The following is a 56,306-nucleotide window of genomic DNA, read 5'->3' as shown; positions in this document are numbered from 1 at the left end:
AATCTCATGTTGCGTGGTGGTCGCTTTTACCACTGATGCGTTTATGCCAGTATGGTCTGTTGAATTTTTTTACAGTCTGGGTTGAGCGTGTCGGGAGCGAGTGTGAGCAGCAAAGTTGAACAACTGCGTGCGCAGTTAAATGAACGTATTCTGGTGCTGGACGGCGGTATGGGCACCATGATCCAGAGTTATCGACTGAACGAGGCAGATTTTCGCGGTGAACGTTTTGCCGACTGGCCTTGCGATCTTAAAGGTAACAACGACCTGCTGGTTCTCAGCAAACCGGAAGTGATCTCCGCCATCCACAACGCTTACTTTGAAGCGGGCGCAGATATCATCGAAACCAACACCTTCAACTCCACGACGATTGCGATGGCGGATTACCAGATGGAATCCCTGTCGGCGGAAATCAACTTTGCGGCGGCGAAACTGGCGCGTGCTTGTGCTGACGAGTGGACCGCGCGCACGCCGGAGAAACCGCGCTACGTTGCTGGTGTTCTCGGCCCAACCAACCGCACGGCGTCTATATCGCCGGACGTAAACGATCCGGCATTTCGTAATATCACTTTTGACCAGCTGGTGGCGGCTTATCGCGAATCCACCAAAGCATTAGTCGAAGGTGGTGCGGATCTGATTCTGATTGAAACCGTCTTCGACACCCTCAACGCCAAAGCGGCGATTTTTGCGGTGAAAACGGAGTTCGAAGCGCTGGGCGTTGAACTGCCGATTATGATCTCCGGCACCATCACCGACGCCTCCGGGCGCACACTCTCCGGGCAGACCACCGAAGCATTTTACAACTCATTGCGCCACGCCGAAGCGCTGACCTTTGGCCTGAACTGTGCGCTGGGACCCGATGAACTGCGCCAGTACGTGCAGGAGCTGTCTCGGATTGCAGAATGCTACGTCACCGCCCACCCGAACGCCGGGCTGCCCAACGCTTTTGGTGAATACGATCTCGATGCCGACACGATGGCAAAACAGATACGTGAATGGGCGGAAGCGGGATTCCTCAATATCGTCGGCGGTTGCTGCGGCACCACGCCACGACATATTGCGGCAATGAGTCGCGCAGTAGAAGGATTAGCGCCGCGCAAACTGCCGGAGATCCCCGTCGCCTGTCGTTTGTCCGGCCTGGAGCCGCTGAACATTGGCGAAGACAGCCTGTTTGTTAACGTCGGGGAGCGGACTAACGTCACCGGTTCTGCCAAATTCAAGCGCCTGATTAAAGAAGATAAATACAGCGAGGCGCTGGATGTGGCGCGCCAGCAGGTGGAAAACGGTGCGCAGATTATCGATATCAACATGGATGAAGGGATGCTCGACGCCGAAGCGGCGATGGTGCGTTTCCTCAGCCTGATTGCCGGTGAACCGGATATCGCCCGCGTGCCGATTATGATCGACTCCTCAAAATGGGACGTCATTGAAAAAGGTCTGAAGTGTATTCAGGGCAAAGGCATTGTTAACTCTATCTCGATGAAAGAGGGCGTCGACGCCTTTATCCATCATGCGAAACTGTTGCGTCGTTACGGTGCAGCGGTGGTGGTAATGGCCTTTGACGAACAGGGCCAGGCCGATACCCGTGCACGGAAAATCGAAATTTGCCGTCGGGCGTACAAAATACTCACCGAGGAAGTCGGCTTCCCGGCGGAAGACATCATCTTTGATCCGAACATCTTCGCGGTCGCAACTGGCATTGAAGAGCACAACAACTACGCGCAGGACTTTATCGGCGCGTGTGAAGACATCAAACGCGAACTGCCGCACGCGCTGATTTCCGGCGGCGTCTCTAACGTTTCCTTCTCGTTCCGTGGTAACGATCCGGTGCGCGAAGCTATTCACGCGGTGTTCCTCTACTACGCCATTCGTAACGGTATGGATATGGGGATCGTCAACGCCGGGCAACTGGCAATTTACGACGACCTGCCCGCTGAACTGCGCGACGCGGTGGAAGATGTGATCCTTAACCGTCGCGACGATGGCACCGAGCGTTTACTGGAACTTGCCGAGAAATATCGCGGCAGCAAAACCGACGATACCGCTAACGCCCAGCAGGCGGAGTGGCGCTCGTGGGAAGTGAATAAACGTCTGGAATACTCGCTGGTCAAAGGCATTACCGAGTTTATCGAGCAGGACACCGAAGAAGCCCGCCAGCAGGCCGAGCGCCCCATTCAGGTGATTGAAGGCCCGCTGATGGACGGCATGAACGTGGTTGGCGACCTGTTTGGCGAAGGGAAAATGTTCCTGCCGCAGGTGGTGAAATCGGCGCGCGTCATGAAACAGGCGGTGGCGTATCTCGAACCGTTTATCGAAGCCAGCAAAGAGCAGGGCAAAACCAACGGCAAGATGGTGATCGCCACCGTGAAGGGCGATGTGCACGATATCGGTAAAAATATCGTTGGCGTGGTGCTGCAATGCAACAACTATGAAATCGTCGATCTCGGCGTGATGGTGCCTGCGGAAAAAATCCTCCGTACCGCCAGAGAAGTGAATGCCGATTTGATTGGCCTTTCGGGATTGATCACGCCATCGCTGGACGAAATGGTCAACGTGGCGAAAGAGATGGAGCGTCAGGGCTTCACCATTCCGCTACTGATTGGCGGTGCGACCACCTCAAAAGCGCACACGGCGGTGAAAATCGAGCAAAACTACAGCGGCCCGACGGTGTATGTGCAGAACGCCTCGCGCACCGTTGGCGTCGTGGCGGCGCTGCTTTCCGACACTCAGCGTGATGACTTTGTCGCTCGTACCCGCAAAGAGTACGAAACCGTGCGTATTCAGCACGGACGCAAGAAACCGCGCACCCCGCCAGTTACGCTGGAAGCGGCGCGCGATAACGATTTCGCTTTTGACTGGCAGGCTTACACGCCGCCCGTGGCACACCGTCTCGGCGTGCAGGAAGTCGAAGCCAGCATTGAAACGCTGCGTAATTACATCGACTGGACACCGTTCTTTATGACCTGGTCGCTGGCCGGGAAGTATCCGCGCATTCTGGAAGATGAAGTGGTGGGCGAAGAGGCGAAGCGGCTGTTTAAAGACGCCAACGACATGTTGGATAAATTAAGCGCCGAGAAAACGCTGAATCCGCGTGGCGTGGTGGGCCTGTTCCCGGCAAACCGTGTGGGCGATGACATTGAAATCTACCGTGACGAAACGCGTACACATGTGATCAACGTCAGCCACCATCTGCGTCAACAGACCGAAAAAACGGGCTTCGCTAACTACTGTCTCGCTGATTTCGTTGCGCCGAAGCTTTCTGGTAAAGCAGATTACATTGGCGCATTTGCCGTGACTGGCGGGCTGGAAGAGGACGCACTGGCTGATGCCTTTGAAGCGCAGCACGATGATTACAACAAAATCATGGTGAAAGCGCTTGCCGACCGTTTAGCCGAAGCCTTTGCGGAGTATCTCCATGAGCGTGTGCGTAAAGTCTACTGGGGCTATGCGCCGAACGAGAACCTCAGCAACGAAGAGCTGATCCGCGAAAACTACCAGGGCATCCGTCCGGCACCGGGCTATCCGGCCTGCCCGGAACATACGGAAAAAGCCACCATCTGGGAGCTGCTGGAAGTGGAAAAACACACTGGCATGAAACTCACGGAATCTTTCGCGATGTGGCCCGGTGCATCGGTTTCGGGTTGGTACTTCAGCCATCCGGACAGCAAGTACTATGCCGTGGCGCAGATTCAGCGCGATCAGGTCGAAGACTATGCCCGTCGTAAAGGTATGAGCGTTACCGAAGTTGAGCGCTGGCTGGCACCGAATCTGGGGTATGACGCGGACTGATTCACAAATCTGTCACTTTTCCTTACAACAAACAGGGCACTCAATGGGTGCCCTGTCTCTTTATTAATATGAAACACTTATACTGGAATCAGGCTGGAATAATCTTAGCCGGAAAAACGAATGTCAAAAGGCACAGTAAAGATGCCAGTCAGCGTGTTTCCGGTCCTTTGGTCATTCAATTGCTTCAGGAACATATAACGATAAGGAGAACCTGAACTCGTGTTAACGCTGCTTCACCTGCTTTCTGCCGTCGCCCTGTTGGTCTGGGGGACGCATATTGTTCGAACAGGCGTAATGCGCGTCTTCGGCGCACGACTGCGTACTGTTCTTAGCCGGAGCGTCGAAAAGAAGCCGCTCGCCTTTTGCGCGGGGATCGGCGTTACCGCACTGGTACAGAGCAGTAATGCCACCACCATGCTGGTGACTTCGTTTGTCGCCCAGGATCTGGTTGCTCTCGCGCCCGCGCTGGTGATTGTGCTGGGGGCTGATGTCGGGACGGCGCTAATGGCGCGGGTCCTCACCTTCGATTTATCCTGGTTGTCACCGCTGCTCATTTTTATCGGCGTGATTTTTTTCCTCGGACGCAAACAGTCACGCGCCGGGCAACTGGGCCGCGTCGGTATTGGTCTTGGGCTGATTTTGCTGGCGCTGGAGTTGATTGTGCAGGCCGTAACGCCGATCACCCAGGCAAACGGCGTTCAGGTGATCTTTGCTTCGTTGACTGGCGATATTCTGCTGGATGCGCTGATTGGCGCGATGTTCGCCGTTATCAGCTACTCCAGCCTTGCTGCTGTATTGCTGACCGCTACTTTGACCGCCGCAGGCATTATCTCCTTCCCGGTGGCGCTCTGTCTGGTGATTGGTGCCAACCTCGGTTCCGGCCTGCTGGCGATGCTCAACAACAGTGCCGCCAATGCCGCCGCTCGCCGTGTTGCGATGGGTAGCTTGTTGTTTAAGCTGGTGGGGAGCTTGATTATCCTGCCATTTGTCCATGTTCTGGCTGAATCAATGGATAAACTGCCTTTGCCAAAAGCGGAACTGGTTATCTATTTTCACGTCTTCTACAACCTCGTTCGTTGCCTGGTCATGCTGCCGTTTGTCGATCCAATGGCGCGATTTTGCAAAACGATTATTCGCGATGAACCTGAGTTGGATGCCCATCTGAAACCAAAACATCTGGACGTTAGTGCGCTGGATACTCCGACTCTTGCTCTGGCGAATGCCGCCCGTGAAACACTGCGCATCGGTGACGCGATGGAACAGATGATGGAAGGGCTGAATAAAGTGATGCACGGTGAACCGCGTGAAGAGAAGGAGTTGCGCAAGCTGGCGGATGATATCAACGTCCTCTACACCGCGATTAAACTTTATTTGGCGCGGATGCCAAAAGAAGAGCTGGCGGAAGAAGAGTCGCGCCGCTGGGCGGAGATTATCGAAATGGCTCTCAACCTGGAGCAGGCTTCCGATATCGTCGAGCGCATGGGCAGCGAAATTGCTGACAAATCACTGGCAGCACGGCGAGCATTTTCGCTTGATGGGTTGAAGGAACTGGATGCGCTCTATGAGCAATTGCTCAGTAATTTAAAGCTGGCAATGTCGGTGTTCTTCTCTGGCGATGTCACCAGCGCTCGTCGTTTGCGCCGTAGTAAGCATCGCTTTCGCATTCTTAATCGCCGTTATTCCCATGCTCACGTCGATCGCCTGCATCAGCAAAACGTGCAAAGCATTGAAACCAGTTCGCTGCATTTAGGCTTACTGGGCGATATGCAGCGTCTGAACTCGCTGTTTTGTTCGGTGGCTTACAGTGTGCTGGAACAGCCGGATGAAGATGAGGGACGGGACGAGTATTAATACAGTGCACGGGATGCCGGGTGGCGCTGCCCCCGGCAATTCACTTAAAAACGGTGACCCGCTTCCAGCGGCACCGCTTCCTCACCAGCTTTAAATACATAAGTGGTATTCGGGCCGCCCAGCGTAGCGTGACCTTTACTCACCGTGATCCAGTTACCTTCCGGCAGGCCAATAATGGTCAGTTCTGGCGCGACGACCAGCAGTTCGCGAATACGCTGCTCGCGCGTTTCCCCTTTATGGCCTTCCGGCAGCGCGTTGGTGAAGTGCGGGTTGATTTGCAGCGGGAACAGATTCAGCGCATCGAAACCTTGCGGATCGACAATCGGCATATCGTTGGTGGTGCGGATAGTTGGGCAAGCAAGGTTAGCGCCTGCACTCCAGCCGATATACAGCGCGCCACGTTTTACTACGTCGGCAATGGGTGCCAAAAGCCCGCGCTCGCGGCACTGTTTCAGCAACTGGAAAGTGTTGCCGCCGCCGACAATCACGATCTCAGCATTTTCAATCGCGGCAACAGGATCGGCCACGCTATGAATACCGGTGACAGAAACGCCAAGTGGGGCAAGGACCGCAGCCGTTTTGGCCGTATAATCATCCCAGGTTTGCGTTACGCCAGCGAAAGGAATAAACACCGCTGAACGGCGACCTTGCAACTGTTCAGCAATCAACGGCAGCGCATGTTCCAGCCAGGCTTTACCCGGCAGCGTCGAGTTACTCAATAAAAGCAGTTCCATTACTTCTCCGGTTAGTAAGAAATCACGGGAGGCATGCTACCACTGTGATTTTAACCGCTTACTGACATGGCTCACGATGTCGCGCATTGAACCAGGCGTTCTGAGGATAGTTAGCAAACAAGGCGCTGAGCCTGATGACAAACACAGCATTGCCTGATGCGCTACGCTTATCAGGCCTACAAGTTAATTGCAATGTCTTGAATTTTCGCGATTTTGTAGGCCGAATAAGGTGTTTGCGCCGCATCCGGCATAAACAACGTGCACTTTGCCACCAATCTGAGCGCCCCTTAAGGCGCTGATGTTTCTTATCCTTCTCGTGCAAATTGTGCCGCTTCAGTAATCAGCCGCGCATCAGGTCGCACACCGGTATACATCGCGAACTGCTCGACGGCCTGTAAAGCAATCACCTCTGCGCCGCTGATCGTCTGCTTATCTAGCCGTTGCGCCAGGCAAATGAGCGGCGTTTCCGGCGGTAATGCCACGACGTCAAAAACGACGCTTGCCGTAGAGATCATCGCTTCGCTGAAGGCCAGCTCATGGCTCTCTTTACCACCGCTCATGCCGACAGGGGTAACGTTAACCAGAATGTCGCAGTCGATTCCTTCTGGCTGCGGTTGCCACTGGAAGCCATACTGCTTCGCCAGCGCCGGGCCGCTCTCGTGGTTGCGGGCGGCGATGATGACATCGGTAAACCCCGCGTCGCGAAAGGCGGCAATGACCGCTTTGCCCATGCCGCCACTGCCGCGAATCATCACGCGTGCGGCGCTATTGAGCTGGTGGTGAATAATCAGGTTTTTCACCGCAATGTAGTCGGTGTTAAACCCGGTCAGCCTGCCGTTGTCATTCACGATGGTATTCACTGAATCAATGACTTTCGCTGACGGATCGATCGCATCGAGAAAGGGTATACAGCTTTCTTTAAACGGCATCGACACGGCACAGCCGCGAATACCTAATGCGCGAACACCTTTCACCGCCGCCTCAATATCCTGGGTGGTGAACGCTTTGTAGATGAAATTTAGCCCCAGCTTTTCATACAGATAATTGTGAAAACGCGTGCCGAAGTTGCCGCGGCGACCGGCCAGCGACATGCACAGTTGAGTATCGCGATTAATCATGGCTAATTGCCTCTGCATGAGTGAGCAGATATTGCTCCGCCTCACCGGACCAGATCCCCTGATGACGCGCCAGAATCGCCGCCAGTGCTTGATCCTGAATCTGCGTGAGTGACGTCAGCGGCAGGTCTTTCCCGGTATACACCAGTTTTTTGCCGCCGCCGACGGCAGGCAATTCAAGCGTGGTTTCGCCCGCAGCATTCAGCCCAAGAATATGTGTTACCACTTTTGCGGCCTGCACTTTTTTCTCTTCGATCAGTTTGACCGCCGCACGCATGTCATCGGTATTGCCGCCCGATGTGCCAACGTAATGAGTAAAGGCATAATGCACATCGTAGAAATTAATTGGTGCGCTGAAGTGTTTATCCTGCGGTCCGGCGAAGAAATTCAGACAACCATCTGTCGCCAGCAAGGAGGAGGCGAGAGTCACCAGTCCTTCATTTGGCACAAAGACGAAAATATCATCGAAGCCGTGACCGCCACTCAGTGCCATTAACGTATCAAATGCTGCATCGGCGGCATTGAGATAATGAATCAGTGTTTGCGGTTCTGATGGATAGTGCTGTCGCGCATAACTTAATTTGTTATTGTCGGTATCGGTAATAACGAGTAGCGACGGGTTAACTGGCCCATGCAGCGCATAATCAATCGCTAACAGTCCCATTGGTCCGGTGCCGCCGAGGATCAGTGTGCGCCCTTGCGGGCGAATCCCCATCGTGTGGTTATAACTACCTTCCTGAAGATGATAGTTGGCGTTGAACGCGCCAATCACGCAGGAAAGCGGTTCAACCAGCGAGCCTTCAAAGTAGGTTTCGCCGTCGTATGCCAGCAGGCAATCCTGTTCCATAACCTCATTTGGGATAACCACATGTGTGGCTTCACCACCCACCCACGGGAAAGAGTAACCGGGGCAGTCCGGGCTTTCCGGCAATTGCAGGTTGGCCTGAATCACATAGCGCTGGCCCGGCTGAAATTTGTGCTGCCACTTTTTACCCACGGCCAGAATATCGCCGCAAAATTCATGGCCGATGATGATGGGATTGGTCGCCACATCGTCGGGTACTTTTTTATGGTTTTCACCCAGATTGGCCTCTTTCCAGGAAGAGAGGCACAGGCTGTCGGTGACCACCGTCGCGAGGATTTCATCCTCCTGCATTTCAGGAAGATCAAAGGTTTCCAGGCGTAAATCACGTTTACCATAAAGACGCAGAGCTGTTGTTTTCATAAACCACCTCGTGTTGAACGATGGCCCCGACGGTTGCGCCGGGGCGAAGAATCAGGACAGGAAGCCCAGCGCATTGCCGATAATCCCTAAACCAAACAGGGCGAAAATCAGCCATACCGGGTTAATTTTTTTGTTGAGCAGACGCACCATCAGCAGCGTCAGACCGAGCGCCAGCAAACCAGGGCAAAGTTGGTCGAGAATGTTCTGCACGGTCATGGTGACGGTGGAGCCATCGGCGGCAGGCGTTTGCGAGACGACCAGCGGCACGTTGATCGACGTCCATTTGGTGACCAGCACGCCCATCACAAACAGTCCGAGAATAGATGCGCCCTCAGTCAGTTTTTGCAGCAAATTACCGCCCATATCGCTGACGATATTCACGCCTTTACGAAAGCCCAGTTGCAGCCCATACCATTTCATTGCCAGACGTACTGCATTGAAAATAAAGAAGAACAGCAGTGGGCCGAGAATGTTGCCAGAAAGAGCCAGAGATGCGCCGAGCGCGGCGGTAATCGGGCGTAGGGTTCCCCAGACCAGTGGATCGCCAACCCCTGCCAATGGTCCCATCAGGCCAACTTTGATGCCGTTAATGGTGCCGTCATCAATTTCTGCACCGTTGGCCCGCGCTTCTTCCATGGCGGCGGTCACGCCGATGACCGGACCACATACGGCTGGCGTGGTATTGAAGAACACCAGGTGTCGCCTGAGCGCCGCAACCTGATCCTCTTTTAATGGGTAGAGTCGCTTGATGGCGGGGATCATGTCGTAACAAAAGCCCAGCCCATGAATGCGTTCAAAGTTGAAGGACGCCTGTTGCAGGTTGGAGCGCAGAAACATGCTCACCAGATCGCTGCGTGTAATTTTTCTCTGTTCCATGATGGCTCCGTTAATCATCAAGTTGGTCAAGGGCGGTGATAGTGGTGGTCTGGGGATGTGGTTCAGCTTTACGCCACTGTGGATTTAGCTGGATGTAGAGCAGGGCCATGATCACGCCGACGCCACCGAACGCCAGCAGACTGAGATCGAGGTAGCCACCTGCGAGGAAACCGAGGAAAAAGAAAGGCATCAAATATTTCACGCCCATCATGCGAAGCACCATGGCGTAACCGACCACCACGATAAAACCGCCAGCAATCTGCAATCCACGGGTCACAAATTCGGGAATGGCGCTCAGCATATTGCTCACCATATCGGCGCTGACGAACAGCGAGACAATCAGTGCTGGAATCGCAACGCGCAGTGCCTGCACGCCAAGCGCGGAGACATGCAGAATATCGAGAGTGCGAAACCGCGCTTCTTCCGCTGCTTTATCCGCCGCGTGCTGGAACACAACGGTGATGGTGCGGGCAAACACCGTCAGCACCTGGCCTGCCGCAGCCACAGGCAACGCGATGGCGATACCGGTGGCGATGCTTTGCTGACCAACGATAACCAGAATGGCGGAGATTATGCTGGCGAGTGCAGAATCCGGAGATTGTGCCGCGCCGACGTTCATCCAGCCGAGAGCTATCAATTCCAGCGTACCACCGAGCATAATTCCGGTTTTTAAATCACCGAGAATTAAACCAATCACCGTACAGGCAATTAACGGGCGATGAGTCTGAAATTCATCCAGCACGCTGCCCATTCCGGCAATACAGGAAAAAAGAAATATGGCAATGATTTGTAGGGTACTTATTTCCATGATTTGTCACCTTTTAAGTGTCGTCATCCCTGCCTGTTAAAGCATATGTACACAGGCGCTATTATTTAATTTGCGACTAACTGTTCTTTTATTTTGTCGATAATATTGATTGAAGGATCTGACGCTACAACGCGTAAATCCAGCGTGACGCCAAGATTATTTAACTCATGAAATGCGTTAATATCATCGTCATCTAATGAAACTGCTTTGGTTAACTGTTTTTTACCGGGTCGCCAGGCCATGCCGCCAATATTCAGGGTGCCGATTTTTACTCCCTGGCGAACCATCGCTAAGGCATCCTGAGGTCGGGTAAAAAGATAAAATACGGTTTCGTCCTGATATTGTGGGTTGTGATACACCGCGACAGCTTTTTCAATATTGACCACGTTAACTTTCATTCCCGGCGGGGCGGCCTGACGCAATAATGTCCGGCGAACTTCATCGTTATACACTTCGTCATTGCAGATAATAATGCGCTGGGCGTTAGCCACTTTCGACCAGACGGTAGTGACCTGGCCGTGGATTAGGCGGTCATCAATGCGGGCGAGCGTAATGTTCATCAGAAATCCTCCTCTGCCGTTGCCAGTTGTTTCCAGACAACGCAGGTTTGCTTTGCGATTTGCGTCAGGTGTTCACACAGTTCATCAACGTTCATGCTGTCCTGGTTATCGACCAGTTCGAGCGCCAGCGGCAGGGAAAGGCCGCTGATTACCCGCAGGCGCGGATTACGCATCGCAAGCGTTGCCGCCGCGTTCCACGGGCTGCCGCACTGTAAGTCCACGGCGATTAACCACTCGTCATGATTGTGAATACTCACTAACTTTTCCAGCTTTGCCACGATGTCTCCGGCGTTCTCGCCGGGCACAAATTCAACTGCCTCAACATTGGCGTCGCCGTACACCATCTGAACCGATTCCAGCATGGCGCAAGCTAATTTGCCGTGGGCGCAAAAAATGGCATTGACCATAAAGCCTCCTTAGCCGCGCGTTTTGCCGCCGGCAATGTTAGTGGTTACTCCGGTGATATAGCTGGCGCGTTCAGACAGCAGATAACAAACAAAATCAGCCACTTCCGCTAATCTTCCGGCGCGCCCAATAGGAATGGCGTTTTTGGTATAGCCTTCACGCAGCTGTTCGACGGTGATATTGCGCGTCCACGCCAGCGCCTCTTCATATTCCGGCGTGCGCAGCCCGGTTTTTTCCAGAATCCCCGGCGCGATACCGACCACACGGATACCGTGTTTACCCAGCTCTTTCGACCAGGAGCGCGTGAAGCTATTGAGCGCGGCTTTGGTCGCGGCGTAGCAGCTTTGGCCTTCTGAGCCTTCCAGCCCACTTTCCGAGGAGACATTCACAATCACCCCATCATGTTGTTTGACCATCTGTCTCGCCACTGCCTGCGACATCAGAAAAACGCCTTTCTGGTTGATATTGACCATTTTTTCGAATGCGGCTTCGTTGAGTTCATACTGTCCGGCAGGCGCTTTCTCATCGACCAGCAGACGCGGGAAGTTGACCCCGGCGTTATTGACCAGACCGTCGATGCGACCAAAACGCTGAATAATTTCCGCTACCGTATGATTTACCTCTTTGGCGCTGGAAATATCGGTCGGCCAGAACTGATAACCTTTATGACTTTCATATTGACCATCGCCACCGTGAATATCGACCATCTGTACATTCGCGCCTTGTGCTAATAATTCATCCACAATCGCCAGACCAATACCGGATGCGCCACCGGTGACAATAATGATTTTATCCTGCAAATTTAACCACGTTTGCATAACAGACTCCTGATTTTAGGTAATAGAGGCCCGCCGTAATTTTTTATTACGGTAAACATCGGGAAGATTTTTATTTCAGTAATAGTTCAGCTGTGCTGCTATTCGTTACCAGACAATTAATATATTTTCCACGCAGTGCACCAATAATTCCGCTGTATTTTTCTTCACTCATGGCAATGCCAATGGAATAACGTGCCTGCTTTAGTTTATTCATTTCGATAGAGAGTGTTTTCTCGCTCATATTCGTTTCGACCATTGCGCCGTGAATATCAAAAAAGCGTGAGCAAATATCACCGGCAACCTGACGGGCATTCAGGTCGTCACTCTCTTCGCCGCCATAAAATGCATGCCAGTTGGCGCCATCGCGAATAGCCGGTGAGCCAATCCCCACGAGGGCGACATCCAGATTATCCCAGTAGGCTGAGATGGTTTTAAAGTGCTGAGACTGCATGATCCCATTACGAATTAAGGGGTTATCTAGCAGAGCTGGAAAATCCGCGAGCTGCGATTCCCCTTTCAGCTTTGCCGCTGCGCTGTAGGTTAATGTGTTTACGTGATAGCGGCTTTCGAGTTTACCGGACGGGCCGCCAATAATCGGCACGCAAATTAACTGCCGCGATTGCCCCGCCTGCGGCAAGTTTTCAACCAGTGCGCTCACCGCGCGGCCCCAGGAAAAACCGACAATATCACCAGGTTCCAGCAAACGATCTAACAATTGCGCGCCGTGTAACCCCATTACCGCCAACTGAGCGTCTTCCCCTTCATCGCGCCCTGATACCACCACAGCTTCTTTCAGACCAAACTTTTGCTTCAGTTGCTGCTCCAGCCAGAGATTTTCGTTGTAGTCATAGTTGATGGCGATGGTGACAATTCCCTGTTCGCGCCCCCGTTTAAGTAAGCGGCTGATGGTGGTCCGATAAATACCCAGTTCGCGGGCGATTTGCGCCTGCGTCATGTCCTGTTCGTAATAGAGTTGGGCAATCTTCACAATCAAACGGATATCGTCACTGTTTTCCATCGCCGCCTCCTGATTTTGCACATTTGTGCAAATATGCTTTTTAACCGCTTGATCTGATATAACTCCATCATGGTGACCTTTAAAAGCGATTTTTCACTCTTTGTTTGGACTGAAATGGCGCTTTATCTTGCACATTTGTTTCTCTGCGTAGCAGTCATCAGCACAAGTGTGCAGAGATTCGTAATAGGTTGATTATCCTGGTTTTCGCCAGGCAAATTTGCATCGGGCTTCTGGTGACACTTTTGTGATAAAAGGCGCGGCAGATCACATTTAATTTCGACGTTGCCGCATAACCCTGTTTTTCCCCGCTAAGAGGTACGGTATATTCCGCGTTTTACAGGAGAATTTATGCTGCCCGACTCATCAGTCCGTTTAAATAAATACATCAGCGAAAGCGGAATTTGCTCACGCCGCGAAGCGGATCGCTACATCGAGCAAGGCAATGTGTTCCTTAATGGCAAGCGTGCCACCATTGGCGATCAGGTGAAACCCGGCGACGTTGTAAAAGTAAACGGTCAGTTGATTGAGCCACGGGAAGCCGAAGATTTGGTTCTTATCGCCCTGAACAAGCCCGTCGGTATTGTCAGCACCACCGAAGATGGCGAGCGCGATAACATTGTCGATTTCGTTAACCACAGCAAACGCGTGTTCCCGATTGGTCGCCTGGATAAAGATTCCCAGGGGCTGATTTTCCTCACCAACCACGGCGATCTGGTGAATAAGATCCTCCGCGCGGGTAACGATCATGAGAAAGAATATCTGGTGACGGTCGATAAACCGATTACCGAGGAGTTTATTCGCGGCATGAGTGCGGGGGTGCCAATCCTCGGGACAGTGACTAAAAAGTGCAAAGTCAAAAAAGAAGCGCCGTTTGTCTTCCGCATTACCCTGGTGCAGGGGCTGAACCGTCAGATCCGTCGCATGTGCGAGCACTTTGGCTACGAAGTGAAAAAGCTGGAACGTACGCGCATTATGAACGTCAGCTTAAGCGGCATTCCGCTGGGAGAATGGCGCGATTTAACCGACGACGAGCTTATCGATCTCTTTAAGCTCATTGAAAATTCCTCTTCCGAGGCGAAGCCCAAAGCGAAGGCCAAACCGAAAACGGCAGGCATCAAACGCCCGGTAGTGAAGGTAGAAAAAACGGCGGAGAAAGGTGGCCGCCCGGCATCAAACGGCAAGCGTTTCGCCTCGCCGGGGCGGAAGAAAAAAGGTCGTTAATCAGCGTTTGCCGCGCGTCGACGTATTTGCCGACCAACTGAATGACGCTTCAGGATCCGGTTTATAAGCCTGCTTTTTCTTCAACTGGCGGGCTTTTTTCGCTTCAGCCTCACGCTCAACCATTAATTTATCGATGTACTCTTTCTTAATGCTGTTGGTTTCGGCGTTGGTCAGCACGCGACCATGTGCAATACGCGCGCGATCCAGCAGCGTCTTCAGTTCGCGCTGTTCACGCTCAGTCATCTCTTTTTGAGTAATACGGGGGAGTGCCATGATGGTGCCCTCTGTTAATCGGATAGTTCAGTGTACGGGAATTTATTTGCAAGCAGAACTGATAATATTCCTTTGTTCTCTTCTTAAATATTTATCTTTCTTGATAATTGACGATAAATACAGATACAAATTTAGCGAAAAAATCTCCCCCTACAAACAACAATGATTTATTAAATCTTTATTTTTCATGTAATTAAAATTTTTTATCACTTCTGGCACGCTTCTCGCAATAACACTTTTGCGTTGATACTGAATTACAAAGGGGGTTAAACCCCGTCGGCACACCAGGAACGGCCAGGCTGTTTTCCGGGCGTGTTCCGTCAGCCTTTGACGCCAATTACGGGTTCGATTCCCACATTCATTCCTGAAATGAATACTGGTTGTAACTTATTAAATAAAAAATGAGGGATTGCGCAGTCTGCGGTCCCCGATAACGTCGCCGATAAAGATGCCGGGTAACAGGCAAAAGGGAATTCCCCTGTCGCTTCGTGTCTGCTTCCGCGACGGCTATTAAGCAAGGAATAGATAATGATTAAAAAAATAAGCGTAAGAAAAGATCAACTGGCATTACTCTCCAGAAACGGCGATTACTACAAAGTGCTGCATGCAGGCGAGCATATTTTACCCTGGTTAAATACGCCGGAAGTGTTGCTGATTACGCTGGATGGTAGCGAAGTTCCCGACGTGCTGGCGGATTATTTGCGCCGCTTTCAGCCTGATTGGGTGGAAAGATATTGCGTGGTGGCAGATTTGTCGGAGACTGAAGCCGGGGCGTTGTATATGGACGGTATTTTGCTGGAAATTCTGCCGCCATCAACGCGCCGTTTGTACTGGCGCGTAGAGGATGATTTGACGCTGGTACGGATGAATACGCAGCAAGTCCAGGTACAAACGGACGTGATGAATGCGGTATTGCAGCCACGGCGTAAAGGGGCTGTTAAAGGGCGCGATGCGATACTGACGGTGCAGGTTCCGGCCTGGCACGTAGGCGTGCTGAAAATCGATGGTGAAACGCAGGCGCTGTTACCGCCGGGGCTGACTGCGTACTGGAAAATAAATCATCTGGTTGAAGCTGAAGTTGTCGACACCCGTTTGCAGGTACTGGAAGTCAGCGGGCAAGAAATCTTAACGAAAGATAAGGTCAATCTGCGGATTAATCTCGCCGCTAACTGGCGCTATAGCGATGTGTTGCTGGCATTTAGTCAGTTAACGAAGCCGATTGATCATTTGTATCGGGAATTACAATTTGCCCTGCGTGAAGCGGTAGGTACGCGCACACTGGATGAACTGCTGGAAGATAAACAGGTCATTGATGACGTTGTTAGCGAGCAGGTGAAACTACGCATGAAGCCGTTCGGTATGGAGATCGCTTCGTTAGGAGTAAAAGATATCGTCCTGCCTGGCGATATGAAAAATATTCTTGCGCAACTGGTAGAGGTGGAGAAATCCGCGCAGGCCAATGTGATTCGTCGGCGTGAAGAAACCGCCGCCACGCGTTCGTTGCTGAATACCGCCAAAGTCATGGAAAACAACCCGGTGGCGTTGCGTTTAAAAGAGCTGGAAACACTGGAGAGAGTGGCTGAACGGATCGATAACATCTCTGTATTTGGCGGTCTGGACCAGGTGCTGCACGGGTTAGTTAATATCAAAGGATGAGTCAAATGCCATTAAATGGAGTCAGTGCTGCGATGCGCGAACGGGTATCACAGCAGTTAAAGGAAATTGAACGTCGCTATGGCGTGAAAGTGCTGTACGCCTGTGAATCGGGGAGTCGCGGCTGGGGATTTGCCTCGCTCGACAGCGATTACGATGTGCGGTTTTTGTATGTCCATCCGCTGGAATGGTATCTGCGGGTAGAGTCACCACGCGATGTTATCGAACTGCCCATCGACGACGAGTTAGATGTTTCCGGTTGGGAATGGCGCAAAGCGCTGGGATTGCTGAAAGGTGCGAATCCCACGCTAATTGAATGGCTGGATTCACCGGTGGTCTATCAGCAAGATGAAGAGACGATAACGGCGCTTAAGGCAATGGTCCCAACGTGGTTTTCTCCGTTGCGTGCGCGCTGGCATTACTATTCGATGGCGCAGAAAAACTTCCGCGGATATTTACAGGGCGATGAAGTTCGACTGAAAAAATACTTTTACGTGCTGCGTCCGTTGCTGGCCGTGCGTTGGGTTGAAGCGGGAAAAGGCGTACCGCCAATGCGTTTTTCCGAATTGCTGGCGGGAAGTGAGTTGGATGCGGCCTTACGCGCAGAAATAGATGAATTACTGGAACGTAAACAGCGTGCGGGTGAAGCGGAATATGGCCCACGCCGTCCATTGCTACATGCGTTTATCCATGCGGAACTGGCGCGTGGGGAAATTCCGCCTGTGTTACCGGATAGTAGAGAAGGGGACGTTAAGAAACTGGATAGCTTACTGTACCAGACGGTAATGCGCCGGGCGTGATGCCCGGCGTTATTTCAGGTCATCAGCTTTTATTATTCTTGTGCACTTCCGCTGATTTCATTTTGTATAAGCGTTGCAATATCGCAATTGGTTGCCGCTTGTGAACTAAATATCATCTTCTCACGCGAATACACCGCAAACTTATCTGCCAGGTTTGAAGCAAACACCTTGCTGGCATTTTCTGCCAGCAAATCGGTGACGATATCATGGTGATTTTTATCCACTTTGCGGGCGATATTTCCCGACTCTTTGTCCTTATTATACCGTTCGTTGGTGCTTTCCCAGCTTAATGCCGCTGAGGTGGTTTTTATCATGACTTCTGTTCGGTAGCCTGCATCTTTGAGTTTTTTTAATGTTTGTAGCGGCGTAGCGGCATTACGAAATGTTCCTTCGACAACAATATTGAGTTTATTGGCTATGGCCCTCTCTATTGCACGTTCGACCGTTTCGCCGGAAAATTTTGCCGTATGGGTAACAAAATCGTCGCCATAAGTTTGATATATATAATTAAAATTAGGGTGTAGAAATCTGAAATCATCACCATTAATAATCATTATATTATTCTTTGTTTCCCTTTTTGCTAATTCGATTAGGGCGGATTTTCCGACTCCTGGTTGTCCACCTAAAACAAAACCAATGGGACTCTGCTGGGATGTGACGTCATGGTTTGTCAGACGCTGCCAAATAGAATCAAAAGATGCTTTATTTTCTGAATGCGTAGTATTGTTAAATTCACGCTGATACTTTTTTCTGACCTGCTGAAGGCGTAACTTTCCCTGTGTAAAATCAACAAGTTCTGCTGGAGTAGAATAAAGATTGTCGCGATAACTGACTAATTGTGATAGCTCATCGTCTGAGTCCTGAACTTGCGAGGAAAAACAACTGTCGACGATATTTGATAAAAACGCGATGCACTGACTGGTGCCGTTTAATAGTGCATCTTTTTCCATTAAAGTAGCCATTAACACTCCTGTTAAATGATATTTTTCGGTGATTATAATACTGTTCTACAGGCGTGATTTTGCTTTTCAGATATTATTTAATCTATGTTTCCAGTGAGGATGGCGTATAACAATTGGTGAGCGTTATACGCCAGTAGGGAAATATTACTCAAACAAATTAAAATGCAGCTTCTGCACAACTTTCTCGGCATCTTCGCCTGGCACCAGGAAGCACAGGTTATGACTGGAAGCGCCGTAGCAAATCATGCGAATGTTGAACGGTTCAAGTACGCCAAACACCTCTTTGCCAACACCACAGGCTTTTGACAGGTCGTTACCAATCAGAGCCACCAGCGCCAGGCCTTCTTCCACTTCTACCCGGCACAGGGCTGAAAGCTCCATCAGCAGCGATTGTGTCAGCAATGTATCGCCAGTTGACGTTGAACCGGTAGTGTCGAGGGTTAACGCCACACTCACTTCTGACGTAGTAATTAAATCCACCGAAATATTATGCCGTGCGAGAATGCCGAAAACCTCCGCGAGGAAGCCGCGAGAATGCAGCATATTCAGGCTATGCAGGGTTAATAGCGTTTGTTTGCGACGCAGAGCCAGCGCACGAAACAACGGCGGATTCTCGGTTTTATTACACACCAAAGTACCGCCAGCACGCGGATCTTTGCTTGAACCGACAAACACCGGGATATCGCTGCGAACTGCAGGCAGTAAGGTTGCCGGATGAAGTACTTTGGCACCAAAGGTTGCCATTTCAGCTGCTTCTTCAAAGGCGATTTCATCAATTCGTTTGGCATCAGGCACGACGCGCGGGTCGGTAGTATAAATCCCCGGCACATCTGTCCAGATATCGACGCGAGCAGCGTTTAACGCTTCTGCCAATAGTGCCGCCGTGTAGTCACTACCGCCGCGACCAAGCGTTGTGGTTCGCCCTTTACTTTCACTGCCAATAAAGCCCTGGGTGATGACTAAACCTTCGCTGAGACGTGGGGTTAGTTGCAGCGCAGACAGTTCCGCCAGCGCAGCAATATCTGGCTCCGCGCGGCCAAAGCGATCGTTTGTGCGCATCACTTTACGCACATCAAACCACTGGGCCTGAACATTGCGCTCACGCAGAATCTCCACAAACAGTAGGGTAGACATCAGTTCGCCGTGGCTGACCAGTTCATCAGTTAGCGCTGGAGAGGTTGCCAGTGCAGCAGCTTCGGCCAGGACGGTAATGTTCTCCAGCAAACGTTCAATCTCTTCACGGATGACGTTCGGGTAACGCAGGCGCTCCAGAATGGCGAACTGAATATTGCGAATGGCATCGAGTTTTTCGAAACGCTCAACCGGTTCCAGACCTTCAGCCAGTGCAACCAACAGATTGGTAATGCCCGCAGAAGCAGAAAGCACAACTAAACGCACATTCACATCAGAAAGCACAATGTCGGCGCTGCGGTTCATGGCGTCGAAATCAGCCACGCTAGTACCACCAAATTTGGAGACAACAATATCGGGCATAACAACCTCGTGTCAGGGAATGAAAGAAGCGACCTTGGCACAAAGGCAAAACAGAAACCGGTGCAGGCGCAGACCGTATTTATAAATAAAAGGTGTAGGGGAGTGTGTCAACGCCGGGATTATGCGGATTATTCATGCAGCGGGCGTGGTCAGAAATTGTGCTTATAACGTCTACACTTTTTATCCTCTTCAGTGGTTAGCTGAGCTAACGGCACTAAAACCATCACATTTTTCTGTGACTGGCGCTACAATCTTCCACAGTCACAATTCTCAATATCAGAAGAGTATTGCTAATGAAAAACATCAATCCAACGCAGACCGCGGCCTGGCAGGCACTACAGAAACACTTCGATGAAATGAAAGACGTTACGATCGCCGATCTTTTTGCTAAAGACGGCGATCGTTTTTCTAAGTTCTCCGCAACCTTCGACGATCAGATGCTGGTGGATTACTCCAAAAACCGCATCACCGAAGAAACGCTGGCGAAATTACAAGATCTGGCGAAAGAGTGCGATCTGGCGGGCGCGATTAAGTCGATGTTCTCTGGTGAGAAGATCAACCGCACCGAAAACCGTGCCGTGCTGCACGTAGCGCTGCGTAACCGTAGCAATACGCCGATTCTGGTTGATGGCAAAGATGTTATGCCGGAAGTCAACGCGGTGCTGGAGAAGATGAAAACCTTCTCAGAAGCGATTATTTCTGGTGAGTGGAAAGGCTATACCGGCAAAGCAATCACTGACGTGGTGAACATTGGGATCGGCGGTTCTGACCTCGGCCCGTACATGGTGACCGAAGCACTGCGCCCTTACAAAAACCACCTGAACATGCACTTTGTTTCTAACGTTGATGGCACTCACATCGCGGAAGTGCTGAAAAAAGTAAACCCGGAAACCACGCTGTTCCTGGTAGCATCTAAAACCTTCACTACTCAGGAAACCATGACCAACGCCCATAGCGCGCGTGACTGGTTCCTGAAAGCGGCAGGTGATGAAAAACACGTTGCGAAACACTTTGCGGCGCTCTCCACCAATGCCAAAGCCGTTGGCGAGTTTGGTATTGATACCGCCAACATGTTCGAGTTCTGGGACTGGGTCGGCGGTCGTTACTCCCTGTGGTCAGCGATTGGTCTGTCGATTGTTCTCTCTATCGGCTTTGATAATTTCGTTGAACTGCTTTCTGGCGCACACGCGATGGACAAGCATTTCTCCACTACGCCTGCCGAGAAAAACCTGCCTGTACTGCTGGCGCTGATTGGCATCTGGTACAACAATTTCTTTGGCGCGGAAACTGAAGCGATTCTGCCGTACGACCAGTATATGCACCGTTTCGCGGCGTACTTCCAGCAGGGCAATATGGAATCCAACGGTAAGTATGTTGACCGTAACGGTAACGTGGTGGATTACCAGACTGGCCCGATTATCTGGGGTGAACCAGGCACTAACGGTCAGCATGCGTTCTACCAGCTGATCCACCAGGGAACCAAAATGGTACCGTGCGATTTCATCGCTCCGGCTATCACCCATAACCCACTCTCTGATCATCACCAGAAACTGCTGTCTAACTTCTTCGCTCAGACCGAGGCTCTGGCGTTTGGTAAATCCCGTGAAGTGGTTGAGCAGGAATATCGCGATCAGGGTAAAGATCCGGCAACGCTTGACTACGTGGTGCCGTTCAAAGTGTTCGAAGGTAACCGCCCGACCAACTCCATCCTGCTGCGTGAAATCACTCCGTTCAGCCTGGGTGCGTTGATTGCGCTGTATGAGCACAAAATCTTTACTCAGGGCGTGATCCTGAACATCTTCACCTTCGACCAGTGGGGCGTGGAGCTGGGTAAACAGCTGGCGAACCGTATTCTGCCAGAGCTGAAAGATGATAAAGAAATCAGCAGCCACGATAGCTCGACCAATGGTCTGATTAACCGCTATAAAGCGTGGCGTGGTTAATTTAAAAACCTTAATAACAATGCCGACTTAAAGTCGGCATTGTTTTATCAGATAAATCCCCTTGTCGGAGATTTAACGAAAATCATATCGTGAGGTTAATCCTAAAATAGATTTTTAGTCTGTAATGATTTCGGAAAATACGCAGGTTAATCACTTTTTAATTTATTTTAAATTCATGATTTTTAATCTTATTTATATATAAGTTAAAGCTTATATTTGATATTCATTCCAATTGTCCTAAAACACCTTCACTAATTCCCCGCGCCGTAATTCGCATGCTTTAGTTGTGTATACTCGATCCCGCCCGAAATGTTTTTGGGTAAATCTCCATTCATTCAATGAAGGGAAATTGTTATGAAAAAAGTTCTGTATGGCATTTTTGCCATATCTGCGCTTGCGGCGACTTCTGCGTGGGCTGCACCTGTACAGGTGGGCGAAGCGGCAGGGTCGGCAGCAACGTCGGTTTCAGCGGGTAGTTCCTCCGCGACCAGCGTCAGCACCGTAAGCTCGGCGGTGGGTGTCGCGCTCGCGGCAAGCGGTGGCGGTGATGGTTCTAATACCGGGACCACCACAACCACGACCACCAGTACCCAGTAATAACGTATGTATCCCCAAAATAATTCAGTATGACGGGGATTAACCATAACCACACTCCGGTGTGGTTATTCTGCCCCTCTGGAGAAGAGTCGTGAAGCGACCTGCACTCATTCTTATCTGCTTGTTATTACAGGCCTGTTCAGCCACGACTAAAGAGCTGGGCAATTCACTGTGGGACAGTCTGTTCGGTACGCCAGGCGTACAGCTGACGGACGATGATATTCAAAATATGCCCTACGCCAGCCAGTACATGCGGCTAAATGGCGGTCCACAATTATTTGTCGTTTTGGCCTTCGCTGAAGACGGACAACAAAAATGGGTTACTCAGGATCAGGCCACTCTTGTCACACAACATGGTCGTCTGGTGAAGACTTTGCTTGGCGGCGACAACCTGATTGAAGTGAATAACCTTGCCGCCGACCCGCTGATTAAACCCGCACAAATTGTTGATGGTGCAACCTGGACGCGCACGATGGGCTGGACCGAGTACCAGCAGGTACGCTACGCCACCGCACGCTCAGTCTTCAAATGGGATGGCACCGATACCGTCAAAGTCGGCAGCGATGAAACCCCGGTTCGCGTGCTGGACGAAGAAGTCTCCACCGACCAGGCGCGCTGGCATAACCGCTACTGGATCGATAGCGAAGAGCAAATTCGCCAGTCGGAACAGTATCTCGGCGCGGATTATTTCCCGGTGAAAACCACTCTCATCAAGGCGGCAAAACAATGATTAAAAAAACTATTGTCGCGTTGCTTTTGAGTGTGGGGGCGTCATCGGTCTTCGCGGCGGGAACCGTCAAGGTATTCAGCAATGGCAGCAGTGAGGCCAAAACGCTGACGGGTGCAGAGCATTTAATCGATCTGGTAGGCCAATCTCGACTGGCAAACAGCTGGTGGCCCGGTGCAGTGATTAGCGAAGAGCTGGCAACGGCGGCAGCATTGCGTCAGCAGCAGGCGTTGCTGACACGGCTGGCAGAACTGGCTGCAGATTCCAGCGCCGACGATGCCGCCGCCATTAACGCCTTACGCCAGCAAATTCAGGCGTTGAAAGTGACGGGCAGGCAAAAAATCAAACTTGATCCCGATATCGTCCGCGTTGCCGAACGTGGTAACCCGCCGTTGCAGGGCAACTACACGCTGTGGGTCGGACCACCGCCGTCCACGGTCACATTGTTCGGGCTTATCAGCCGTCCTGGCAATCAGCCATTCACTCCCGGTCGCGACGTGGCGAGCTATCTCTCCGGGCAAAGTCTGCTTAGCGGTGCGGATCGCAGCTACGCGTGGGTGGTTTACCCGGACGGACGCACGCAAAAAGCGCCGGTGGCTTACTGGAACAAGCGTCACGTAGAGCCAATGCCCGGCAGCATTATTTATGTTGGCCTCGCGGACTCCGTCTGGAGTGAGACACCTGATGCCCTTAACGCCGACATTCTTCAGACTCTGACGCAGCGGATACCCCAATAATGAAAAAAAGACATCTGCTTAGCTTACTGGCGCTGGGCATTAGCACAGCTTGCTACGGCGAAACATATCCTGCGCCCATTGGTCCGTCGCAATCGGATTTCGGTGGCGTAGGATTATTACAAACGCCCACCGCCCGCATGGCGCGGGAAGGGGAGTTGAGCCTGAACTATCGCGATAACGATCAGTACCGTTATTACTCAGCTTCCGTGCAACTCTTCCCGTGGCTGGAAACAACGCTGCGCTACACCGACGTGCGCACCCGGCAGTACAGCAGCGTCGAAGCGTTCTCTGGTGATCAAACGTATAAAGATAAAGCCTTCGATCTCAAACTGCGTTTGTGGGAAGAGAGTTACTGGATGCCGCAAGTGGCGGTTGGCGCGCGGGATATCGGCGGTACGGGGCTGTTCGATGCAGAATATCTTGTCGCCAGCAAAGCTTGGGGGCCGTTCGATTTTACGCTCGGTCTGGGCTGGGGATATCTGGGTACCAGCGGTAACGTGAAAAATCCGCTCTGTTCAGCCAGTGATAAATATTGCTATCGCGATAACAGCTACAAACAGGCGGGATCTATCGACGGCAGCCAGATGTTCCACGGCCCGGCCTCACTGTTTGGCGGCGTGGAATACCAGACGCCCTGGCAGCCGCTGCGCCTGAAACTGGAGTATGAAGGCAATAATTATCAGCAGGATTTTGCCGGGAAGCTGGAGCAAAAAAGTAAGTTTAACGTCGGGGCGATTTATCGCGTTACCGATTGGGCCGACGTTAACCTTAGCTATGAACGTGGCAACACCTTTATGTTTGGCGTTACGTTGCGCACCAACTTTAACGATCTGCGCCCGTCTTACAACGATAACGCCCGCCCGCAATATCAACCGCAGCCGCAGGATGCCATTTTGCAGCATTCGGTGGTGGCGAATCAGTTAACGCTGTTGAAATACAACGCCGGACTGGCCGATCCGCAGATCCAGGCGAAAGGCGATACACTGTATGTTACTGGCGAGCAGGTGAAGTATCGTGATTCGCGCGAAGGGATCATTCGTGCTAATCGGATCGTGATGAACGATCTGCCGGAGGGGATCAAGACGATCCGCGTTACGGAAAATCGCCTTAACATGCCGCAGGTGACGACGGAAACCGATGTCGCCAGCTTGAAAAATCATCTCGCCGGAGAGCCGCTGGGCCACGAAACGAAGCTGGCGCAAAAACGCGTCGAGCCAGTGGTTCCGAAGTCCACCGAGCAGGGCTGGTATATCGACAAATCGCGCTTTGATTTCCATATCGATCCGGTGCTGAACCAGTCGGTCGGTGGCCCGGAAAACTTTTACATGTATCAGCTGGGCGTGATGGGAACGGCGGATTTGTGGCTGACGGACCATCTGCTCACCACCGGTAGCCTGTTTGCTAACCTTGCCAACAATTACGACAAGTTTAACTACACCAATCCACCGCAGGACTCACACTTACCGCGTGTTCGTACCCATGTGCGCGAGTATGTGCAGAACGATGTCTATGTGAATAACCTGCAAGCCAACTACTTCCAGCATCTGGGCAACGGCTTCTACGGTCAGGTCTACGGCGGCTATCTCGAAACCATGTTTGGCGGTGTGGGGGCAGAGGTGTTGTATCGCCCCCTGGACAGCAACTGGGCGTTTGGTCTGGATGCCAACTACGTTAAACAGCGCGACTGGCGTAGCGCAAAAGATATGATGAAATTCACCGATTACAGTGTGAAAACCGGACATCTGACCGCGTACTGGACGCCATCTTTCGCCCAGGACGTGTTGGTGAAAGCGAGTGTCGGGCAGTATCTGGCAGGGGATAAAGGCGGCACGCTGGAGATCGCCAAACGCTTTGATAGCGGCGTGGTGGTGGGTGGCTATGCCACGATCACTAATGTTTCGAAAGAGGAGTACGGCGAAGGGGACTTCACCAAAGGTGTGTATGTCTCTGTACCGCTGGATCTCTTCTCGTCTGGCCCGACACGTAGCCGTGCGGCAATTGGCTGGACGCCGCTGACGCGCGACGGGGGTCAGCAACTTGGGCGTAAGTTCCAGTTGTATGATATGACCAGCGACCGTAGCGTGAATTTCCGCTAAGTCATGGGAAAGGTGCCAGTTTTCGCAATCACTGGCACCCTCATTCTTAATGGCCTGTTGAGCCATCAGGAACGCAGTTCACCCCCGGTTTGCGATCTGGTGTGTAAAGGCGAAAACATTCTGTCTTCCTGTCCGTCGATATGGGTTGCAGGTCTGGTTGCCTGAGCGACTGGGCCATCATTGGGCTGGAGACATTGCTTTGCGGTAGGTCGGCTTTATCAGCAGTACCGAGCGGACCGGCATAAGCAGGAAGAACAGAGACTGATAACAACAAAGCAGCAAAATAAGGCTTCATTTTTACCACCTTTATCAGGTTACGTTTCATTTGTTCCAGAGGAACATTGTCGATTTTTCGCGCATTACTGGTTGCTGAGAATCACCTGAATGGGTGATTTTTGCATTACCGGCTTTGGTGCGGTTTGCCTTGCCGGATGCGCCCCCCAAATCCAGGTTGAACAAAACATACACAAAAAATATAGATCTCCGTCACATTTTTACGTTATACAGGAAGCTCGCCACTGTGAAGGAGGTACTGCTATGACGTCACTCTCTCGTCCGCGCGTGGAGTTTATCTCCACCATTTTGCAGACCGTACTCAATCTGGGCCTGCTGTGTCTCGGCCTGATTTTGGTTGTCTTCCTCGGCAAAGAAACGGTGCATCTGGCTGATGTGCTGTTCGCGCCAGAACAAACCAGCAAATATGAGCTGGTGGAAGGACTGGTGGTTTACTTTCTCTATTTCGAATTTATCGCGCTGATTGTGAAGTACTTTCAGTCCGGTTTTCACTTCCCGCTGCGTTACTTTGTCTATATCGGGATCACCGCCATTGTGCGCTTGATCATCGTCGATCATAAATCGCCACTGGATGTGTTGATCTACTCGGCAGCGATCTTGTTGCTGGTGATCACCCTGTGGTTATGTAATTCGAAACGGCTGAAGCGGGAGTAAAAAAGAGGCGCTCCGAAGAGCGCCGAATAACAGTCACAAGTTAGGATAACGTAAGTTGAGGGTCTAGCGGCATAACATTGGCAGAACAACATCTTTAACCTTTCACACCACCTGCCGTCAGGCCGTTAACCAGCCAGCGTTGAGCCAGCAAGAAGACGATGGTGATGGGTAATGCAGACATCACGGCAGCGGCAGCAAAGTCGCCCCACAGGTAGTTTTGCGGGTTGAGGTATTGCTGCATACCCACGGCCAGGGTGTAACTGTTCACGTCACGCAGTAACAACGACGCGACCGGAACTTCGGTAATGGCAGCGATAAACGACAGGATGAACACCACCGCCAGAATCGGTACAGATAATGGCAACAGGACGAGGCGGAAGGCCTGCCACGGCGTCGCACCATCCAGCGCCGCTGCTTCTTCCAGCGAACTGTCGATGGTTTCGAAATAGCCTTTAATCGTCCAGACGTGCAGCGCAATCCCCCCCAGGTACGCGAAGATCACGCCGCCGTGAGTATTCAGGCCGATGAACGGAATGTACTCACCCAGACGATCAAACAACGCATACAACGCCACCAGTGAGAGTACTGCCGGGAACATCTGGAAAATCAGCATCCCTTTCAGCAGCGTCGCTTTGCCAGGGAAGCGCATACGGGCGAAGGCATAAGCGCAGGTGGTGGAGAGCGCCACAATACCAATCGCGGAAATACCGGCGACCTTTACCGAGTTCCACAGCCACAGCAGTACCGGGAATGGCGGTGGCGTAATGCGGCCATCCGCCTGTTCAACGCTAAAACCTAACGCCAGTTTCCAGTGATCCCACGAGATTTGCTCCGGGATCAGGCTACCGGTCGCGAAGTTCCCCTGGCGCAGCGAGATGGCGACGACCATCAGCAGCGGGAACATAATTGCCGCGATAAAAAGTAGTAGTAGCAGGTGAGTAATAAACAAACGTGCTTTTTGCGATTTCGGTTGGACCATTGCCATTTTGTTATCTCCCTTAATCAAACTTCATTCGCGTGGCTTTCAGGTTCACAATCGCCAGCGCACCGACCAGCAGGAAGATCAGCGTGGCAATCGCCGCCGCCAGACCGAAGTCCTGACCCCCGCCGCCTTCAAAGGCGATACGGTAGGTGTAGTTAACGAGCAGGTCGGTATAACCGGCTGGCGTGGTCGTGCCAAGACGATCCGGGCCGCCGTTGGTTAACAGTTGAATCAGCACGAAGTTATTAAAGTTAAAGGCGAAGCTGGCGATCATTAGCGGTGTGAGCGGCTTAATCAGCAGCGGCAGCGTAATCTTGAAGAAGTTCTGGAACGGACCTGCGCCATCCATCGCTGAGGCCTCATACAGATCGTCCGGAATCGCTTTCAGCAAGCCCATGCAGAGGATCATCATGTACGGATAACCCAGCCAGGTGTTGACGATAATCAGCATCGTTCTGGCGGTGGTTGGATCGCTGAACCAGGCGGGCTTCACACCAAACAGCGCGCTCAACATCATGTTGATTTCACCAAAGCTCTGGTTGAACAACCCTTTGAAAATCAAAATTGAAATAAACGATGGCACCGCGTAGGGCAGAATCAGCAGGACGCGATAGACAGCTTTGCCGCGCAACGCTTCCCACTGCACCAGACACGCCAGCACCATGCCGACCGCCACCGTTAAAAAGACGGTGATAAGTGAGAACACTACGGTCCAGACGAAAATTGCAAGGAACGGTTTTTGGATCCCTTCGTCGGTGAAGACTCGGGTAAAGTTTTTCCAGCCAGTAGTCACGGTATAACCCGGGCTGAGTTTTTCGTCACCCCAGTTGCCGTCAGCAGTGATGGACTGGTAAAAACCAATCTGGTCGTTTGGACGATATTTTACGCCACTCTGGTTATTGGTCAGCGTACCGTCATCGCCTAATGTGTACAGCGGCTGAGTGCCGGAGAACTGGCGCAGGGAGCTCATCATCACTTTGTTGCCATCCGGCAGAATGGCGGTAATGTCGCTCAGGGCTTGACGATTCTGGGTAATCACGCGCAGATTCGCACGCTCGCCTTCAGGCTGCGTGGCGCTTTCTTTCAGTTGCAGTTTTTGCTCGCCGCCAAATTTAAAGGCGTCGGAGAGATAATTTTTGCCGGTTTCGCCGTCGGTGAGCGCCAGTTGCCACTCATCACCCGCGGGATAAAGACCAAAGTTATAGGTTTTCCCTGCCTGCCAGGCGCGGTCCAACAGAACTTCCTGAGCGCGTTCAAAGGTAAGCTGGTTGGTGCTGCTGTAGTTGGTGAAGGCGATGGCGATGGTGCAGACCAGAGGGAAGAGGACGAATAGCCCCATCCCGGCCATTCCCGGGTAGACATAGCGCCAGGCGTAGGCTTTACGATTGGCGAAAATATAGAGCCCCGCTGAGCTCAAAATTAGCGTGGTAATGGCGAACAGGTATTCCCCTTGTGCGTACATTAAAACAACAAGGTAACCCACCAGCAGGCCGAGCAGACCTAACACTGACCATTTCAGCGCGTCGCTTTGCCACCAATGTTTCTTTTTAATGACATCCATGGGGTTCTTCCTCATTCCAGGACAGATAAGGCGTTTACGCCGCATCCGGCAACAACTGCCTGATGCGACGCTGACGCGTCTTATCAGGCCTACATACGTTTCGTTTTCGTAGGCCGGATAAGGCGTTTACGCCGCATCCGGCAACAACTGCCTGATGCGTCGCTGACGCGTCTTATCAGGCCTACATACGTTTCGGCTTCATAGGCCGGATAAGGCGTTTACGCCGCATCCGGCATTTCAGGCATTACTTAGTGATACGACCCTGTGCATCTTTTAGCGCGGCATCAACGGTCTGACGACCACTGGCTGCGTTGATTACTGCGGTACGCACGGCATACCAGAAGGCGGACATCTGCGGGATGTTCGGCATGATTTCACCGTTCTTGGCGTTATCCATGGTGGCGGCGATGCGTTGATCTTTCGCCAGCTGATCCTGGTAAGACTTCAGCGCCACGGCACCCAGCGGTTTGTCTTTATTCACCGCTTCCAGACCTTCGTCGGTCAGCAGGTAGTTTTCGAGGAACTCTTTCGCCAGCTCTTTGTTCGGACTGGCCGCGTTAATGCCTGCGCTCAGCACGCCAACGAACGGTTTGGACGGTTGTCCCTTGAAGGTTGGCAGCATCGTCACACCGTAGTTCACTTTGCTGGTGTCGATGTTAGACCATGCCCACGGACCATTAATGGTCATCGCAGTTTCACCTTTGTTAAAGGCTGCCTCTGCAATGGAGTAGTCAGTATCCGCATTCATGTGTTTGTTTTTAATCAGATCAACCAGGAAGGTCAGACCCGCTTTCGCGCCAGCGTTATCCACGCCAACGTCTTTCACGTTGTATTTGTCGTTTTCATACTTGAACGCATAACCACCGTCGGCAGCAATCAGCGGCCAGGTAAAGTACGGTTCTTGCAGGTTGAACATCAGCGCGCTCTTACCTTTCGCTTTCAGTTCTTTATCCAGCGCCGGGATCTCTTCCCAGGTTTTTGGCGGGTTCGGCAGCAGATCTTTGTTATAAATCAGCGATAACGCTTCAACGGCAACCGGGTAAGCAATGAGTTTGCCGTTAAAACGCACGGCATCCCAGGTGAATGGATAAATCTTGTCCTGGAGCGCTTTGTCCGGAGAGATTTCAGCTAACAGACCAGACTGGGCATAGCCGCCAAAGCGGTCGTGCGCCCAGAAGATGATGTCCGGACCATCGCCAGTTGCCGCAACCTGGGGGAATTTCTCTTCCAGCTTATCCGGATGCTCAACGGTGACTTTAATTCCGGTATCTTTCTCGAATTTCTTACCGACTTCAGCAAGGCCGTTGTAGCCTTTATCGCCGTTGATCCAGATTACCAGCTTACCTTCTTCGATTTTGGCGAGAGCCGAGGCGGAAAACATCATCGTCGTTAAAACAGATAATGCGAGGATGCGTGCACCTGTTTTTATTTTCATAATCTCTGGTCCTTGTTGGTGAAGTGCTTGTGAAAACGCCTAAACGGACTCTAGTTTCTTTATACGGCAACCTCTTTCCATCCTCCTTGCCCCTACGCCCCACCTTCGTTTTGTGTGATCCATGTCGCAGAAACGGCAGTATTGCGGGAGGGCGCACACAAAATCGCCATGTTTTTTGCAAGCAACATCACGAATTTCCTTACTTTCCTTCGGATTAGTACGCAGACACCACCTTCTCATCCTCCCGCCTCCTCCCCCATAAAAAAGCCTGGGGGTGGAGGATTTAAGCTATCTGTCGATCAAGCATAGTCACCGCATCATGAATGTTGCTGTCGATGACAGGTTGTAACGAAGGGAGAAGGGCATGGCGAGCGTACAGCTGCAAAATGTAACGAAGGCCTGGGGGGATGTGGTGGTATCGAAAGATATCAACCTCGAGATCCACGAAGGTGAGTTCGTGGTGTTTGTCGGGCCATCTGGCTGCGGTAAATCAACGTTACTGCGCATGATTGCCGGTCTTGAGACGATCACCAGCGGCGACCTGTTCATCGGTGAGAAACGAATGAACGATACCCCGCCAGCCGAACGCGGCGTCGGCATGGTGTTCCAGTCCTATGCGCTCTATCCCCATCTGTCAGTGGCAGAAAACATGTCCTTTGGCCTGAAACTGGCGGGCGCGAAGAAAGAGGTGATCAACCAGCGCGTTAACCAGGTGGCGGAAGTACTGCAACTGGCGCACTTGCTTGATCGCAAACCGAAGGCACTCTCTGGCGGGCAGCGTCAGCGAGTGGCGATTGGTCGTACTCTGGTGGCAGAGCCAAGCGTGTTTTTACTTGATGAACCGCTATCCAACCTTGACGCTGCGCTGCGTGTGCAGATGCGTATCGAAATCTCCCGCCTGCATAAACGTCTGGGCCGCACGATGATTTACGTCACCCACGATCAGGTCGAAGCGATGACGCTGGCCGATAAAATCGTGGTGCTGGATGCCGGGCGCGTGGCGCAGGTCGGGAAACCCCTCGAACTGTATCACTATCCGGCAGACCGCTTTGTCGCAGGTTTTATTGGTTCGCCGAAAATGAACTTCCTGCCGGTAAAAGTGACCGCCGTTGCAATCGATCAAGTCCAGGTTGAGCTGCCGATGCCAAACCTCCAGCAAGTCTGGCTTCCTGTTGAAAGCCACAACGTTCAGGTCGGAGCCAACATGTCACTGGGCATTCGCCCGGAACATCTACTGCCAAGTGATATCGCCGACGTCATCCTTGAAGGTGAAGTTCAGGTCGTCGAGCAACTCGGCAACGAAACCCAAATTCATATCCAGATCCCTTCCATTCGTCAAAACCTGGTGTACCGCCAGTCTGACGTGGTGTTGGTAGAAGAAGGTGCCACATTCGCTATCGGCCTGCCGCCAGAGCGTTGCCATCTGTTCCGTGAGGATGGCACTGCATGTCGTCGACTGCATCAGGAGCCGGGCGTTTAAGCACCCAACAAAAGACACAAAACCTGTGACAGGTGATGTGAAAAAAGAAAAGCAATGACTCAGGAGATAGAATGATGATTACTCTGCGCAAACTTCCTCTGGCGGTTGCCGTCGCAGCGGGCGTAATGTCTGCTCAGGCAATGGCTGTGGATTTCCACGGTTACGCTCGTTCCGGTATCGGCTGGACAGGGAGTGGCGGTGAACAACAGTGTTTCCAGACCACTGGTGCTCAAAGTAAATACCGTCTTGGCAACGAATGTGAAACTTATGCTGAATTAAAATTGGGTCAGGAAGTGTGGAAAGAGGGCGATAAGAGCTTCTATTTCGACACTAACGTGGCCTATTCCGTCGCGCAACAGAATGACTGGGAAGCCACTGATCCGGCCTTCCGTGAAGCGAACGTGCAGGGTAAAAACCTGATTGAATGGCTGCCTGGTTCCACCATCTGGGCGGGTAAGCGTTTCTATCAACGTCATGACGTTCATATGATCGACTTCTACTACTGGGATATTTCTGGTCCTGGTGCCGGTCTGGAAAACATCGATGTTGGCTTCGGTAAGCTCTCTCTGGCTGCAACCCGCTCTTCTGAAGCAGGTGGTTCTTCCTCGTTCGCCAGCAACAATATCTATGACTACACCAACGAAACTGCGAACGATGTCTTCGACGTGCGTTTAGCGCAGATGGAAATCAACCCAGGCGGTACGTTAGAACTGGGTGTCGACTACGGTCGCGCTAACCTGCGTGATAACTATCGTCTGGTTGATGGCGCATCGAAAGACGGTTGGTTATTCACTGCTGAACATACTCAGAGCATCCTGAAGGGCTTCAACAAGTTTGTTGTTCAGTACGCAACTGACTCGATGACCTCGCAGGGTAAAGGTCTGTCGCAGGGCTCTGGCGTCGCGTTTGATAACGAACACTTTGCCTACAACATCAACAACAACGGTCACATGCTGCGTATTCTTGATCACGGTGCGATCTCGATGGGCGACAACTGGGACATGATGTACGTGGGTATGTATCAGGATATCAACTGGGATAACGATAACGGCACCAAGTGGTGGACCGTCGGTATTCGCCCGATGTACAAGTGGACGCCAATCATGAGTACCTTGATGGAGATCGGCTACGACAACGTCGAATCCCAGCGCACTGGCGACAAGAACAATCAGTACAAAATTACCCTCGCACAACAATGGCAGGCTGGCGACAGCATCTGGTCACGCCCGGCTATTCGTGTCTTCGCAACCTACGCCAAGTGGGATGAGAAATGGGGCTATGACTACAACGGTAGTTCCTCTTCCAACCCGAACTACGGTAAAGCCGTTCCGGCGAGCTTCGAAGGTGGTAGCTTCGGTCGCGGTGATAGCGACGAGTGGACCTTCGGCGCCCAGATGGAAATCTGGTGGTAATAGCAATGTGTATGCCGGATAAGGTGCTTGCGCCGCATCCGGCAACCAAAGCCTGATGCGACGCTGCCGCGTCTTATCAGGCCTACAACAGCTGCCGAATGTAGGCCGGATAAGGCGTTTACGCCGCATCCGGCATAAAAACACGTTGTCATTATCTATAAGGGGCGCAAGCCCCTCTGATTATCGGTTTAGCGCGCTATTGCCTGGCTACCGCTGAACTCCAGATTTTGAGGTGAAAACAATGAAAATGAATAAAAGTCTCATCGCCCTCTGTTTATCAGCAGGGTTGCTGGCGAGCGCGCCTGGAATCAGCCTCGCCGACGTCAACTACGTACCGCAAAACACCAGTGACGCACCAGCTATTCCATCTGCCGCGCTACAACAATTAACCTGGACACCCGTCGATCAATCCAAAACCCAGACTACCCAGTTAGCGACTGGCGGCCAACGGTTGAACGTTCCTGGTATCAGTGGTCCGGTTGCGGCATACAGCGTTCCGGCAAACATTGGCGAACTGACCCTTACGCTGACCAGCGAAGTGAACAAACAAACCAGTGTATTTGCGCCGAACGTGCTGATTCTTGATCAAAACATGACGCCATCTGCCTTCTTCCCCAGCAGTTATTTCACTTACCAGGAACCTGGCGTCATGAGCGCCGATCGTCTGGAAGGAGTGATGCGCCTGACACCAGCACTGGGGCAGCAAAAACTGTATGTTCTGGTCTTTACCACGGAAAAAGATCTCCAGCAGACGACGCAACTGCTCGACCCGGCAAAAGCCTATGCCAAAGGTGTTGGTAACTCGGTGCCAGATATTCCAGATCCGGTTGCCCGTCATACCACTGATGGCCTGCTGAAACTGAAAGTGAAAACCAACTCTAGCTCCAGCGTGTTGGTGGGGCCGTTATTTGGTTCTTCCGCTCCAGCTCCGGTTACGGTAGGTAACACGACGGCACCCGCCGTGGCTGCACCCGCTCCGGCACCGGTGAAGAAAAGCGAACCGATGCTCAACGACACGGAAAGTTATTTTAATACCGCGATCAAAAACGCTGTCGCGAAAGGTGATGTTGATAAGGCGTTAAAACTGCTTGATGAAGCTGAACGCCTGGGATCGACATCTGCCCGTTCCACCTTTATCAGCAGTGTAAAAGGCAAGGGGTAAGTACGCCCCACAGTGCTGATTTTGCAACAACTGGTGCGTCTTCGGGCGCACCTTTTTTTCTCCCTCCCAGTGATTGTTGCGTTTTTGTTGCGTATTAGATCACTTAATATGCTTTACATCTCCCGTTATCGCTTTTCTGCGATACAATGCCTTTACGTTATGTAACGGAGAGTTCGGCATGTCACACCCCGCGTTAACGCAACTGCGTGCGCTGCGCTATTTTGCAGAGATTCCTGCGCTGGAACCGCAACTGCTCGACTGGTTGTTGCTGGAAGATTCCATGACTAAACGTTTTGAACAGCAGGGAAAAACGGTGAGCGTAACGATGATCCGCGAAGGGTTTGTCGAGCAGAATGAAATCCCAGAAGAATTACCGCTGCTGCCGAAAGAGCCCCGTTACTGGTTACGAGAAATATTGTTATGTGCTGATGGTGAACCCTGGCTCGCCGGACGTACCGTCGTTCCTGTGTCAACGTTAAGTGGCCCCGAGCTGGCGTTACAAAAATTAGGTAAAACGCCGTTAGGCCGCTATCTGTTCACATCATCGACATTAACCCGGGACTTTATTGAGATAGGCCGTGATGCCGGATTGTGGGGGCGACGTTCCCGCCTGCGATTAAGCGGTAAGCCACTGCTGCTGACCGAGCTATTTTTACCGGCGTCACCGTTGTACTAAGAGGAAAAAAATATGGAGTGGAGCCTGACGCAAAATAAGCTGCTGGCGTTTCACCGCTTAATGCGTACGGATAAGCCAATTGGCGCGTTACTGCTGCTCTGGCCAACGTTGTGGGCGCTGTGGGTGGCGACACCGGGTGTTCCCCAACTCTGGATCCTGGCGGTGTTTGTCGCAGGCGTCTGGCTGATGCGCGCCGCCGGTTGCGTGGTGAATGACTATGCTGACCGTAAGTTTGACGGCCATGTTAAGCGCACGGCAAACCGACCACTTCCCAGCGGTGCGGTTACGGAGAAAGAGGCGCGAACGCTATTTGTGGTGCTGGTGCTGCTTTCGTTCTTACTGGTATTGACACTGAACACGATGACCATTCTGTTGTCGATTGCCGGACTGGCGCTGGCGTGGGTTTACCCGTTTATGAAGCGGTATACCCATTTACCGCAAGTGGTGCTGGGGGCGGCGTTTGGTTGGTCGATTCCAATGGCTTTTGCCGCTGTGAGTGAATCAGTGCCGTTAAGCTGCTGGCTGATGTTCCTTGCCAATATTCTGTGGGCGGTGGCTTATGACACGCAATATGCGATGGTCGACCGTGACGATGACGTGAAGATTGGCATTAAATCCACCGCAATTCTGTTCGGCCAATACGATAAGTTGATTATCGGTATTTTGCAGATTGGCGTACTGGCGCTGATGGCGATTATCGGCGAGTTAAATGGCTTAGGCTGGGGATATTACTGGTCAATTCTGGTGGCTGGCGCTCTGTTTGTTTATCAACAAAAACTGATTGCCAACCGCGAGCGTGAAGCCTGCTTTAAAGCATTTATGAATAATAACTATGTTGGCCTGGTGCTGTTTTTAGGGCTGGCAATGAGTTACTGGCATTTCTGATGATGTAAAAAAGCCGGATGATCATCCGGCTTTCTTCTGGGCTGCCTGATGCGCTGCGCTTATCAGGCCTACACAATAAATCGCAATTTATTGAATTTGCAGATTATGGTCGGCCGGATAAGGCGTTTGCGCCGCATCCGGCAACTCTCACCGATTACCCTTCGCTTTGCGTCGCACTCTCAATCGTCAAACGTACATCTGACGTAATCAACTCCGCCAGCAACTGATAGACCTTCATCGTCTCTGCCGGTTCGGCGTCGCCGCTGTCGCTGATATACCCTTCATCACGCAGCGTCAGTACCAGAGAACTGAATACTGCTTTGTCGAAGAACTCTGGCGCGTTGATGCCGTGCAGCACGGAGAGACGTTGCGCCACGGTGCGGCTCTCTTTCTCCAGCGTACCGCGGTTGATCGACGGGTTGGCGCTCAGCAGCCAGAAAGTGATGGCATAACGTTGCAGCGTTTCGCGCGCGCCTGCGGCCAGCAACTGAAGCGTGCGGGAATGCGCTGGGTTGATATGCAATTCATCATCTTGCAGCGTAATCAGCCCCTGGCGTTGCATTTCATTCGCCAGCGCATCAATAACGCCCGGCAACTCGTCGCGCTCCCAGCGCAGGAACAGCTCCGCTTTCAGCATCGGATACAGCACATTGACGTGCTCCATCAATACGTCGCGGGAGATGTGGCGATGCTGGGTGACAATTGCCGCCATCAGCGAAGGCAGCACCAACATATGCGCAATGTTGTTGCGATAGTAGGTCATCAGCACTGCTTGCTCGCGCGGCAGAATGATGATGTCGCCGATCGTATCCTTCTCAACTTCAAACTTGTTCATCTGCAGCGCGTGATCGATAAGCTCGCTGGCACTGGCTGAAGGAACGGTAGAGTCCGTGGAGTAAGGCACGTTGCGCATCAAATCCAGATAGCAGTTGAGTTGCTCGGTTAACTGCTCGCGGGTGAGTGAGCGCTGACGTGACGCCAGAAGTGCAGTACAGCACAGGTTCATGGCGTTAGCCGCGCCCGCGTTGTTAATGCGTACCATCAGATCGGCAGCAATGTTATTGACCGTCGGCGTTAACCAGGCCGGACGCACCGCTTCGATGGGATCGATAGATTCACGCCAGTCTGGCACGTGCTGGTTAAGGTAGGTCATCAACGGCATTGGTTCACCGAAGTTGACATAGCCCTGACCGAGATTACGCAGCTTGCTTAAACCGCGCAGCATCTGCAGCAGGCTCTCTTTCTCTTTCGTTGCCCCGCGCAGTTCTTTGGCGTAAGTACCCACTTCCATGACGTGCTCATAACCGATGTAGATCGGAATTAACGTAATCGGACGTGTGCCGCCACGCAGCATCGCCTGAATGGTCATCGACAGCGTACCGGTTTTCGGGTCCAGCAAACGGCCTGTACGCGAACGACCGCCTTCCACAAAGTACTCGACGGAATAACCACGGCTGAACAGTTCGCCGAGATACTCACGGAAAACCGTGGAATAGAGCTTATTGCCTTTAAACGTACGGCGAATAAAGAACGCACCCAGACGGCGGAAAATCGGCCCGGCAGGCCAGAAATTCAGGTTGATCCCGGCGGCGATATGCGGCGGCACCAGCCCCTGGTGATACAGCACGTAAGAAAGCAGCAGGTAGTCCATGTGGCTGCGGTGGCAAGGCACATACACCAGCTCATGACCGTCGTGGGCCAACTGGCGAACGCGCTCGGCGTTATGGACGTTGATGCCCTGATAAAGTCGGTTCCAGGTGAAGCCCAGAATACGGTCAGTCAGGCGGATCATCTCGTAAGAGAAGTTCGCAGCAATCTCTTCCATCAGTGCAATAGCATTCTGCTGCGCTTTTTCATGGGAGATTTTTTTGCTGCGCGCTTCGTCTTCTACCGCTTTGGCAATGGCGCGGGAGGCGAGCAGTTTGTTAAACAGATCCTGACGAGCTGGCAGGCGCGGCCCTACGGCAGCCAGACGCTGGCGGGCAAAGTGCATACGCGCCACGCGTGCCAGTTTTTGGGCGATGGTTTTATCCGTGCCGTGTTCATCCGCCATACGGCGCAGCGAAACTGACGGAGAGAAGCGCACAAAACTGTCGCGACCGAGCCATAGCACGGCGAAAAATTTCTGTACGCCGTTGAGCATGCGCAGTGGCGGGTTAACTTCACCTTTTTCGCGCCCCGGCGCACGACCAAACATCACCGATACCGGCACCATCTGCACATCCAGATTTGGGTTGCTGCGGTGCAGATCGAGATAGTCGTGGAACAGCTTAATAGACTCTTCTTTCGGTGTGTAATAGGTGAAAACACGCGGCCCGCCATGAATAAACACATAGCGCGGTAGTAACGTGCCGTCTATTTCCAGCGGCTCTAATGGGTCAGGCAGGTCGTGCGCCAGGCACTGGGCGCGCAACGTCAGCAAATCCGCTTTTGAGTTGTACGGTAAAACGTACATAATTGGACGAGAGGTATCCAGTCCCAGTTCCGGGGCAGGATCTGCTGGAATAGACTTGCTTTTTACCAGGATGCTTAATGGTAAATTCAGTAATTTGTAGTAAATTCGTGGCCAGCCGGACATAAACGATGTAAAGCCTCTGGTTAATAATGCAAATGCGCGGGAAGGATAGCAGAAAGTCATGGGAAATTCTGTGGTATCCGCTCATGTTTCGCGCGACGTTACGCTAACCGTAATCTTCGGATTCAACGGTACACTGATATTGACGCTCATAATGTAAAAAGGTTCTTTCGATGGCCAATAATACCACTGGATTCACCCGAATTATCAAAGCTGCTGGCTATTCCTGGAAAGGTTTACGTGCCGCATGGATCAACGAAGCGGCATTCCGTCAGGAAGGTGTCGCGGTATTGTTGGCAGTTGTTATTGCCTGTTGGCTGGATGTGGATGCAATAACCCGAGTATTGCTTATTAGTTCTGTCATGCTGGTGATGATTGTGGAAATTCTCAATAGTGCCATCGAAGCGGTGGTTGACCGTATTGGCTCTGAATACCATGAGCTTTCCGGGCGGGCGAAAGATATGGGCTCTGCCGCGGTGCTGATCGCCATTATCGTCGCCGTGATTACCTGGTGCATTCTGTTATGGTCGCATTTTGGATAACCCTTCCAGAATTCGATAAATCTCTGGTTTATTGTGTAGTTTATGGTTCCAAAATCACCTTTTGCTGTATATACTCACAGCATAACTGTATATACACCCAGGGGGCGGAATGAAAGCGTTAACGGCCAGGCAACAAGAGGTGTTTGATCTCATCCGTGATCACATCAGCCAGACAGGTATGCCGCCGACGCGTGCGGAAATCGCGCAGCGTTTGGGGTTCCGTTCCCCAAATGCGGCAGAAGAACATCTGAAGGCGCTGGCACGCAAAGGCGTTATTGAAATTGTTTCCGGCGCATCGCGCGGGATTCGTCTGTTGCAGGAAGAGGAAGAAGGGTTGCCGCTGGTGGGCCGTGTGGCTGCCGGTGAACCGCTTCTGGCGCAGCAGCATATTGAAGGTCATTATCAGGTCGATCCTTCCCTGTTCAAACCGAATGCTGATTTCCTGCTGCGCGTCAGTGGGATGTCGATGAAAGATATCGGCATTATGGACGGCGACTTGCTGGCAGTGCATAAAACCCAGGATGTGCGTAATGGTCAGGTCGTTGTCGCGCGTATAGATGACGAAGTTACCGTTAAGCGTCTGAAAAAACAGGGTAATAAAGTCGAACTTCTGCCAGAAAATAGCGAGTTTAAACCCATTGTCGTTGACCTTCGTCAGCAGAGCTTCAGCATTGAAGGGCTGGCGGTTGGTGTTATTCGCAACGGCGACTGGCTGTAATCTATCTCTGATACCGCGATGCCGCCTGGCATCGCGGTTTGTTTTTAATCTCTCTTCATCAGGCTTGTCTGCATGGCATTCCTCACTTCATCTGATAAGGCACTCTGGCATCTGGCTTTACCCATGATTTTCTCCAATATCACCGTTCCCTTGCTGGGACTGGTTGATACGGCGGTCATTGGTCATCTTGATAGTCCGGTTTATCTGGGCGGCGTGGCGGTTGGCGCAACGGCGACAAGTTTTCTCTTTATGCTGTTGCTGTTTTTGCGTATGAGCACTACCGGGCTTACTGCACAGGCTTATGGTGCCAAAAATCCTCAGGCATTGGCGCGTGCGCTGGTGCAGCCGTTGCTGCTGGCACTGGGGGCCGGAGCGTTGATTGCCTTACTGCGTACGCCGATTATCGAGCTGGCGCTGCATATTGTTGGTGGTAGCGAAGCGGTTCTGGAACAGGCTCGGCGCTTTCTTGCAATCCGCTGGTTAAGCGCACCGGCGTCGCTGGCGAATCTGGTGCTGCTCGGCTGGTTGCTCGGCGTGCAATATGCCCGCGCGCCAGTGATTTTGTTAGTGGTTGGCAATATCCTCAACATTGTGCTGGATGTCTGGCTGGTGATGGGGCTGCATATGAACGTGCAGGGTGCGGCGCTGGCGACGGTTATTGCGGAATATGCAACATTGCTGATTGGTCTGCTAATGGTGCGTAAAATCCTCAAACTACGTGGCATCTCCGGCGAAATGCTGAAAACAGCCTGGCGAGGAAACTTCCGTCGCTTGCTGGCGCTTAACCGCGACATTATGCTGCGCTCACTGCTGCTACAACTCTGTTTTGGCGCAATAACGGTTCTTGGTGCGCGGCTGGGGAGCGATATTATCGCCGTCAACGCGGTCCTGATGACGCTACTCACCTTTACCGCTTATGCGCTGGATGGTTTTGCCTACGCGGTTGAAGCTCACTCCGGTCAGGCGTATGGTGCGCGCGACGGTAGCCAGTTACTGGATGTCTGGCGCGCAGCGTGCCGCCAGTCGGGGATCGTGGCATTGTTGTTTTCGGTGGTTTATTTGCTGGCGGGAGAACATATCATCGCGTTGCTAACGTCGTTAACGCAGATCCAGAATCTGGCCGATCGCTACCTAATCTGGCAGGTTATTTTACCGCTGGTGGGAGTCTGGTGTTATCTGCTGGACGGTATGTTTATTGGCGCAACGCGCGCTGCCGAAATGCGCAATAGTATGGCAGTCGCAGCAGCAGGGTTTGCTTTGACGCTACTGACGTTGCCGTGGTTGGGTAATCATGCTTTGTGGCTGGCGTTAACCGTCTTTCTGGCGCTGCGCGGGCTTTCACTAGCGGTTATCTGGCGTCGTCACTGGCGTAATGGAACCTGGTTTGCCGCAACGTGACGGTTAAAAGTTCTGAATAAATAATCCTAAGCCAAATTGCTGACTACACTTAATCCCACGTTCAGAAGAAAAGTGAGCGTACTCTCATTCACCACCTAACGATGAGGATTTGAATATGAATAAAGACGAAGTCGGCGGTAACTGGAAACAGTTCAAAGGTAAAGTGAAAGAGCAATGGGGCAAACTGACCGATGATGATATGACGGTCATTGAAGGTAAGCGTGATCAGTTAGTGGGTAAAATCCAGGAACGTTACGGTTACCAGAAAGATCAGGCAGAAAAAGAGGTTGATAGCTGGGAAAAACGCCATGATTACCGCTGGTAATTGATCCCTCCTGCCCGATGTGTACAAGGATGTACGCCCTCTTAACGCGGTTTCTTTTTCACCTGCACAGAGTGATCATGCTGGCACTGTTCAGGATGACGACACGCTTCTACTTCCACGCATGCCGCACAGAGCCCATGTGCTTCAATCACATTATGCCGCAGGGCAAACCCCATTTTTGCCGCCAGCGTATGCATAATGTCTTCCACGCCTTCTGCACACTCTTCTTTCACTGCGCCGCAGCGATCGCAAATAAACATGGCTGAAGTATGCGTAGGCTGATCGAACAGATGGCAGAGCACATAGCTGTTGGTGGATTCAACCTTATGCACAAAACCTTGTTCAAGCAGAAAATCGAGCGCGCGATAAACCGTCGGCGGCTTGGCTTGCGGCTCGGCTTCGCGCAGCAAATCAAGTAGATCGTAGGCGCTGATAGCCCCTTCTTGCAGGCTCATAAGGCGCAGCACTTCGAGACGTTGCGGAGTCAGGCGCACATTACGCTGCGCGCAGAGTTTTTCAGCCTGCGCCAATAACTCTTGCGTTGTGGTCTTTTCCATTGTGCACCTCGAAAGTGGGGTTAAGAATGTCCTTACTTTACCATAATTCTCACTTAAACGCCGACAACCGGGCGTCGAAGCTGCCACATTGCCTGATCGCATATTCGTTATGCTATAGTAGCGCCCCCAATTCACCAGATGCTTAAAAAATCGCCATGTCAGCAGAATCACAAACCGCTTATCCCGCATACCGTTTCTCTATTGCTCCTATGCTCGATAGGATGTACCGTTTTTGAAAAACAACTAGTTATACACTTTGTGGGAGCCTATTGGGAACCTGAGGTTTTGCTCTTTCTATTCATAAAGCACCATTTGCTGCCTTATCTGATTGACCAAAAACAACCGCGGTTATAGACTTTGCTCCAAATAGCTGAGGCTATTGCTCACCCCCCGGCCTGAGGCCGTATTGGTCAGAGGTTCTCCTTAAGCTAAAGGAGTTCGTTATGCGCAGACATAGTGATGTGAAACATAAAATGCCGTTTTTGGATACTTTTAAGACAGCCGCTGCAGTGGGCCTGCTTATGCAGCACACCACGGCGATGTATTGCCAAGATGTGCCTAATGTTAAGCAAGCGCCGTGTACCTACCTGTCTGTGGCTGATGAGTATGAGAGTTCATTGAAGCTTAAGGAAGCTCTTGGTGTTATTAGTGACTTAACCAGCACTCTTAGCAAGGCATATTTTATGCTTGCCAATGCTGATAGCGAAGATGCTCGTACCCAAATCATCGAAACTCTCGATCAAGAAAAGTCAGACCTCATTGAGCTTCATCTTCGTGGCCTTGAGGGTGCTATTAAGAACATCTATAAAGAATGTCCCGATGAGCTCAAAGGAGTTGTTAAACCAGTATTAGTAACTACTGCGCAAGCGCGCTCAGCAGCTTCGCGTCTGAATGATCTTATCGGTCAAATGTTGAAGCCAGTTGAGACTTTTGCGAGTTCCATTGATATGGATGGTTTACGTGCTTTAGCTAAGCATGGAACGGCTACCTTTGTTTCTGGTCAATTCCACTGAGGTGAAAATTGCACGTTTCCGTAGAGTATAACCAAAAGAGTTTTGGCTTTTTTTTCTCTCCGGTTTTTGTGGATTTTCCAGATCTTCAGCAAAGCTTGCTTGATGATTTTGCAAGGTACAAAGCAACTGGTTCTCTTCCAGATTATTTTGGCCGAGATACTGCTTATGACAGGCCTGATGACATTAAGGATTCAGGTTTGATGCATATTCACCTATGTTTAGATGGCAAGCAATTTGATGCACCACCGGAAGGTGCAGACTTGCGAGACCCTAAAACGGTTCAGTGGTATCGGACTTCTGATACCGCTCTCGTTTATGCTCAAAATCTGCTTGATGAGAACAGCTATTCACTCATAGCTTTGTTTCATCCAGTTGCTCATTTCAGTGCCCAAAACTATGATCGGATGAGAACGTTGGCTTCTTACGCTCGAGAATTCCGTTACAGTTAAAATTAACCCACCTTATCGGTGGGTTTTTATATTTTGTCAGCAGCTTTGTTATTTTGATGCTCTTACCTTTTCCCATTCAATCCTGCCTTCTTCACGCCGTTTATCTATATATTCAGCAAGATCCTGAATGTTGATGCAGCGCTTTGCTTTCTGTGATGTACCAACACGATAAGTCGGGATCGGCAACTGGCATGCATTTGCTTTCGCTTCTGCTGTGTTAGGGCTCATACCGAAATACTTTTGGCATACAGCTGACAGCTCAATGTTTGGGGTATTGAATTCAGCCATCAGTAAAAACAAGGTGTTCATAATTTTCTCCATCAAAACCGGCTGCACCCGGGAAGATCATAATTCTGTGCTGGTGGCAGGAATTAATTTCTGCCAGATAGCGGAGACATATTTTGCCTGATGACGGGCATCAGCCAGGGCGTTGTGCCGTTCGCCATCGAAAGGCATGTCCATTTTGGGGTCGAATCCGATGGAACGCCCAAGCGTAACGATCGTGCGTACATCGTGGTCATTCCAGTATGCCCACGGGCAGATTTGTCCTGCTCGCTCATAAGCTCCACGTAAAATTACGTTGTCGAAGGTGGCCCCGTTACCCCAGACTTTTAAATATTTTGTATTGTCTGCATGCTGATTAATGAAATAGCTCAGTTCAGAGAGTGCATCGCTGATCGACAAAGTATCATCAATACAGATTGCAGCTCGTGCTTCAGGGCTCTGTTTCAACCACCACAGGATGGTATCGCCGTCAGGTGTGGCCCCTTGTTCCATAGCACTTTCCAGGCTGACAACCGTATAGAATTCTTGTCCGATGTCTCCGGTTTCTGGGGTGAAGAACACCGCGCCAATGGAAACGATTGGTGCATCCTTATTTTTCCCCATCGTCTCAAGGTCGATCATTAAGTTGTTCATTACTTCACCTCCTGCGTTTCTTTGCTGCTGTGAATTCGCCAGTTACCGACGCCTTCCCATTCAAACTGGCGGTTACTAATTCGCGTCCAGCCCCTGCCGAAAAGCAAATCCAGATACCAGTATTTTAAAGTTCTGATAATTGCTCTTACAGTTGGTTTGCATCCAGAAGTCTTTGATGCGCAAATAAAGCACCGAGTTATGCTCATGGCCTCTACAAAAGGCCAGATAAACCAAACCCAGATGCAAAGAGCCACGAACAACATGAGCGCAATGTTAGCCACTAAGCCAGACCAGTACAGATAATTGCTCACTGGTTGCCTCCTTTACGGATCTGCGCTGCGATGCGCGAAAAAAAAGACTCCCGCGTATGACTGTTAAGAGCTGGCGCGAACGCCGCGTTAAGAACGGCAGCATCACAGCCGTCATCGATATAGAGCGCAATTTTTTTCTCCAGGCGCGCTTTGGCTTCCTGCAACTGCATACCCCGGCACGCACGCGGGATATACTCAGCAATTTGAGCGATAGATTTTTCGTTCTGTTTAAACATGCTTCACCTCGATAGGCTTGATGGTGTCGATCAGTAGTCGGCGGCGCGTATTTTCTGCAAAGTGGCGGCGTCCGGTTTCTTTGTGGTAAAACTCGTTTTTGCCGACGACCCACATCCGCTCTGTCTGGTGAAGTTTTTTTACCTGCGGGCCGTCTTTGGTGATCACAATGCCGGTATGGGTTTTTACGATTGTCATGCCACCACCTCTTCGAATTTCAATTCCAATTGATCACCCCAGATTTCACATGACTCTGAACACGAGCCGGTATCGAATCGCCTGGCTTGCACCATCGCCTGATACAAATTTCTGTAGTCGCTGTCGGCATACATTCTGGCAATCCCGTCAAGGCTCAGATGACCACGGTACATAACGTCTTTATTTGTCTTTCGGTGACCATCCCGGACGTGTTTACCTGTAACCAGCTCATTAAAAACTCGCATCAGACCAGGTTCGTCTTTACATGCAAGCCCCAGCTTTTGCGTGGACTTTTTGATGCAGAAAACACAGTTCCCGAGGTGCTCCGGGATTTGCAAATCAAAAGGTTGTTTATGCCACCACCGGATAACATCCGACTTATCAAAATCAGATAGCTCGGCAAGATACCGGACGCCCGATTTCGGTTTCAGCCTACGAGGTTCGTCTGCACGAATACCCAGCCATGTGATGTAATTCCCTCGTCCGAAATGGTCATCGCAGTATTTTGTGAAGGGGGTGAGTTTTAATCTGTCAGTGCAGAACGCGCCGCCGATGTATGGCGTGCCATATTTTTTTACCATGTCCATAAACGGTTTAAGCACCGGCATTCGTGTCTGAATATCCTTTGGTTCCCATTCCGTATAACCATTTGGCTGCCAAAGCTCTGGATTTATATCGACCTGCAACACAGTTAGCGGTATGCCCCAGAACTTCACAACCTCCCGAATAAAGCGGTATGTCAGCGGATGTTCGCAACCGGTATCCATAAAGATGTAGCAGACGTTATTGCCAGCCTTTCTTTGTTCTTCCATCAGGTGAACAAGATATGCAGATGTTCTCCCGCCAGAAAAACTAACTACATGAGTTATGCACATTTGCGTAATTCCGATAACTCGTTGAAGCGTTCCATAAACATCCCGTAGGCATGGCCCGGTGCCAGTGGAATCACGTTGAACATCTCTGTTGCCGGGATGCCTTCCAGTACAGGCCAGAAAGAGCCATCATCAAGCCCGAGATCACGGCGTTCGGTTGCCAGCATGATGAGATCGGCATATTTCACGGGCGTACTCATAACCGGGGGTAACCCGTATTTCTCACGGATTACGGCGTCTATTTTTTCTTCCATCCGTTTATAGTCAGGAAGAAGGCGTTTCAGTGGCGCGGGGATGTCCTGGCAATACGCTTCTGTTGCATCATGCATTAACGCTTCAAAAGCAAATTCCTGCGGCACCAGCTGGCTGCAAAGCACCGCATGTTGGGCGACGCTGTAGAAGTGTGAAAGATGACCGGCAAAGCGACAGATATTTGAAAGGGAAACCGCGATATCGTTAATATCGATGTTGTCTTTATTTATCCTGTCATAATAAAAATGCTTCCCGGAAAAAGTTTTAATAAATGACATTTTGTTCTCCACGTTATATGCGCTGCACCGCGCTGAATTCGGGTAAAAGGAAGCCCTCACCATCCGGCGATTATTGAGTTAATTACGTTTCCATAAATGCCCCCGCAGGGGCATTTGCAGTAATGAAATCAGGCGGTGAAAGTACCAATAAAGGTTTCTACTTTGCTGTCTTTGAATTTCTCAACAAGCAGATCACGAAATTCGTTAGCCATTTCTTCCTGCACTGCTTCCAGCTGAATAATGCGCAGAACCAGTACAGGACGATCGCCAGTGATAATGCTGAGGCGTAATTTAAATGGACGTTCTTTCAGACCTTCAAACGGAACGCATTTAAATTCAAATGCCACTGGCATAATATCTTTGGTCTTCGCTTCGACAGACTCCATCAGGGAGCGTTTGCCGCTGAAGTCATTATCTTCAAAATCAGCGGTCTGGTTTGCTTCAATCGTGATTTTACGGACCGCCGCAGCCGCTTTTGTTGCCTGAATAGCGTCACCATTAGCATCAAAGCCCACAAGGTAGTCGGCCCAGTCTTCAATCCATTCTGCCAGTGACTTCTGGGAGTTACGCTCGCCGTTAACAGACAACAGGGCAGAGAACGGTGCTGTCTTTTTCAGTTTGAGAGTGGCGGTGTTATCTGCGTGACCTGGTTCATCAATAGTACCCAGGTTAAGCACACTGACTGCTCGCATATTATCGGCATCGATAAAGCAGCGGGTGCCTTCATCTGCAAGATCTTTAGAATAACGGGTAAAGTCATCGATGCTGGCAGTGGAAAGCGCACCACGGAAACGGAAGCGATTTAAATTAAATTTTTCCAGATCATGAATGCGGAAATTCTCAGGCAATGCCACAGCATCGGCACCAATCTTACTGATAATTTCATTAACACCCTGAGCAGAAATGAGGGCATGGATTTGATTAATTGCGGTTGCGTCTAAGTTCTGAGACATAATAAGTCCTCACTATATAAAGATATTCAGTGATGAGATAAATAATCAGTTTATTAAGAACGATATTAACGACCTGCTGCGCGGAGTTTTCCGTCAGGCTCACCGGCAAGAGTCAGTAATTGTCCTTGGTCTTCCTGCAGAATAGTCAGGCGACCACCGCGATTGACATACATCGGCGTTTCGGTGGTGTCTTCTTCGGAAATTTTCCCGCGGTTAGTCGGGCGAACATATGAGAGTTTGTGTTTGATTTTCACACGGTTCTCATCAAACGGTTCGATTTCCAGGTTGAGTGAGACCTTACATTTGGTTTTCGTGTTCATCACACCGGAAGCGACTTCACTGAGAACTGCGCCGATTTTGGTTTCAAATACGCCGCCGTCCAGCTCCCCGATAAATGCCTGCACATCAGTACTGCGTTCGCTAGCCATTTTGCTGCTCCTCATCATATCGACCCTGCAAGGTCGGTTAGTTTCTCCACAAAACAGAGAAGAACACCTGCGGTGGCAGCCGCCCGGATGGATTGGGTTATGAGCCCGTCGTCCGGTGATGCTCTTCTCTGTTTTGTAAAAAGAGCGGTACCAGCCGGAAGCAAGGATACAAACTGGTACCGCCAGGACTACACACAGCATAAAGTTGTGGTGCCGGGTGCCTCCCGGTGCCTGGCGAAGGTTGCACACCAGGCGGGTGGGTCTCCACAGAAGGTCGACTGTCAGCCTCAACCTTAACCCGCGTGCGCTGAGCCGCATTCACCACAACGCAAAGGATTCTCTCTGGTTGAAAATACTTAGCTGTTATGTGCCTGTCTTTTCACCACTTCAGGCTCGGTGGTATCCTTTTAAGCCCGTATACATAAAAGGAAAATCAAATGACTTTTGATGAAAAAGAACTTGATAATGCAATTAATAAAATCATCGTAACGTCGCTCTTTTCCTGTCTCAGCGACACTCAACAGAAACAGTTCTACGAATCGGCTTTCAACATGATCGAGCGTTGTTGTTTCTGCGATGCCGACGAGCTACCTGAAAAAATCAGGAAACAGTTGGCTGATGCTCTTCGAGTGCGACTTTCTGACCAATTTTCTGAAATGTACTCTCCGAATTTGGACAAATAGAAAAAGGCCATTTCCATTCAGGGTCTGATGGAAATACTTCAGCCTGTTCCAAAGCACGGCGTAAAGAGAATACAACTCCAGCCATAATCTGATGTTTCCCATTGGTCCAGCTATCGCCGCTCTGATCTACAGGAGCGGCTATGTCGTATGACCAAACGACTTCACCACTATTGTTTAAAATCTGGACTTTCATTTCATACACCTGCTTTAACATGAGTGCCTGGTGGCACAACATGACTCAACGAATCATCCTGGACTTCATATGCCCCAGGCGGCTACTTCGTGGGCGTCCTGCCTGTTCGTTATCTTTGATATAAAATCTAACTTAACTTAGTTTTAATGGCAAGAGAAAACACCAAACTTTTCTTAGTTCGGTGTTTTGGTTAGAGAAAAGGGTGGGGGCTAGAGTTCGTATTGAACTCCTTTGACTACACCAATGATGAGGCAATTACCATTGATCGGGATGTTGGGGTACCGGGGATTTAATGGCACTAAAAACTTTTGAGGGCCATCGATAACTAATTTTTTTACTGTGGCTTCGTTTGTTCCATCAAGTCTAGCGATGACTATTTTTCCATGCCGGGGTTCTGCATCAGGATCTACAATCACTGTTGCGCCTTCTGGTATTGTTGGGAGGCCATTAGGGTTAGTCATGGAGTCGCCTTTAACCTCCAATGCAAATGAGTTATCACCAATCTTTAATGATGTATCTACCCACTTGTCTACTTCACTAAACACTTCTGCTGTCCTGCACTCAGTAAACTGCCCAGCCTGAACCCACGAGATTACAGGAACTCTGCGCATGTTTGTGACGAGTTTGCCTTCAAACTCAGCACCATAAAGAATGTAATCTATTGACGTATTGAAGAACTTCGCTAATTTTGAAAGTGCTTCCCCACCAGGGACATTGATGTCTTTCTCCCAGTACCCCACAGCAACGTCACTTACTCCACAAAATTTACCCAATTCTTTCTGGGACGTTCTGGTAACCCTTCTCAGAGCTTTTATACGCTGACCAACCGTTTCCATAGGAGCACCATTTCTTTAATTACTAAGTAATCTTAGTTTTTATTGACCTAAGATAGATTGATAATTAACATCTAATAAAACTTAGTTTGGAGGGCATATGACGACTGACGATATCGAAAGCTACTTCGGCAGCATTGAGAAAGTTGCTGCTTTTTTCGGCATAACAACTGAAGCCGTTTATCAGTGGCGAAACCGTCCTGGCCAGTTAATTCCAAAAGGACGTGCAGCAGAGGCTGCATATAGAACTTGCGGACGGTTGCCATTTAAACCTGAGCTTTATGAAAAATCTAATGGATAAATCGATTTACAGAAACCACAGATATGAGGAATTAACCGTGGGTAAAGAACCTGAATGGAAAGTTGATAAACAGCCAGCATGGCTGGTGGCAGCAATACGAAGAACGATTGCTGATTTACCTCATGGTTATGAGGAAGCAGCGGAAATTCTTGGTTTGTATAAATCTGATGATATCACCCCGGCAAAAGATCAATTGCATAACAGACTGCGTAGCGGTGGGGATCAAATTTTTCCACTTGAGTGGGCCATGGTTTTACAGGATGCCAGTGGTACCAGGCATGTAACGGATGCAATAGCCCGTCGTAGTAATGGGGTGTTTGTGCCGCTGGTGGTCATTGATGACATTGACAATGGTGACATTAATCAGCGGCTGATGGAGTCAATCGAATGGATTGGTAAGCATTCTCAGTACTTACGCAAGGCAACTGCTGATGGAGTTATTGACCAGGCTGAACGCGAGCAAATCGAAGAGAACAGCTACCAAGTAATGGCGAAGTGGCAGGAGCATTTAACACTGTTATTTCGTGTTTTTTGTGCGCCGGAAAAGAGTAACGCCCGCGAGTGTGCAGCTCCGGGCGTCGTGGCGTCGATTGCTTCTGGTTGTGGAGAAACTAACGCATGAACAGTTTAACAACACACTACCGTCGCTCGCAACTGATTGCGCTTCCTGTACCGGGTGGAAAAGCGAAGGTGGAGTATTGCTATGCAGTGAATGTACCAGGTGACAGGGAAATTGTAACCCACGGCTTTGCAGAGTGGGCTGTGGGTGATTTCAACCGGCAGAAGGAGACAGTCCTTTGCGACAAGTTAACCGCTGGTTCAAAGATCACTACGGAGTGCCCGTCAGAGTCATTCGTTGGGAGCCGGAAACACAACGGGTTATCTACCTCCGTGAAGGCTATGAACATGAGTGCTTCAGCCCGCTCGAACAGTTTCGTCGTAAATTCAGGGAAATAGAGGTCGGTCATGAGCCTGTTAATGACATCCCAGCCCATTGTGATAAATCGTGATCTTGCATGCCGTATTGGTCTGAATGAGGCAATTGTGTTGCAGCAGCTTCATTACTGGCTGAATGAAACGAATTCAGGCACTGAGCATGGCGGAATTCGCTGGGTTTATAACACGACAGAACAGTGGCTGGAGCAGTTTCCGTTCTGGTCAGAGTCCACTCTGAAACGCACATTTGCAAGCCTGAAATCACTTGGGGTTTTGCGTCGCGAGCAACTCAATAAATCGAAGCGTGACATGACCAACTTCTACACGATCAACTATGAAAGTGAGCTTTTAGAAGAGGTCAAAGTGAACGAATCCATCAGGTCAAAATGCTCTTCTCCATCGGGTCAAAGTGACCTGATGGATGGGCGCAAAATGACACGATCCATTGGTTCAAAACGACACGCTGTCATCGGGTCAAAATGGCCCAATGATCTTACAGAGAATACAACAGAGATTACTACAGAGAATAAAACCTCTTCTCGTCCGGACGCTTCGCAACCGGACACGCAGACGGCTGAACAGGATTTTTTAACTCGCCATCCTGATGCGATTGTATTCAGCCCTAAAAAGCGCCAGTGGGGGACGCAGGATGATTTGACCTGCGCACAGTGGCTCTGGAAAAAAATCATCGCCCTGTACGAGCAGGCTGCCGAATGTGACGGCGAGGTGGTTCGTCCCAAAGAGCCGAACTGGACAGCCTGGGCAAACGAAATTCGCCTGATGTGTGTGCAGGATGGTCGTACTCACAAACAAATCTGCGAGATGTACAGCCGCGTCAGCCGCGATCCGTTCTGGTGCCGTAACGTGCTCAGCCCGTCGAAGTTGCGGGAAAAATGGGATGAGCTTTCCCTGCGCTTATCGCCGTCCGTCAGCACGTACACCGAAAAACGCGAGGACCCGTACTTCAAATCCAGTTACGACAACGTGGACTACAGCCAGATCCCGGCAGGATTCAGGGGGTGATCATGAGTCTTTTGAATGACGTTCAGAAATTCATTGAAGCCCATCCGGGGTGTACTTCCGGAGACATTGCGGATGCTTTTGCAGGTTACTCACGGCAGCGCGTACTGCAGTCAGCAAGCAAGTTACGTCAGAGTGGGCGTGTGGCTCACCGTTGTGAAGGGGATACACGCAGACATTTCCCGCGCCTGACTGAGAGAGCGCAGGAGCCGGAACCACAACCAGTTCGTGAAACCAGACCTGTGCGCAATTTCTATGTCGGCACTAACGATCCCCGGGTGATTTTGTGCCTGACCCGCCAGGCTGAAGAACTGGAGTCAAGAGGCTTATACCGTCGTGCTGCAACCGTGTGGATGGCGGCATTCCGTGAAAGCCACTCCCAGCCAGAACGAAACAATTTTCTGGCGCGTCGTGAGCAGTGCTTACGGAAAAGCAGCAAGCGAGCTGTATCGGGTGATGAGTGGTATCTGTCAGGGAATTACGTGGGGGCTTAATGAGTAATAAATATTGCCAGGAGCTGGTGGAACTGCGGAACAAACCAGCCCATGAACTGAAGGAAGTGGGCGATCAGTGGCGCACGCCGGACAACATTTTCTGGGGAATTAACACCCTGTTTGGCCCGTTTGTTCTGGATCTGTTCACTGACGGTGATAACGCCAAATGTGCTGCGTATTACACGGCGGAAGACAACGCGCTGGCGCATGACTGGTCAGAACGTCTTGCGGAGCTTAAAGGTGCTGCCTTTGGTAATCCCCCATACAGCCGCGCCAGTCAGCATGAGGGGCAATACATCACCGGCATGCGTTACATCATGAAGCATGCCAGTGCCATGCGTGATAAGGGCGGGCGCTATGTTTTCCTGATCAAAGCTGCCACCAGCGAAGTGTGGTGGCCGGAAGATGCGGACCATATTGCTTTTATTCGCGGGCGTATTGGTTTTGAACTGCCTGCCTGGTTTATCCCGAAGGATGAGAGGCAGGTGCCGACAGGCGCTTTCTTCGCTGGTGCTATTGCTGTTTTCGACAAGACCTGGAAGGGACCGGCAATCAGCTACATCGGGCGCGATGAACTTGAGGCATGTGGTGAAGCCTTTCTGGTGCAGGTTCGCCAGCAGGCGGAAAAACTGGTCAGGGAGATGGCGGCATGACGACGTTAACTCAATGCCAGCAGCAGGTGCTGGATATGCTGATTTCTTATCAGAAAGAACGTGGCTTCCCGCCAACCAATCAGGAGGTGGCAACCATGCTGGGATACCGTTCGGTGAATGCAGCGGTGGAGCATCTTCGCGCACTGGAGAAAAAAGGCGTCATCACGATAAAGCGTGGCGTGGCCCGGGGGATAACGCTTCATACTGCGATGAAGGACGACGACAGCGAGGCGGTCGGGATTATCCGCTCACTGCTTGCCGGTGAGGAAAACGCCAGGCTGCGTGCAACCCACTGGTTACATAAGAGGGGCCTGAAAGTATGAAGCTGATCCTGCCTTTCCCGCCCAGCGTGAACACGTACTGGCGACACCCCAACAAAGGGGCGTTTGCTGGTAAGAGCCTGATAAGCGCGGCGGGGCGAAAATTCCAGAGCGCGGCGTGCGCAGCAATAGTTGAGCAGTTACGTCGTCTGCCGAAACCAACGTCGGCACCTGCTTCAGTGGAGATCGTGTTGTTTCCTCCGGATAACCGGATCCGCGATCTGGACAACTATAACAAGGCGCTGTTTGACGCCCTGACCCACGCGGGTGTGTGGGAAGACGACAGTCAGGTGAAAAGAATGCTGGTGGAGTGGGGACCGGTTATCCCGGAAGGGAAGGTCGAGATCACTATCAGTAAGTACGAGAAAACGGCGGGTGCAGCCGCCTGATTAAGAGGAGAAACGAAGTATGAATAATCTGATGGTCATTGATGGTATTGAAGTTCGTCGTGATGCTTATGGACGTTACAGCCTGAACGATCTGCATCGCGCAGCAGTAGCATCTGGTGCAAATGCCAGAACCAAGGAGCCGGGAAAGTTTCTTTCCAGCCAACAGATTACTGAGCTGGTTCAGGAATTGATCGATACCCAAAATCTGGGTGTCGGTTCATTCAATGAAACTACCCAAAATTTGGGTAGTAAACCTGTCAGTAAAATAGAAGGGCGGAATGGCGGAACATATGTCTGTAAGGAACTGGTGTATGCCTATGCAATGTGGATCAGGCCGTCATTCCATCTGAAGGTGATCCGCACTTTCGACATGGTAACCTGCACACCGGAAAAATTATCCGGACAGGCTGCTGACAAGATGCAGGCTGGTGTGATTCTGCTGGACTTTATGCGTCGGGAGTTAAACCTGTCTAACTCATCTGTGCTTGGTGCCTGTCAGAAGCTTCAGGAGGCTGTTGGCTTACCGAATCTGGCACCGCGCTATGCCATTGATGCTCCTGCTGACGCGCCTGATGGCTCAAGTCGCCCCACGCTGTCGCTGAGTGCACTGCTGAAACAGTATGGTATCCGCCTGACGGCTAATCAGGCATATCACCAGATGGTGAAGCTGGGGATCGTTGAACAACGCGAACGATACAGCCGTACCGCGATTAACAACATCAAAAAATTCTGGTCGCTGACAGCGAAAGGCTGCATGTTCGGCAAGAACATCACCAGTCCTGCAAATCCGCGCGAGACGCAGCCGCACTTCTTCGAATCCCGATTCCCTGAGCTGTTAAAGCTGCTCGATACCGTTCATTGAGGTGACCGTGAGAGCACTACTGACCCCTGAAATTGCCCCACGTATGGGGATCGTATTGTTCAGACCAGGTTCAGAGCTGATGCCCCTGTTTATGCAGGGGCGTGTTCTGCTGGAGCCTGAGCCGGAACGTTATTCATCTTTCGCCAGTGGTGCCGTTCCGGCGGCATCACAACCGCTGGCGGATGATCCTGCCGTTCGGGCCGTGTTCCGCAATGAGGCAGTGATCCGTCGTGCTGGTGGCGTGGAATGTCTTGAAAGCTGGTTACTTCGTGAAAAGGGCTGTCAGTGGCCTCATTCCGACTGGCACAGCGATAACATGACCACAATGCGGCACGCGCCGGGCGCAATCCGTCTGTGCTGGCACTGCGATAACCAGCTGCGCGATCAGTTCACGGAACGGCTGGAATCAATGGCAACGGATAACTGTGCCCGGTGGGTGTTATCTGTCGTGCGTCGGGATCTCGGTTTTGATGACAGTCACGTTGTGACAATGCCGGAACTGTGCTGGTGGCTGGTTCGTAATGACCTGGCGGATGCCTTACCGGAAAGTGCAGCCCGTAAGGCACTGAGATTACCGAAGCCTGTTGTGCCGTCTGTCACCCGGGAAAGTGACCTTGTGCCTTCGGTTCCTGCCACCAGCATCATCCAGGATAAAGCGAAAAAGGTGCTGGCACTGAAAGTGGATCCGGAGTCGCCGGAGTCTTTTATGTTACGCCCCAAACGTCGCCGCTGGGTTAACGAAAAGTACACGCGCTGGGTTAAGACACAGCCGTGTGCATGTTGTGGAAAGCCTGCTGATGATCCCCACCACCTGATAGGTCACGGTCAGGGTGGAATGGGTACAAAAGCGCATGACCTCTTTGTGTTGCCTTTGTGCAGAAAGCATCACGACGAGCTGCATGCGGATACCGTGGCATTTGAAGAGAAGTATGGCTCCCAGCTGGAGCTGATATTTCGTTTTATCGATCGTGCGCTGGCAATAGGCGTACTGGCGTAAGTGGAGAACGAGCATGAACCTTGAAGCTTTACCAAAATATTACTCCCCAAAATCTCCAAAATTGAGTGATGACGCACCGGCGACAGGCTCGGGTGGTTTAACAATTACAGATGTGATGGCTGCGCAGGGGATGGTGCAGTCGAAAGCACCGCTTGGGTTTGCCTTATTCCTGGCAAAAGTTGGTGTTCAGGATCCTCAGTTTGCGATTGAAGGTCTGCTTAATTACGCGATGGCACTGGATAACCCGACATTGAACAAATTGAGTGAAGAAACCCGGTTACAGATCATCCCTTACCTTGTGAATTTTGCCTTTGCTGATTATTCCAGGTCTGCGGCAAGTAAGGCTCGCTGTGAGCATTGTGCT

Annotated in this window: 62 protein-coding genes and 1 pseudogene (1 of these 63 running past the window's edge); 33 read left to right on the top strand and 30 right to left on the bottom strand. The window is 51.2% G+C overall.

Annotated features, from left to right (window positions below; genetic code table 11):
- The first annotated feature begins 102 nt into the window (after positions 1–102).
- Together metH and AACS80_RS05725 are read left to right on the top strand one after the other, a co-directional pair.
- Positions 103–3,786, top strand: coding sequence for a methionine synthase (gene metH / locus AACS80_RS05730; protein WP_135410800.1), 3,684 nt, complete (start codon positions 103–105; stop codon positions 3,784–3,786).
- 219 nt (positions 3,787–4,005) lie between these two features.
- Complete coding sequence (locus AACS80_RS05725; protein WP_130205749.1) at positions 4,006–5,637, top strand: Na/Pi cotransporter family protein; 1,632 nt, start codon at positions 4,006–4,008, stop codon at positions 5,635–5,637.
- Positions 5,638–5,681: 44 nt separating this feature from the next.
- Here the strand turns inward: AACS80_RS05725 and pepE are convergent, their stop codons facing one another.
- From pepE to AACS80_RS05680, 9 genes are all read right to left on the bottom strand, one after another.
- Positions 5,682–6,371 carry a dipeptidase PepE gene (pepE, locus tag AACS80_RS05720; RefSeq protein WP_130261152.1) on the bottom strand — a complete coding sequence of 230 codons (690 nt, stop codon included), beginning with the start codon at positions 6,369–6,371 and terminating at the stop codon, positions 5,682–5,684.
- Positions 6,372–6,676: 305 nt separating this feature from the next.
- Positions 6,677–7,489 (bottom strand): shikimate 5-dehydrogenase, encoded by an 813-nt coding sequence (locus AACS80_RS05715; RefSeq protein ID WP_135410801.1) that lies wholly within the window; start codon positions 7,487–7,489, stop codon positions 6,677–6,679.
- On the bottom strand, positions 7,482–8,711 hold the full coding sequence (sorE, locus tag AACS80_RS05710; protein ID WP_135410802.1) for an L-sorbose 1-phosphate reductase: 1,230 nt from the start codon (positions 8,709–8,711) through the stop codon (positions 7,482–7,484). Before sorE ends, AACS80_RS05715 begins: the two co-directional genes overlap by 8 nt.
- Positions 8,712–8,762: 51 nt before the next feature.
- Positions 8,763–9,587, bottom strand: a complete 825-nt coding sequence (locus tag AACS80_RS05705) for a PTS system mannose/fructose/sorbose family transporter subunit IID (RefSeq protein ID WP_130205755.1) — start codon at positions 9,585–9,587, stop codon at positions 8,763–8,765.
- A 10-nt stretch (positions 9,588–9,597) separates the two neighbouring features.
- Complete coding sequence (locus AACS80_RS05700; protein ID WP_000406332.1) at positions 9,598–10,395, bottom strand: PTS mannose/fructose/sorbose transporter subunit IIC; 798 nt, start codon at positions 10,393–10,395, stop codon at positions 9,598–9,600.
- Between the two features lie 65 nt (positions 10,396–10,460).
- On the bottom strand, positions 10,461–10,955 hold the full coding sequence (locus tag AACS80_RS05695; protein ID WP_130205757.1) for a PTS system mannose/fructose/N-acetylgalactosamine-transporter subunit IIB: 495 nt from the start codon (positions 10,953–10,955) through the stop codon (positions 10,461–10,463).
- Positions 10,955–11,362: a mannose/fructose/sorbose PTS transporter subunit IIA gene (locus AACS80_RS05690; protein WP_131162353.1), complete on the bottom strand. Its 408-nt coding sequence runs from the start codon at positions 11,360–11,362 to the stop codon at positions 10,955–10,957. Before AACS80_RS05690 ends, AACS80_RS05695 begins: the two co-directional genes overlap by 1 nt.
- A gap of 9 nt (positions 11,363–11,371) precedes the next feature.
- Entirely contained in the window at positions 11,372–12,178 is an 807-nt protein-coding gene (locus AACS80_RS05685) for an SDR family oxidoreductase (RefSeq protein ID WP_001195410.1), read from the bottom strand.
- 70 nt (positions 12,179–12,248) lie between these two features.
- Positions 12,249–13,196, bottom strand: coding sequence for a sugar-binding transcriptional regulator (locus tag AACS80_RS05680; protein ID WP_135410803.1), 948 nt, complete (start codon positions 13,194–13,196; stop codon positions 12,249–12,251).
- Between the two features lie 348 nt (positions 13,197–13,544).
- Here AACS80_RS05680 and rluF point away from each other — a divergent pair, with 348 nt between their 5' ends.
- Positions 13,545–14,417 carry a 23S rRNA pseudouridine(2604) synthase RluF gene (gene rluF / locus AACS80_RS05675; protein ID WP_130218604.1) on the top strand — a complete coding sequence of 291 codons (873 nt, stop codon included), beginning with the start codon at positions 13,545–13,547 and terminating at the stop codon, positions 14,415–14,417.
- On the opposite strand, the gene AACS80_RS05670 is transcribed toward rluF, so the two are convergent.
- The gene (locus AACS80_RS05670; RefSeq protein WP_001207629.1) at positions 14,418–14,690 is read right to left on the bottom strand and encodes a DUF3811 domain-containing protein; all 273 of its coding nucleotides are present in this window, start codon (positions 14,688–14,690) and stop codon (positions 14,418–14,420) included.
- A 528-nt stretch (positions 14,691–15,218) separates the two neighbouring features.
- Between AACS80_RS05670 and AACS80_RS05665 the strand changes: the two genes are divergently transcribed.
- Together AACS80_RS05665 and AACS80_RS05660 are read left to right on the top strand one after the other, a co-directional pair.
- Positions 15,219–16,346 (top strand): slipin family protein, encoded by a 1,128-nt coding sequence (locus AACS80_RS05665; RefSeq protein ID WP_138183690.1) that lies wholly within the window; start codon positions 15,219–15,221, stop codon positions 16,344–16,346.
- Positions 16,347–16,351: 5 nt separating this feature from the next.
- Positions 16,352–17,143, top strand: coding sequence for a nucleotidyltransferase domain-containing protein (locus AACS80_RS05660; RefSeq protein WP_135410805.1), 792 nt, complete (start codon positions 16,352–16,354; stop codon positions 17,141–17,143).
- A 32-nt stretch (positions 17,144–17,175) separates the two neighbouring features.
- On the opposite strand, the gene AACS80_RS05655 is transcribed toward AACS80_RS05660, so the two are convergent.
- Positions 17,176–18,105, bottom strand: a complete 930-nt coding sequence (locus AACS80_RS05655) for a zeta toxin family protein (RefSeq protein WP_135410806.1) — start codon at positions 18,103–18,105, stop codon at positions 17,176–17,178.
- A 144-nt stretch (positions 18,106–18,249) separates the two neighbouring features.
- Complete coding sequence (gene lysC, locus AACS80_RS05650) at positions 18,250–19,599, bottom strand: lysine-sensitive aspartokinase 3 (RefSeq protein ID WP_135410807.1); 1,350 nt, start codon at positions 19,597–19,599, stop codon at positions 18,250–18,252.
- 293 nt (positions 19,600–19,892) lie between these two features.
- Between lysC and pgi the strand changes: the two genes are divergently transcribed.
- From pgi to AACS80_RS05625, 5 genes are all read left to right on the top strand, one after another.
- A complete protein-coding gene (pgi, locus tag AACS80_RS05645) occupies positions 19,893–21,542 on the top strand; it encodes a glucose-6-phosphate isomerase (protein ID WP_000789986.1) in 1,650 nt (549 codons plus the stop codon).
- 354 nt (positions 21,543–21,896) lie between these two features.
- Entirely contained in the window at positions 21,897–22,139 is a 243-nt protein-coding gene (yjbE, locus tag AACS80_RS05640; protein WP_001562435.1) for an exopolysaccharide production protein YjbE, read from the top strand.
- A gap of 91 nt (positions 22,140–22,230) precedes the next feature.
- Positions 22,231–22,869 (top strand): YjbF family lipoprotein, encoded by a 639-nt coding sequence (locus tag AACS80_RS05635; protein ID WP_135410809.1) that lies wholly within the window; start codon positions 22,231–22,233, stop codon positions 22,867–22,869.
- On the top strand, positions 22,866–23,603 hold the full coding sequence (locus AACS80_RS05630) for a capsule biosynthesis GfcC family protein (protein WP_138183689.1): 738 nt from the start codon (positions 22,866–22,868) through the stop codon (positions 23,601–23,603). The genes AACS80_RS05635 and AACS80_RS05630 overlap by 4 nt, the downstream gene beginning before the upstream one ends.
- The gene (locus AACS80_RS05625; RefSeq protein WP_135410811.1) at positions 23,603–25,699 is read left to right on the top strand and encodes a YjbH domain-containing protein; all 2,097 of its coding nucleotides are present in this window, start codon (positions 23,603–23,605) and stop codon (positions 25,697–25,699) included. Before AACS80_RS05630 ends, AACS80_RS05625 begins: the two co-directional genes overlap by 1 nt.
- 46 nt (positions 25,700–25,745) lie before the next feature.
- On the opposite strand, the gene AACS80_RS05620 is transcribed toward AACS80_RS05625, so the two are convergent.
- Positions 25,746–26,024: a hypothetical protein gene (locus AACS80_RS05620; RefSeq protein WP_024212568.1), complete on the bottom strand. Its 279-nt coding sequence runs from the start codon at positions 26,022–26,024 to the stop codon at positions 25,746–25,748.
- A 212-nt stretch (positions 26,025–26,236) separates the two neighbouring features.
- On the opposite strand from AACS80_RS05620, the gene psiE reads away from it, so the two are divergent.
- Entirely contained in the window at positions 26,237–26,647 is a 411-nt protein-coding gene (gene psiE / locus AACS80_RS05615; RefSeq protein WP_000202902.1) for a phosphate-starvation-inducible protein PsiE, read from the top strand.
- A 94-nt stretch (positions 26,648–26,741) separates the two neighbouring features.
- On the opposite strand, the gene malG is transcribed toward psiE, so the two are convergent.
- From malG to malE, 3 genes are all read right to left on the bottom strand, one after another.
- The gene (gene malG / locus AACS80_RS05610; RefSeq protein ID WP_001252058.1) at positions 26,742–27,632 is read right to left on the bottom strand and encodes a maltose ABC transporter permease MalG; all 891 of its coding nucleotides are present in this window, start codon (positions 27,630–27,632) and stop codon (positions 26,742–26,744) included.
- Positions 27,633–27,645: 13 nt separating this feature from the next.
- A complete protein-coding gene (gene malF, locus AACS80_RS05605) occupies positions 27,646–29,190 on the bottom strand; it encodes a maltose ABC transporter permease MalF (RefSeq protein WP_135410812.1) in 1,545 nt (514 codons plus the stop codon).
- A gap of 244 nt (positions 29,191–29,434) precedes the next feature.
- Positions 29,435–30,625, bottom strand: coding sequence for a maltose/maltodextrin ABC transporter substrate-binding protein MalE (gene malE, locus AACS80_RS05600; RefSeq protein WP_130205779.1), 1,191 nt, complete (start codon positions 30,623–30,625; stop codon positions 29,435–29,437).
- A 364-nt stretch (positions 30,626–30,989) separates the two neighbouring features.
- Between malE and malK the strand changes: the two genes are divergently transcribed.
- From malK to ubiA, 5 genes are all read left to right on the top strand, one after another.
- Positions 30,990–32,105, top strand: a complete 1,116-nt coding sequence (gene malK, locus AACS80_RS05595) for a maltose/maltodextrin ABC transporter ATP-binding protein MalK (RefSeq protein WP_130205781.1) — start codon at positions 30,990–30,992, stop codon at positions 32,103–32,105.
- Positions 32,106–32,176: 71 nt separating this feature from the next.
- Positions 32,177–33,517: a maltoporin LamB gene (gene lamB / locus AACS80_RS05590; protein WP_130205783.1), complete on the top strand. Its 1,341-nt coding sequence runs from the start codon at positions 32,177–32,179 to the stop codon at positions 33,515–33,517.
- Between the two features lie 241 nt (positions 33,518–33,758).
- Complete coding sequence (gene malM / locus AACS80_RS05585) at positions 33,759–34,679, top strand: maltose operon protein MalM (RefSeq protein WP_130205785.1); 921 nt, start codon at positions 33,759–33,761, stop codon at positions 34,677–34,679.
- Positions 34,680–34,857: 178 nt separating this feature from the next.
- Positions 34,858–35,355 (top strand): chorismate lyase, encoded by a 498-nt coding sequence (gene ubiC / locus AACS80_RS05580; RefSeq protein ID WP_064525550.1) that lies wholly within the window; start codon positions 34,858–34,860, stop codon positions 35,353–35,355.
- Positions 35,356–35,367: 12 nt separating this feature from the next.
- Complete coding sequence (ubiA, locus tag AACS80_RS05575; RefSeq protein WP_130205787.1) at positions 35,368–36,240, top strand: 4-hydroxybenzoate octaprenyltransferase; 873 nt, start codon at positions 35,368–35,370, stop codon at positions 36,238–36,240.
- A gap of 154 nt (positions 36,241–36,394) precedes the next feature.
- On the opposite strand, the gene plsB is transcribed toward ubiA, so the two are convergent.
- Positions 36,395–38,818, bottom strand: a complete 2,424-nt coding sequence (plsB, locus tag AACS80_RS05570; RefSeq protein WP_130206092.1) for a glycerol-3-phosphate 1-O-acyltransferase PlsB — start codon at positions 38,816–38,818, stop codon at positions 36,395–36,397.
- Positions 38,819–38,988: 170 nt separating this feature from the next.
- Here plsB and dgkA point away from each other — a divergent pair, with 170 nt between their 5' ends.
- From dgkA to AACS80_RS05550, 4 genes are all read left to right on the top strand, one after another.
- A complete protein-coding gene (gene dgkA / locus AACS80_RS05565) occupies positions 38,989–39,357 on the top strand; it encodes a diacylglycerol kinase (RefSeq protein WP_000002907.1) in 369 nt (122 codons plus the stop codon).
- 109 nt (positions 39,358–39,466) lie between these two features.
- Positions 39,467–40,075, top strand: coding sequence for a transcriptional repressor LexA (lexA, locus tag AACS80_RS05560; RefSeq protein WP_064525560.1), 609 nt, complete (start codon positions 39,467–39,469; stop codon positions 40,073–40,075).
- Positions 40,076–40,147: 72 nt separating this feature from the next.
- On the top strand, positions 40,148–41,473 hold the full coding sequence (gene dinF, locus AACS80_RS05555) for an MATE family efflux transporter DinF (protein ID WP_135410813.1): 1,326 nt from the start codon (positions 40,148–40,150) through the stop codon (positions 41,471–41,473).
- Positions 41,474–41,588: 115 nt separating this feature from the next.
- Entirely contained in the window at positions 41,589–41,798 is a 210-nt protein-coding gene (locus tag AACS80_RS05550) for a CsbD family protein (RefSeq protein ID WP_001030602.1), read from the top strand.
- 41 nt (positions 41,799–41,839) lie between these two features.
- On the opposite strand, the gene zur is transcribed toward AACS80_RS05550, so the two are convergent.
- Positions 41,840–42,355, bottom strand: coding sequence for a zinc uptake transcriptional repressor Zur (gene zur / locus AACS80_RS05545; RefSeq protein WP_130205794.1), 516 nt, complete (start codon positions 42,353–42,355; stop codon positions 41,840–41,842).
- Positions 42,356–42,798: 443 nt separating this feature from the next.
- Here zur and AACS80_RS05540 point away from each other — a divergent pair, with 443 nt between their 5' ends.
- Together AACS80_RS05540 and AACS80_RS05535 are read left to right on the top strand one after the other, a co-directional pair.
- Positions 42,799–43,368: a hypothetical protein gene (locus AACS80_RS05540; protein WP_135410814.1), complete on the top strand. Its 570-nt coding sequence runs from the start codon at positions 42,799–42,801 to the stop codon at positions 43,366–43,368.
- 8 nt (positions 43,369–43,376) lie between these two features.
- On the top strand, positions 43,377–43,817 hold the full coding sequence (locus AACS80_RS05535) for a type II toxin-antitoxin system YafO family toxin (RefSeq protein WP_138183688.1): 441 nt from the start codon (positions 43,377–43,379) through the stop codon (positions 43,815–43,817).
- A gap of 48 nt (positions 43,818–43,865) precedes the next feature.
- Here the strand turns inward: AACS80_RS05535 and AACS80_RS05530 are convergent, their stop codons facing one another.
- The 12 genes and pseudogenes from AACS80_RS05530 to AACS80_RS05475 form a co-directional block, all read right to left on the bottom strand.
- Positions 43,866–44,126, bottom strand: a complete 261-nt coding sequence (locus tag AACS80_RS05530; protein ID WP_096933071.1) for a pyocin activator PrtN family protein — start codon at positions 44,124–44,126, stop codon at positions 43,866–43,868.
- Positions 44,127–44,162: 36 nt separating this feature from the next.
- Entirely contained in the window at positions 44,163–44,735 is a 573-nt protein-coding gene (locus tag AACS80_RS05525) for a 3'-5' exonuclease (RefSeq protein ID WP_138183687.1), read from the bottom strand.
- Complete coding sequence (locus tag AACS80_RS05520; RefSeq protein WP_000073886.1) at positions 44,735–45,046, bottom strand: hypothetical protein; 312 nt, start codon at positions 45,044–45,046, stop codon at positions 44,735–44,737. Before AACS80_RS05520 ends, AACS80_RS05525 begins: the two co-directional genes overlap by 1 nt.
- Positions 45,043–45,282, bottom strand: coding sequence for a hypothetical protein (locus AACS80_RS05515; protein WP_000476212.1), 240 nt, complete (start codon positions 45,280–45,282; stop codon positions 45,043–45,045). The genes AACS80_RS05520 and AACS80_RS05515 overlap by 4 nt, the downstream gene beginning before the upstream one ends.
- Positions 45,275–45,478, bottom strand: coding sequence for a hypothetical protein (locus AACS80_RS05510; protein ID WP_000156999.1), 204 nt, complete (start codon positions 45,476–45,478; stop codon positions 45,275–45,277). Before AACS80_RS05510 ends, AACS80_RS05515 begins: the two co-directional genes overlap by 8 nt.
- On the bottom strand, positions 45,475–46,353 hold the full coding sequence (locus AACS80_RS05505; RefSeq protein ID WP_135410815.1) for a phosphoadenosine phosphosulfate reductase domain-containing protein: 879 nt from the start codon (positions 46,351–46,353) through the stop codon (positions 45,475–45,477). Before AACS80_RS05505 ends, AACS80_RS05510 begins: the two co-directional genes overlap by 4 nt.
- Positions 46,344–46,880: a 5'-deoxynucleotidase gene (gene yfdR, locus AACS80_RS05500; protein WP_000008249.1), complete on the bottom strand. Its 537-nt coding sequence runs from the start codon at positions 46,878–46,880 to the stop codon at positions 46,344–46,346. The genes AACS80_RS05505 and yfdR overlap by 10 nt, the downstream gene beginning before the upstream one ends.
- 128 nt (positions 46,881–47,008) lie before the next feature.
- A complete protein-coding gene (locus AACS80_RS05495; protein ID WP_000081287.1) occupies positions 47,009–47,833 on the bottom strand; it encodes a YfdQ family protein in 825 nt (274 codons plus the stop codon).
- Between the two features lie 65 nt (positions 47,834–47,898).
- The gene (gene yfdP, locus AACS80_RS05490; protein ID WP_135410816.1) at positions 47,899–48,261 is read right to left on the bottom strand and encodes a protein YfdP; all 363 of its coding nucleotides are present in this window, start codon (positions 48,259–48,261) and stop codon (positions 47,899–47,901) included.
- A gap of 14 nt (positions 48,262–48,275) precedes the next feature.
- Positions 48,276–48,586, bottom strand: a pseudogene (locus AACS80_RS05485) (hypothetical protein).
- A 275-nt stretch (positions 48,587–48,861) separates the two neighbouring features.
- Entirely contained in the window at positions 48,862–49,137 is a 276-nt protein-coding gene (locus tag AACS80_RS05480) for a hypothetical protein (RefSeq protein ID WP_001514782.1), read from the bottom strand.
- 209 nt (positions 49,138–49,346) lie between these two features.
- Positions 49,347–49,973, bottom strand: a complete 627-nt coding sequence (locus AACS80_RS05475) for a LexA family protein (protein WP_000450740.1) — start codon at positions 49,971–49,973, stop codon at positions 49,347–49,349.
- Positions 49,974–50,070: 97 nt separating this feature from the next.
- Here AACS80_RS05475 and AACS80_RS05470 point away from each other — a divergent pair, with 97 nt between their 5' ends.
- The 11 genes from AACS80_RS05470 to AACS80_RS05420 form a co-directional block, all read left to right on the top strand.
- Positions 50,071–50,271: a Cro/CI family transcriptional regulator gene (locus tag AACS80_RS05470; RefSeq protein WP_000205494.1), complete on the top strand. Its 201-nt coding sequence runs from the start codon at positions 50,071–50,073 to the stop codon at positions 50,269–50,271.
- Positions 50,272–50,308: 37 nt separating this feature from the next.
- Positions 50,309–50,893: a YmfL family putative regulatory protein gene (locus tag AACS80_RS05465; protein WP_000514174.1), complete on the top strand. Its 585-nt coding sequence runs from the start codon at positions 50,309–50,311 to the stop codon at positions 50,891–50,893.
- A 175-nt stretch (positions 50,894–51,068) separates the two neighbouring features.
- Positions 51,069–51,281 (top strand): DUF4222 domain-containing protein, encoded by a 213-nt coding sequence (locus AACS80_RS05460; protein WP_001250270.1) that lies wholly within the window; start codon positions 51,069–51,071, stop codon positions 51,279–51,281.
- Positions 51,238–52,230 (top strand): hypothetical protein, encoded by a 993-nt coding sequence (locus AACS80_RS05455; RefSeq protein WP_167852433.1) that lies wholly within the window; start codon positions 51,238–51,240, stop codon positions 52,228–52,230. Before AACS80_RS05460 ends, AACS80_RS05455 begins: the two co-directional genes overlap by 44 nt.
- Positions 52,227–52,721 (top strand): PerC family transcriptional regulator, encoded by a 495-nt coding sequence (locus AACS80_RS05450; protein ID WP_072178178.1) that lies wholly within the window; start codon positions 52,227–52,229, stop codon positions 52,719–52,721. Before AACS80_RS05455 ends, AACS80_RS05450 begins: the two co-directional genes overlap by 4 nt.
- Positions 52,721–53,374, top strand: a complete 654-nt coding sequence (locus tag AACS80_RS05445) for a phage N-6-adenine-methyltransferase (protein ID WP_135410817.1) — start codon at positions 52,721–52,723, stop codon at positions 53,372–53,374. The genes AACS80_RS05450 and AACS80_RS05445 overlap by 1 nt, the downstream gene beginning before the upstream one ends.
- Positions 53,371–53,697, top strand: coding sequence for a LexA family transcriptional regulator (locus AACS80_RS05440; protein ID WP_094163017.1), 327 nt, complete (start codon positions 53,371–53,373; stop codon positions 53,695–53,697). Before AACS80_RS05445 ends, AACS80_RS05440 begins: the two co-directional genes overlap by 4 nt.
- Complete coding sequence (locus tag AACS80_RS05435) at positions 53,694–54,083, top strand: RusA family crossover junction endodeoxyribonuclease (protein WP_000767113.1); 390 nt, start codon at positions 53,694–53,696, stop codon at positions 54,081–54,083. The genes AACS80_RS05440 and AACS80_RS05435 overlap by 4 nt, the downstream gene beginning before the upstream one ends.
- 19 nt (positions 54,084–54,102) lie before the next feature.
- A complete protein-coding gene (locus tag AACS80_RS05430; RefSeq protein WP_135410818.1) occupies positions 54,103–54,945 on the top strand; it encodes a KilA-N domain-containing protein in 843 nt (280 codons plus the stop codon).
- 7 nt (positions 54,946–54,952) lie between these two features.
- Positions 54,953–55,942: a DUF968 domain-containing protein gene (locus tag AACS80_RS05425; RefSeq protein ID WP_135410819.1), complete on the top strand. Its 990-nt coding sequence runs from the start codon at positions 54,953–54,955 to the stop codon at positions 55,940–55,942.
- Between the two features lie 13 nt (positions 55,943–55,955).
- Positions 55,956–56,306, top strand: partial view of an antitermination protein Q gene (locus AACS80_RS05420; RefSeq protein ID WP_138183686.1) — the 5' end (the start) only. It continues 402 nt past the right edge of the window; only the first 351 of its 753 coding nucleotides appear in the window; it begins with the start codon at positions 55,956–55,958; its stop codon lies off the right edge, out of view.

Source organism: Escherichia sp. E4385, from assembly GCF_963883145.1.
Taxonomy (GTDB): Bacteria; Pseudomonadota; Gammaproteobacteria; order Enterobacterales; family Enterobacteriaceae; genus Escherichia.
The sequence above is the reverse complement of the archived record's forward strand: the minus strand, read 5'-3'. Positions and strand labels throughout refer to the sequence as shown.

Bases quoted from the DNA above. Each gene is read 5' to 3' on its own strand.
- AACS80_RS05670 (WP_001207629.1), bottom strand. From the start codon at position 14,690: ATGGCACTCCCCCGTATTACTCAAAAAGAGATGACTGAGCGTGAACAG.
- malM (WP_130205785.1), top strand. From the start codon at position 33,759: ATGAAAATGAATAAAAGTCTCATCGCCCTCTGTTTATCAGCAGGGTTG.
- malK (WP_130205781.1), top strand. From the start codon at position 30,990: ATGGCGAGCGTACAGCTGCAAAATGTAACGAAGGCCTGGGGGGATGTG.
- yfdR (WP_000008249.1), bottom strand. From the start codon at position 46,880: ATGTCATTTATTAAAACTTTTTCCGGGAAGCATTTTTATTATGACAGG.
- sorE (WP_135410802.1), bottom strand. From the start codon at position 8,711: ATGAAAACAACAGCTCTGCGTCTTTATGGTAAACGTGATTTACGCCTG.
- zur (WP_130205794.1), bottom strand. From the start codon at position 42,355: ATGGAAAAGACCACAACGCAAGAGTTATTGGCGCAGGCTGAAAAACTC.
- AACS80_RS05480 (WP_001514782.1), bottom strand. From the start codon at position 49,137: ATGAAAGTCCAGATTTTAAACAATAGTGGTGAAGTCGTTTGGTCATAC.
- AACS80_RS05455 (WP_167852433.1), top strand. From the start codon at position 51,238: ATGAGCCTGTTAATGACATCCCAGCCCATTGTGATAAATCGTGATCTT.
- lysC (WP_135410807.1), bottom strand. From the start codon at position 19,599: ATGCCCGATATTGTTGTCTCCAAATTTGGTGGTACTAGCGTGGCTGAT.
- yjbE (WP_001562435.1), top strand. From the start codon at position 21,897: ATGAAAAAAGTTCTGTATGGCATTTTTGCCATATCTGCGCTTGCGGCG.
- yfdP (WP_135410816.1), bottom strand. From the start codon at position 48,261: ATGGCTAGCGAACGCAGTACTGATGTGCAGGCATTTATCGGGGAGCTG.
- AACS80_RS05625 (WP_135410811.1), top strand. From the start codon at position 23,603: ATGAAAAAAAGACATCTGCTTAGCTTACTGGCGCTGGGCATTAGCACA.
- psiE (WP_000202902.1), top strand. From the start codon at position 26,237: ATGACGTCACTCTCTCGTCCGCGCGTGGAGTTTATCTCCACCATTTTG.
- AACS80_RS05495 (WP_000081287.1), bottom strand. From the start codon at position 47,833: ATGTCTCAGAACTTAGACGCAACCGCAATTAATCAAATCCATGCCCTC.
- AACS80_RS05690 (WP_131162353.1), bottom strand. From the start codon at position 11,362: ATGGTCAATGCCATTTTTTGCGCCCACGGCAAATTAGCTTGCGCCATG.
- AACS80_RS05660 (WP_135410805.1), top strand. From the start codon at position 16,352: ATGCCATTAAATGGAGTCAGTGCTGCGATGCGCGAACGGGTATCACAG.
- AACS80_RS05540 (WP_135410814.1), top strand. From the start codon at position 42,799: ATGCGCAGACATAGTGATGTGAAACATAAAATGCCGTTTTTGGATACT.
- ubiA (WP_130205787.1), top strand. From the start codon at position 35,368: ATGGAGTGGAGCCTGACGCAAAATAAGCTGCTGGCGTTTCACCGCTTA.
- AACS80_RS05475 (WP_000450740.1), bottom strand. From the start codon at position 49,973: ATGGAAACGGTTGGTCAGCGTATAAAAGCTCTGAGAAGGGTTACCAGA.
- dinF (WP_135410813.1), top strand. From the start codon at position 40,148: ATGGCATTCCTCACTTCATCTGATAAGGCACTCTGGCATCTGGCTTTA.
- AACS80_RS05530 (WP_096933071.1), bottom strand. From the start codon at position 44,126: ATGAACACCTTGTTTTTACTGATGGCTGAATTCAATACCCCAAACATT.
- AACS80_RS05440 (WP_094163017.1), top strand. From the start codon at position 53,371: ATGACGACGTTAACTCAATGCCAGCAGCAGGTGCTGGATATGCTGATT.
- lexA (WP_064525560.1), top strand. From the start codon at position 39,467: ATGAAAGCGTTAACGGCCAGGCAACAAGAGGTGTTTGATCTCATCCGT.
- AACS80_RS05550 (WP_001030602.1), top strand. From the start codon at position 41,589: ATGAATAAAGACGAAGTCGGCGGTAACTGGAAACAGTTCAAAGGTAAA.
- malG (WP_001252058.1), bottom strand. From the start codon at position 27,632: ATGGCAATGGTCCAACCGAAATCGCAAAAAGCACGTTTGTTTATTACT.
- AACS80_RS05470 (WP_000205494.1), top strand. From the start codon at position 50,071: ATGACGACTGACGATATCGAAAGCTACTTCGGCAGCATTGAGAAAGTT.
- AACS80_RS05655 (WP_135410806.1), bottom strand. From the start codon at position 18,105: ATGGCTACTTTAATGGAAAAAGATGCACTATTAAACGGCACCAGTCAG.
- AACS80_RS05620 (WP_024212568.1), bottom strand. From the start codon at position 26,024: ATGAAACGTAACCTGATAAAGGTGGTAAAAATGAAGCCTTATTTTGCT.
- lamB (WP_130205783.1), top strand. From the start codon at position 32,177: ATGATGATTACTCTGCGCAAACTTCCTCTGGCGGTTGCCGTCGCAGCG.
- AACS80_RS05700 (WP_000406332.1), bottom strand. From the start codon at position 10,395: ATGGAAATAAGTACCCTACAAATCATTGCCATATTTCTTTTTTCCTGT.
- ubiC (WP_064525550.1), top strand. From the start codon at position 34,858: ATGTCACACCCCGCGTTAACGCAACTGCGTGCGCTGCGCTATTTTGCA.
- malE (WP_130205779.1), bottom strand. From the start codon at position 30,625: ATGAAAATAAAAACAGGTGCACGCATCCTCGCATTATCTGTTTTAACG.
- AACS80_RS05435 (WP_000767113.1), top strand. From the start codon at position 53,694: ATGAAGCTGATCCTGCCTTTCCCGCCCAGCGTGAACACGTACTGGCGA.
- malF (WP_135410812.1), bottom strand. From the start codon at position 29,190: ATGGATGTCATTAAAAAGAAACATTGGTGGCAAAGCGACGCGCTGAAA.
- AACS80_RS05445 (WP_135410817.1), top strand. From the start codon at position 52,721: ATGAGTAATAAATATTGCCAGGAGCTGGTGGAACTGCGGAACAAACCA.
- AACS80_RS05685 (WP_001195410.1), bottom strand. From the start codon at position 12,178: ATGCAAACGTGGTTAAATTTGCAGGATAAAATCATTATTGTCACCGGT.
- AACS80_RS05630 (WP_138183689.1), top strand. From the start codon at position 22,866: ATGATTAAAAAAACTATTGTCGCGTTGCTTTTGAGTGTGGGGGCGTCA.
- AACS80_RS05695 (WP_130205757.1), bottom strand. From the start codon at position 10,955: ATGAACATTACGCTCGCCCGCATTGATGACCGCCTAATCCACGGCCAG.
- AACS80_RS05680 (WP_135410803.1), bottom strand. From the start codon at position 13,196: ATGGAAAACAGTGACGATATCCGTTTGATTGTGAAGATTGCCCAACTC.
- pgi (WP_000789986.1), top strand. From the start codon at position 19,893: ATGAAAAACATCAATCCAACGCAGACCGCGGCCTGGCAGGCACTACAG.
- AACS80_RS05665 (WP_138183690.1), top strand. From the start codon at position 15,219: ATGATTAAAAAAATAAGCGTAAGAAAAGATCAACTGGCATTACTCTCC.
- AACS80_RS05430 (WP_135410818.1), top strand. From the start codon at position 54,103: ATGAATAATCTGATGGTCATTGATGGTATTGAAGTTCGTCGTGATGCT.
- rluF (WP_130218604.1), top strand. From the start codon at position 13,545: ATGCTGCCCGACTCATCAGTCCGTTTAAATAAATACATCAGCGAAAGC.
- AACS80_RS05525 (WP_138183687.1), bottom strand. From the start codon at position 44,735: ATGAACAACTTAATGATCGACCTTGAGACGATGGGGAAAAATAAGGAT.
- AACS80_RS05715 (WP_135410801.1), bottom strand. From the start codon at position 7,489: ATGATTAATCGCGATACTCAACTGTGCATGTCGCTGGCCGGTCGCCGC.
- dgkA (WP_000002907.1), top strand. From the start codon at position 38,989: ATGGCCAATAATACCACTGGATTCACCCGAATTATCAAAGCTGCTGGC.
- plsB (WP_130206092.1), bottom strand. From the start codon at position 38,818: ATGTCCGGCTGGCCACGAATTTACTACAAATTACTGAATTTACCATTA.
- AACS80_RS05510 (WP_000156999.1), bottom strand. From the start codon at position 45,478: ATGACAATCGTAAAAACCCATACCGGCATTGTGATCACCAAAGACGGC.
- pepE (WP_130261152.1), bottom strand. From the start codon at position 6,371: ATGGAACTGCTTTTATTGAGTAACTCGACGCTGCCGGGTAAAGCCTGG.
- AACS80_RS05705 (WP_130205755.1), bottom strand. From the start codon at position 9,587: ATGGAACAGAGAAAAATTACACGCAGCGATCTGGTGAGCATGTTTCTG.
- AACS80_RS05515 (WP_000476212.1), bottom strand. From the start codon at position 45,282: ATGTTTAAACAGAACGAAAAATCTATCGCTCAAATTGCTGAGTATATC.
- AACS80_RS05505 (WP_135410815.1), bottom strand. From the start codon at position 46,353: ATGTGCATAACTCATGTAGTTAGTTTTTCTGGCGGGAGAACATCTGCA.